The sequence below is a fragment of the Sphingobacterium sp. UBA6317 genome, assembly GCF_002440385.1.
GTDB lineage: Bacteria > Bacteroidota > Bacteroidia > Sphingobacteriales > Sphingobacteriaceae > Sphingobacterium > Sphingobacterium multivorum.
In genome coordinates, this window is record NZ_DJTD01000067.1 from 320,772 (window position 1) to 378,351 (window position 57,580).

Annotated in this window: 56 protein-coding genes; 28 read left to right on the forward strand and 28 right to left on the reverse strand. The window is 39.6% G+C overall.

The window, feature by feature from the left end:
* The first annotated feature begins 77 nt into the window (after positions 1–77).
* Positions 78–605: a hypothetical protein gene (locus B3E92_RS22880; protein WP_201639681.1), complete on the forward strand. Its 528-nt coding sequence runs from the start codon at positions 78–80 to the stop codon at positions 603–605.
* A gap of 15 nt (positions 606–620) precedes the next feature.
* Here the strand turns inward: B3E92_RS22880 and B3E92_RS22885 are convergent, their stop codons facing one another.
* Entirely contained in the window at positions 621–1,043 is a 423-nt protein-coding gene (locus B3E92_RS22885; protein WP_070564777.1) for an NUDIX hydrolase, read from the reverse strand.
* A gap of 128 nt (positions 1,044–1,171) precedes the next feature.
* Positions 1,172–2,329: an aspartate aminotransferase family protein gene (locus B3E92_RS22890; protein WP_201639682.1), complete on the reverse strand. Its 1,158-nt coding sequence runs from the start codon at positions 2,327–2,329 to the stop codon at positions 1,172–1,174.
* A 218-nt stretch (positions 2,330–2,547) separates the two neighbouring features.
* Here B3E92_RS22890 and B3E92_RS22895 point away from each other — a divergent pair, with 218 nt between their 5' ends.
* Both B3E92_RS22895 and B3E92_RS22900 read left to right on the forward strand, forming a co-directional pair.
* Positions 2,548–3,984: a PLP-dependent aminotransferase family protein gene (locus tag B3E92_RS22895; protein ID WP_201639683.1), complete on the forward strand. Its 1,437-nt coding sequence runs from the start codon at positions 2,548–2,550 to the stop codon at positions 3,982–3,984.
* Positions 3,985–4,284: 300 nt separating this feature from the next.
* Complete coding sequence (locus B3E92_RS22900; protein ID WP_046673918.1) at positions 4,285–5,283, forward strand: beta-ketoacyl-ACP synthase III; 999 nt, start codon at positions 4,285–4,287, stop codon at positions 5,281–5,283.
* 479 nt (positions 5,284–5,762) lie between these two features.
* Here B3E92_RS22900 and B3E92_RS22905 read toward each other — a convergent pair whose 3' ends face one another.
* The 8 genes from B3E92_RS22905 to B3E92_RS22940 all read right to left on the reverse strand — a co-directional run bounded on the left by B3E92_RS22905 (position 5,763) and on the right by B3E92_RS22940 (position 12,049).
* Positions 5,763–7,997 (reverse strand): multicopper oxidase family protein, encoded by a 2,235-nt coding sequence (locus B3E92_RS22905; protein WP_313418319.1) that lies wholly within the window; start codon positions 7,995–7,997, stop codon positions 5,763–5,765.
* Between the two features lie 52 nt (positions 7,998–8,049).
* Complete coding sequence (locus tag B3E92_RS22910; RefSeq protein ID WP_201639684.1) at positions 8,050–8,514, reverse strand: DUF2231 domain-containing protein; 465 nt, start codon at positions 8,512–8,514, stop codon at positions 8,050–8,052.
* 4 nt (positions 8,515–8,518) lie between these two features.
* Positions 8,519–8,899, reverse strand: coding sequence for a DUF3347 domain-containing protein (locus tag B3E92_RS22915; protein ID WP_286898429.1), 381 nt, complete (start codon positions 8,897–8,899; stop codon positions 8,519–8,521).
* 8 nt (positions 8,900–8,907) lie between these two features.
* Positions 8,908–9,180, reverse strand: a complete 273-nt coding sequence (locus B3E92_RS22920; protein ID WP_070564756.1) for a hypothetical protein — start codon at positions 9,178–9,180, stop codon at positions 8,908–8,910.
* A gap of 12 nt (positions 9,181–9,192) precedes the next feature.
* Positions 9,193–9,624 (reverse strand): hypothetical protein, encoded by a 432-nt coding sequence (locus tag B3E92_RS22925; protein WP_201639686.1) that lies wholly within the window; start codon positions 9,622–9,624, stop codon positions 9,193–9,195.
* An 11-nt stretch (positions 9,625–9,635) separates the two neighbouring features.
* The gene (locus B3E92_RS22930) at positions 9,636–10,517 is read right to left on the reverse strand and encodes a DUF3347 domain-containing protein (protein ID WP_201639687.1); all 882 of its coding nucleotides are present in this window, start codon (positions 10,515–10,517) and stop codon (positions 9,636–9,638) included.
* Between the two features lie 175 nt (positions 10,518–10,692).
* Complete coding sequence (locus B3E92_RS22935; RefSeq protein WP_046673913.1) at positions 10,693–11,097, reverse strand: hypothetical protein; 405 nt, start codon at positions 11,095–11,097, stop codon at positions 10,693–10,695.
* A 145-nt stretch (positions 11,098–11,242) separates the two neighbouring features.
* Positions 11,243–12,049, reverse strand: coding sequence for an alpha/beta hydrolase (locus tag B3E92_RS22940; protein WP_046673912.1), 807 nt, complete (start codon positions 12,047–12,049; stop codon positions 11,243–11,245).
* A gap of 179 nt (positions 12,050–12,228) precedes the next feature.
* Here B3E92_RS22940 and B3E92_RS22945 point away from each other — a divergent pair, with 179 nt between their 5' ends.
* From B3E92_RS22945 to B3E92_RS22955, 3 genes are all read left to right on the forward strand, one after another.
* Positions 12,229–12,672: an SRPBCC domain-containing protein gene (locus B3E92_RS22945; protein ID WP_070564744.1), complete on the forward strand. Its 444-nt coding sequence runs from the start codon at positions 12,229–12,231 to the stop codon at positions 12,670–12,672.
* 158 nt (positions 12,673–12,830) lie between these two features.
* Entirely contained in the window at positions 12,831–13,289 is a 459-nt protein-coding gene (locus tag B3E92_RS22950) for a MaoC family dehydratase (RefSeq protein ID WP_046673910.1), read from the forward strand.
* A gap of 40 nt (positions 13,290–13,329) precedes the next feature.
* A complete protein-coding gene (locus B3E92_RS22955; RefSeq protein WP_070564741.1) occupies positions 13,330–13,794 on the forward strand; it encodes a GNAT family N-acetyltransferase in 465 nt (154 codons plus the stop codon).
* Here the strand turns inward: B3E92_RS22955 and B3E92_RS22960 are convergent.
* Positions 13,791–14,765 (reverse strand): YeiH family protein, encoded by a 975-nt coding sequence (locus B3E92_RS22960; RefSeq protein WP_286898430.1) that lies wholly within the window; start codon positions 14,763–14,765, stop codon positions 13,791–13,793. The two genes, B3E92_RS22955 and B3E92_RS22960, sit on opposite strands and share 4 nt — an antisense overlap.
* Positions 14,766–15,010: 245 nt before the next feature.
* Between B3E92_RS22960 and B3E92_RS22965 the strand changes: the two genes are divergently transcribed.
* Positions 15,011–15,370: a bleomycin resistance protein gene (locus B3E92_RS22965; protein WP_120335287.1), complete on the forward strand. Its 360-nt coding sequence runs from the start codon at positions 15,011–15,013 to the stop codon at positions 15,368–15,370.
* A gap of 76 nt (positions 15,371–15,446) precedes the next feature.
* Here the strand turns inward: B3E92_RS22965 and cysM are convergent, their stop codons facing one another.
* The 4 genes from cysM to B3E92_RS22985 form a co-directional block, all read right to left on the reverse strand.
* Positions 15,447–16,319 (reverse strand): cysteine synthase CysM, encoded by an 873-nt coding sequence (gene cysM / locus B3E92_RS22970; protein WP_145328170.1) that lies wholly within the window; start codon positions 16,317–16,319, stop codon positions 15,447–15,449.
* Between the two features lie 5 nt (positions 16,320–16,324).
* Complete coding sequence (locus tag B3E92_RS22975) at positions 16,325–17,134, reverse strand: serine O-acetyltransferase (protein WP_075991214.1); 810 nt, start codon at positions 17,132–17,134, stop codon at positions 16,325–16,327.
* A gap of 121 nt (positions 17,135–17,255) precedes the next feature.
* Complete coding sequence (locus B3E92_RS22980) at positions 17,256–17,639, reverse strand: DUF3037 domain-containing protein (RefSeq protein ID WP_075991213.1); 384 nt, start codon at positions 17,637–17,639, stop codon at positions 17,256–17,258.
* Positions 17,617–18,414: a HipA family kinase gene (locus B3E92_RS22985; RefSeq protein ID WP_075991212.1), complete on the reverse strand. Its 798-nt coding sequence runs from the start codon at positions 18,412–18,414 to the stop codon at positions 17,617–17,619. The genes B3E92_RS22980 and B3E92_RS22985 overlap by 23 nt, the downstream gene beginning before the upstream one ends.
* Before the next feature lie 305 nt (positions 18,415–18,719).
* Here B3E92_RS22985 and B3E92_RS22990 point away from each other — a divergent pair, with 305 nt between their 5' ends.
* From B3E92_RS22990 to B3E92_RS23005, 4 genes are read left to right on the forward strand one after another with little or no spacing between them, the layout of a single operon-like run.
* Positions 18,720–19,262, forward strand: coding sequence for a DUF1599 domain-containing protein (locus B3E92_RS22990; RefSeq protein WP_088163452.1), 543 nt, complete (start codon positions 18,720–18,722; stop codon positions 19,260–19,262).
* A gap of 7 nt (positions 19,263–19,269) precedes the next feature.
* Complete coding sequence (locus B3E92_RS22995) at positions 19,270–20,454, forward strand: BT_3928 family protein (protein WP_075991211.1); 1,185 nt, start codon at positions 19,270–19,272, stop codon at positions 20,452–20,454.
* A gap of 5 nt (positions 20,455–20,459) precedes the next feature.
* A complete protein-coding gene (locus tag B3E92_RS23000; RefSeq protein ID WP_075991210.1) occupies positions 20,460–20,975 on the forward strand; it encodes a shikimate kinase in 516 nt (171 codons plus the stop codon).
* Between the two features lie 3 nt (positions 20,976–20,978).
* Positions 20,979–21,917, forward strand: a complete 939-nt coding sequence (locus B3E92_RS23005; protein ID WP_075991209.1) for a glycerophosphodiester phosphodiesterase family protein — start codon at positions 20,979–20,981, stop codon at positions 21,915–21,917.
* 61 nt (positions 21,918–21,978) lie between these two features.
* Here B3E92_RS23005 and B3E92_RS23010 read toward each other — a convergent pair whose 3' ends face one another.
* A complete protein-coding gene (locus B3E92_RS23010; RefSeq protein ID WP_286898431.1) occupies positions 21,979–24,492 on the reverse strand; it encodes a cation-translocating P-type ATPase in 2,514 nt (837 codons plus the stop codon).
* A gap of 487 nt (positions 24,493–24,979) precedes the next feature.
* Between B3E92_RS23010 and B3E92_RS23015 the strand changes: the two genes are divergently transcribed.
* Positions 24,980–25,345, forward strand: a complete 366-nt coding sequence (locus tag B3E92_RS23015; protein ID WP_145328168.1) for a response regulator transcription factor — start codon at positions 24,980–24,982, stop codon at positions 25,343–25,345.
* Positions 25,346–25,381: 36 nt separating this feature from the next.
* Here B3E92_RS23015 and B3E92_RS23020 read toward each other — a convergent pair whose 3' ends face one another.
* Together B3E92_RS23020 and B3E92_RS23025 are read right to left on the reverse strand one after the other, a co-directional pair.
* Positions 25,382–25,678 carry a hypothetical protein gene (locus B3E92_RS23020; RefSeq protein WP_145328167.1) on the reverse strand — a complete coding sequence of 99 codons (297 nt, stop codon included), beginning with the start codon at positions 25,676–25,678 and terminating at the stop codon, positions 25,382–25,384.
* On the reverse strand, positions 25,656–25,895 hold the full coding sequence (locus tag B3E92_RS23025; protein ID WP_070564711.1) for a hypothetical protein: 240 nt from the start codon (positions 25,893–25,895) through the stop codon (positions 25,656–25,658). The genes B3E92_RS23020 and B3E92_RS23025 overlap by 23 nt, the downstream gene beginning before the upstream one ends.
* 324 nt (positions 25,896–26,219) lie before the next feature.
* Here B3E92_RS23025 and B3E92_RS23030 point away from each other — a divergent pair, with 324 nt between their 5' ends.
* Complete coding sequence (locus B3E92_RS23030) at positions 26,220–26,744, forward strand: hypothetical protein (protein WP_070564708.1); 525 nt, start codon at positions 26,220–26,222, stop codon at positions 26,742–26,744.
* A 67-nt stretch (positions 26,745–26,811) separates the two neighbouring features.
* Here B3E92_RS23030 and B3E92_RS23035 read toward each other — a convergent pair whose 3' ends face one another.
* Positions 26,812–29,127, reverse strand: coding sequence for a TonB-dependent receptor (locus B3E92_RS23035; RefSeq protein ID WP_286898432.1), 2,316 nt, complete (start codon positions 29,125–29,127; stop codon positions 26,812–26,814).
* Positions 29,128–29,243: 116 nt separating this feature from the next.
* Between B3E92_RS23035 and B3E92_RS23040 the strand changes: the two genes are divergently transcribed.
* Positions 29,244–29,903, forward strand: coding sequence for a metal-dependent transcriptional regulator (locus tag B3E92_RS23040; RefSeq protein ID WP_075991207.1), 660 nt, complete (start codon positions 29,244–29,246; stop codon positions 29,901–29,903).
* Between the two features lie 196 nt (positions 29,904–30,099).
* Here the strand turns inward: B3E92_RS23040 and B3E92_RS23045 are convergent, their stop codons facing one another.
* On the reverse strand, positions 30,100–30,675 hold the full coding sequence (locus tag B3E92_RS23045) for a 2,3-bisphosphoglycerate-dependent phosphoglycerate mutase (protein ID WP_070564703.1): 576 nt from the start codon (positions 30,673–30,675) through the stop codon (positions 30,100–30,102).
* A 371-nt stretch (positions 30,676–31,046) separates the two neighbouring features.
* Between B3E92_RS23045 and B3E92_RS23050 the strand changes: the two genes are divergently transcribed.
* The 8 genes from B3E92_RS23050 (at position 31,047) to B3E92_RS23085 (ending at position 43,133) form a co-directional block, all read left to right on the forward strand.
* A complete protein-coding gene (locus B3E92_RS23050; protein ID WP_070564700.1) occupies positions 31,047–31,421 on the forward strand; it encodes a BlaI/MecI/CopY family transcriptional regulator in 375 nt (124 codons plus the stop codon).
* Positions 31,418–32,821 (forward strand): M56 family metallopeptidase, encoded by a 1,404-nt coding sequence (locus B3E92_RS23055; protein WP_145328165.1) that lies wholly within the window; start codon positions 31,418–31,420, stop codon positions 32,819–32,821. Before B3E92_RS23050 ends, B3E92_RS23055 begins: the two co-directional genes overlap by 4 nt.
* 462 nt (positions 32,822–33,283) lie before the next feature.
* Positions 33,284–33,886: an RNA polymerase sigma factor gene (locus B3E92_RS23060; protein WP_070564694.1), complete on the forward strand. Its 603-nt coding sequence runs from the start codon at positions 33,284–33,286 to the stop codon at positions 33,884–33,886.
* Between the two features lie 148 nt (positions 33,887–34,034).
* The gene (locus tag B3E92_RS23065) at positions 34,035–35,180 is read left to right on the forward strand and encodes a FecR family protein (RefSeq protein ID WP_070564691.1); all 1,146 of its coding nucleotides are present in this window, start codon (positions 34,035–34,037) and stop codon (positions 35,178–35,180) included.
* A gap of 217 nt (positions 35,181–35,397) precedes the next feature.
* The gene (locus tag B3E92_RS23070) at positions 35,398–38,772 is read left to right on the forward strand and encodes a TonB-dependent receptor (RefSeq protein WP_070564688.1); all 3,375 of its coding nucleotides are present in this window, start codon (positions 35,398–35,400) and stop codon (positions 38,770–38,772) included.
* Between the two features lie 50 nt (positions 38,773–38,822).
* Complete coding sequence (locus B3E92_RS23075) at positions 38,823–40,655, forward strand: RagB/SusD family nutrient uptake outer membrane protein (RefSeq protein WP_075991201.1); 1,833 nt, start codon at positions 38,823–38,825, stop codon at positions 40,653–40,655.
* Between the two features lie 22 nt (positions 40,656–40,677).
* Positions 40,678–41,571, forward strand: a complete 894-nt coding sequence (locus B3E92_RS23080) for a discoidin domain-containing protein (RefSeq protein WP_286774819.1) — start codon at positions 40,678–40,680, stop codon at positions 41,569–41,571.
* A gap of 269 nt (positions 41,572–41,840) precedes the next feature.
* On the forward strand, positions 41,841–43,133 hold the full coding sequence (locus B3E92_RS23085) for a hypothetical protein (RefSeq protein WP_120335268.1): 1,293 nt from the start codon (positions 41,841–41,843) through the stop codon (positions 43,131–43,133).
* Between the two features lie 89 nt (positions 43,134–43,222).
* Here B3E92_RS23085 and B3E92_RS23090 read toward each other — a convergent pair whose 3' ends face one another.
* The 4 genes from B3E92_RS23090 to B3E92_RS23105 all read right to left on the reverse strand — a co-directional run bounded on the left by B3E92_RS23090 (position 43,223) and on the right by B3E92_RS23105 (position 48,199).
* Entirely contained in the window at positions 43,223–43,654 is a 432-nt protein-coding gene (locus B3E92_RS23090; protein ID WP_120335267.1) for a DoxX family protein, read from the reverse strand.
* Positions 43,655–44,086: 432 nt separating this feature from the next.
* Entirely contained in the window at positions 44,087–46,477 is a 2,391-nt protein-coding gene (locus B3E92_RS23095) for a PDZ domain-containing protein (protein WP_286898433.1), read from the reverse strand.
* A 184-nt stretch (positions 46,478–46,661) separates the two neighbouring features.
* Complete coding sequence (locus B3E92_RS23100) at positions 46,662–47,069, reverse strand: EthD family reductase (protein ID WP_286898434.1); 408 nt, start codon at positions 47,067–47,069, stop codon at positions 46,662–46,664.
* Between the two features lie 83 nt (positions 47,070–47,152).
* A complete protein-coding gene (locus tag B3E92_RS23105; protein ID WP_145328160.1) occupies positions 47,153–48,199 on the reverse strand; it encodes an alpha-L-fucosidase in 1,047 nt (348 codons plus the stop codon).
* Between the two features lie 315 nt (positions 48,200–48,514).
* Between B3E92_RS23105 and B3E92_RS23110 the strand changes: the two genes are divergently transcribed.
* Entirely contained in the window at positions 48,515–49,012 is a 498-nt protein-coding gene (locus B3E92_RS23110) for a DinB family protein (RefSeq protein ID WP_145328159.1), read from the forward strand.
* 16 nt (positions 49,013–49,028) lie between these two features.
* Positions 49,029–49,754, forward strand: a complete 726-nt coding sequence (locus tag B3E92_RS23115; protein ID WP_286898435.1) for a DNA alkylation repair protein — start codon at positions 49,029–49,031, stop codon at positions 49,752–49,754.
* 141 nt (positions 49,755–49,895) lie between these two features.
* Here the strand turns inward: B3E92_RS23115 and B3E92_RS23120 are convergent, their stop codons facing one another.
* Entirely contained in the window at positions 49,896–51,392 is a 1,497-nt protein-coding gene (locus tag B3E92_RS23120; RefSeq protein ID WP_286774816.1) for a succinate CoA transferase, read from the reverse strand.
* Positions 51,393–51,825: 433 nt separating this feature from the next.
* Here B3E92_RS23120 and B3E92_RS23125 point away from each other — a divergent pair, with 433 nt between their 5' ends.
* Together B3E92_RS23125 and B3E92_RS23130 are read left to right on the forward strand one after the other, a co-directional pair.
* Positions 51,826–52,659, forward strand: coding sequence for an AraC family transcriptional regulator (locus B3E92_RS23125; protein WP_075991193.1), 834 nt, complete (start codon positions 51,826–51,828; stop codon positions 52,657–52,659).
* A gap of 39 nt (positions 52,660–52,698) precedes the next feature.
* Positions 52,699–53,550 (forward strand): 3-keto-disaccharide hydrolase, encoded by an 852-nt coding sequence (locus B3E92_RS23130; RefSeq protein ID WP_286774815.1) that lies wholly within the window; start codon positions 52,699–52,701, stop codon positions 53,548–53,550.
* Positions 53,551–53,698: 148 nt separating this feature from the next.
* On the opposite strand, the gene rpsT is transcribed toward B3E92_RS23130, so the two are convergent.
* Positions 53,699–53,953: a 30S ribosomal protein S20 gene (rpsT, locus tag B3E92_RS23135; RefSeq protein ID WP_046671646.1), complete on the reverse strand. Its 255-nt coding sequence runs from the start codon at positions 53,951–53,953 to the stop codon at positions 53,699–53,701.
* A gap of 113 nt (positions 53,954–54,066) precedes the next feature.
* Here rpsT and B3E92_RS23140 point away from each other — a divergent pair, with 113 nt between their 5' ends.
* Positions 54,067–54,600, forward strand: a complete 534-nt coding sequence (locus tag B3E92_RS23140; RefSeq protein WP_070564659.1) for an RNA methyltransferase — start codon at positions 54,067–54,069, stop codon at positions 54,598–54,600.
* Between the two features lie 90 nt (positions 54,601–54,690).
* On the forward strand, positions 54,691–55,563 hold the full coding sequence (gene sucD / locus B3E92_RS23145; protein WP_070564656.1) for a succinate--CoA ligase subunit alpha: 873 nt from the start codon (positions 54,691–54,693) through the stop codon (positions 55,561–55,563).
* A gap of 78 nt (positions 55,564–55,641) precedes the next feature.
* Here the strand turns inward: sucD and B3E92_RS23150 are convergent, their stop codons facing one another.
* Complete coding sequence (locus B3E92_RS23150) at positions 55,642–56,142, reverse strand: DinB family protein (protein ID WP_145328157.1); 501 nt, start codon at positions 56,140–56,142, stop codon at positions 55,642–55,644.
* A 7-nt stretch (positions 56,143–56,149) separates the two neighbouring features.
* Positions 56,150–57,040: a DUF4886 domain-containing protein gene (locus B3E92_RS23155; RefSeq protein ID WP_244294465.1), complete on the reverse strand. Its 891-nt coding sequence runs from the start codon at positions 57,038–57,040 to the stop codon at positions 56,150–56,152.
* Positions 57,041–57,580 lie beyond the last annotated feature (540 nt).

A 57,580-nucleotide genomic window follows, 5' to 3' on the forward strand; every position in this document is an offset into this window, starting at 1 on the left:
AGTGCTGCAGTAAAAACGTTGTTTAATATAACAGAAAGATTTGTTAACTTAAACAACGTTTTTAATTTTTGAAAACCATGAGATATATACTAATTATACCCATTGCAATGCTATCCATTTGCAGTTGGTCCAGTTTCAAGACCGTTAACGACCAGAAAAATCCCTTATATGGGAAAGTATTCCGTGAGATCAATGAAATTGCTGAATTAAAATCTTATACATATACAACTGGTGCACTTATTGAAACCGACAAGAATACCCAAGGAGACTTTCGCTTTGCTGCCGGCTATTTTACAAATGCCAAAAATGGTGTTTGTATTTTAGAGGAATTGTTACCCGATGATAGCAAAGGTAAAGTCAAATATAAGATTTTGGATACCATCAATATTCAAAAACTGAAGTCCAACGAGCAACTCAGCTTATGCAACTGCAAGCAAGGTGACAAACCAGACAGCGAAATTATAGCGATTAGCCGGGTCGATGAAAGCAAAGAATATTTCGACAAAATCGTCAAGGGATGGCGAATGGATACCAAAAGCCAAAAAATTATTCCTTTAAAAGACACAAAGGGTATCAGCTGCCTCAATGAAGGCTATGGCATCTAGCGGCGACAGGATTTTTTAAATCAATCCGTCAGCCTTCAACTTGTCAAACACATGCAAAACGCCAATGACCTGGATAGGTTCTTTCTGGTACTCTTGGTGTGAAAAATAACGAACGGCGCCAATCTCATTACTGGGTTCGATCTGCTCTGTTAATGGGTACAGAAAACAATCCTGTTCCATGATAACCTCTGGCACAAGCCCGTACGCCGGAGCTGTTACATGGCAATAATACGAGATTTTATCCGGATCCAGATTGATATTCAACTCCTCCAAAATCTCGCGACGTAGGGACTGCAGGGCTTCCTCCCCTGCATCAATCTTCCCACCTGGCAGATACCATGCCTTTCTATTGTTGCTATACGCCAATAATAATTTATCTTCCTTAATACTCACTAAACCCGCTGTAGGCAAATATTTTTTTGTTGTCTTGAAATCCATTATACGCTATTACTGATTAAATACGCTAGATGTGAAATTACTTCTTTTACAACATTTATCAAAGCGCAACAGCTCATCTGGAGAATCCTTCGTTAAAACTTCGCAAAAAATCAATACAGCGGGTCCAATCAATATACCGAAACATCATCGGCTAGTTTCTCTTTATGCACAAGCTTCCGTAGACTCTTCAAAAATGTCTCCGCGTGATTCATGGTGAAACAGAGCGGCGGTAATAGGCGGAGGGTATAGCGTCCTGCATATCCTGTAAAAATCTTTTCAGAAAACAAAAGTTCTTCCCGTAGGTGTTGAATATCGTTTTCAAACTCTACGCCAATCATCAATCCTTGCCCCCTCACTTCACTTACGCCATGAATTTTTCTTAATTCTCTCAACAGAAATTCACCTACAGCTGCGGCATTATCAATCAATTGCTCTTTTTGGATGACATCAAGTACAGCCAGTGCCGCCGCGCAAACCACATGACTACCGCCAAAAGTAGTGCCCAATTGCCCCGTGACCGGCTTTATTTTAGGCGAAATAATTGTCGCCCCCATCGGGAGGCCATTTGCAATCCCTTTGGCCACCGTAATTAAATCGGCTTCTATCCCAGCATGCTGATGTGCAAAGAAACGTCCCGTGCGCCCATACCCGCATTGAATTTCATCCAAAATAAGCATAGTCCCAGTTTTCGTGCAGATTGCTCTTACTTCCTGTAAGAAACTAGGACTTGCCCGATGAATCCCCCCGACACCTTGAATAGGTTCAATGATTACAGCGCAGTATTCTTCGGTTTCCAATTGTTTTTTCAAACTGGAGATCTCGTTAAAGGGTGTAAAGACAAATTGTTCACTGTCATTTAATGGTGCACGAATCGACCGGATATCCGTTGCCGAAACCGCGGCTGAGGTTCTCCCATGAAACGCATTTGACATCGCCAATACTTTCCTCCTTCCCGTATGGAACGAAGCTAACTTCAGTGCATTTTCATTTGCTTCGGCCCCCGAATTACTGTAAAAAACAGCATATGTAGGATAACCACAGGCACTGCCCAAACGCTCGGCCAAACGATCCTGAAGATCGTTTGTAACTGCATTTGAATAAAATCCGATCTTATTCATCTGTTGTATAGTTTCTTCAACAACATGCGGATGGCTATGCCCAACAGAAATAACGGCATGACCACCATATAGATCTAAATAGGCCTGCTGCTGTTTATCATAAACAAAGCAACCAAGGGCTCGTTCGATCGCAATATCAACTTTCTCAAAAACGGGAAATGGTTTCATGAATGACTTCGATTAGTAAAACTCAAAAATCAACTTAAATCTCCTTTCATTCCTAGTCCAAGATGGTTATTTATTCCTAGTCCAGCCGTCACGTACAATAAACAAAATAACTCATCTTAAATAGAATAGCGCAGCACTGATCATGCATCATCTATCCGATGTATTTTAATCCTGCAGAACAATTGTATATTTGAACAATTACCCGATACAATAGCCTCATGCTTAGACCTTGGAATTTAACGATAGATATTGACAGATCCTCTTCAAAAGCGATTTACATCCAAATAGCGGATAACATTGCTGCTGATATACAATCTGGTCGATTGGCGAAAGGAACGGCCTTACCCAGTAGCAGATCTCTTGCAGCCCAACTAAAATTAAACCGAAACACGGTAATTGATGCCATACAGTTGCTGTTGAGCGAAGGCTGGCTGGTTAGTCAGGCACGTAGAGGTATATTTGTAGCGGCTCAATTACCTTATGGCTCTAACCTATATGTTGCACAAAAGATCGAATTATCTGATCATCAAGCCCCCACACGTATTATATTCGATGATGGTAATCCAGACAGCAAGATTGCCCCGATAGAACAGCTCGGACGGGCCTATCGTCAAATTTTTAAACGCAGCGCACGTTGGAAAATGATGGGCTATGCCGATCCCCGAGGACATCTTGATTTTCGGGAAGAAATCGCCAATATGCTCAACATCGAGCGCAACATGCACATTGATAAAAATAACCTATGCATCAGTCGTGGAAGTCAAATGGCCATGTACCTGGTCGCCCAATGCCTATTACGGCACGATGATTATATCTTTGTGGAGTCCCCTGGATACCATTCAGCCTGGAAAATCTTTGAAAAAGCTGGTGCGCGATTGATTCCTATCCCTGTCGATACCGATGGTCTTATCGTTGATGAACTTCTCCCACATTTATTGAAAAAAAGCAATATTAGGGCACTGTATCTTACTCCACATCGACAATATCCAACCACTGTGACCTTAAGCAAAGAACGGAGATCACAATTAATAGCATTATCCAACCAACATAACTTCACGATCATTGAGGACGATTACGATTACGAATTTCATTTTGAACAAGCGCCCTATTACCCACTCGCTTCACAGCAGGAACTGATCAATACTGTTTACATTGGTACACTCAGCAAAGTTGTTGCACCAGCACTCCGTATCGGTTATCTGGCGACAAGAAACGAGCAGCTACTCCAGCAGGTTACCGAACTTCGCTACATCATCGATATACAAGGTGACAATATTATGGAGCAAGCTGTCCTGGAACTCATTCAGGATGGAACAATTCGTAGACATATCCGAAAAGCAACGCTGCTTTACAAAAAGAAACGTGATTTCATGATCGCCCAAGTAGACAAATATCTGCAGGATCATGTGAGCTATACTTCTCCACAAGGAGGATTGGCGGTTTGGCTATCATTTAAACATCAGATCGACTGGGCATTTTTATCCCAAAAATTAAGGGAAAGATCAGTCCATATACCGCATCCCGAAAACTACAGCAGAGAAAATATTTTTGGTGGAATACGACTTGGTTATGGATCCTTATCTGAGGAATTGATCGAGGAAGGAATCATCATTTTAGCTGAACTTTTGGAACAGGCGAAACGCTCCTTCCGATGATTTGAAACACAAAAAGCAACTAGACTATTTTGCGAATTGGACGAACATAGTTAGATTAATATTTCGTAAAAACAGGCGCATTCAATATTTAATTCCGCATCATAAAGACCGATTAAAAGATTAGTATAGACAATATGTAAAAAACAGTTAAAAGTGTTGGCAAAACGTAATTTTTTGCCATAAATCATTTTTTTCGCTTATTAATCGCATAAATTAACCGTAGTTTTACGGCGCAAAAAACACACGAGTCATTCCTAATAGGATAGCTATAATAAGAGAGAGAATAGAGTACATTAATTTATGACTGAGAGAATACCCAGCAGGCCGTATGCAGCAATTACTGGTATTGGCGGATATATTCCACCGAATAAGAGATCAAATACAGATTTGGAGCAGTTTTGCGATACATCCGATGAATGGATTATCAAACGTACAGGTATTAAGGAGCGGAGAATTTTAGAAGAAAATCTTGCCACATCAGACATGGCTGTAAAAGCTATACAAGATTTGGCAACACAATATCATAAAAATCTGAACGATGTAGATGCATTAATTGTAGCGACTTCTACACCCGATATGCCAATGCCGGCAACAGCAAATATCATTTTAGAAAAATTAGGTCTTACCAATGTTTGGGCTTTTGATGTCAACGCTGCTTGCTCTGGGTTTTTATATGCCTTAGACATGGCTTCAGCTCTCGTTGAGACAGGCCGTTATAAAAATGTACTCGTAGTCGGTGCTGACAACATCAGTACTTATGTCGATTTAAAAGATCGTTCGACCAATATTCTTTTTGGTGATGGCGCTGGTGTGATATGGCTTGAGCCATCTTTGGAAGGTGGAATTATGGATGCCTATCTATGTAGCAATGGCGCGGGAAAAGAATTCTTAAAAATCGAAGCCGGCGGTTCTTTGTATCCAATCGACAGTAATCTTCCTGTCAACGACAACAGATTCCTGAAACAAGATGGCAAAACTGTATTTAGACATGCTGTTCAGTCTATGAGCGACGCCTGTAATACGGTTTTACAACGCAACAACCTACAGATTGAAGATATCAACTGGTTAATTCCACATCAGGCTAATCAGCGCATCATTGATGCCGTTGGGCGTAGTCTGAATATACCAGAAGACAGAGCATTAAGTAATATCGAATACCTAGGAAATACCATTGCTGCCACGATCCCGTTGTGTATCTGGCAGAATATTAAAAAATTAAATACCGGTGATTTAGTCATGTTAACCGCCTTTGGTGCAGGTTTCTCTTGGGGAGCCAGCATATTTAAATGGATGATTTAAGCGATCAAAAACTTTAGTCGTCATAAAATTCACACTAGTATAAAACGCCAGGAATAAACCTTTTCTGGCGTTTTTCTTTCTTTCCATCTACCAAAACCAGATTCGCCATCCCCCAATAAGAATTGATCTATCTTCCTTTTATAGGCAGAGTAGCGGAGAAAGGAATACGCTAGCGGGGAAAGCACTAAGCTAGCGATAACCCGAAGGGCAAAACATGAAAATACATTGTAGACAAGGCTTACATAACAAGTTATTTTTATATTCAATAATAGGGAGTTTATAGGGACCTTATTCGGACCTTATAGGGACCTCATTCGGATGAACGCGGCTAAAGTCCGATTTATCTCCCAATAATCTACCAATAAAATCAGGATTATTTCATAAACAGTACGCCACTTATCCACTCTTTTTATAGCACAAAAAAAAGGGGCTTTGCGATGCAAAGCCCCCTTTAAAAATCCAATATAAAATCTACGTTTTTAATAATTTAATGACAAGCCCACACCAAAGCCCATATCGCTATCATAATGTGTTCTAAAAGCCATATTTTTGGTGATGACATAATTTAGTCCAGCCATATATTCAAGGTCTGAGTTGACCATAAAATCGCCACGGATCCTTCTAGCGATCGGGATATCCTCACGCATAAGCTGCAATCGCACAATTCCATCGTGATACACCTCTGCCTGAAAATTGACCAACATGGGTAAAGTATACATAAAACCCAGACTTAAAGCTTTGCGACTATCTTTTTTATTGGCCTGTCCAAAAATATTTTTCTCATGTTCATCCTCACCCATTCGACGATAACGATAATCAAAACCGACAAATGGCATAAACCATTGCATCTTCCCAAAGTATCTACCCAAGTGGGTTTCCACTTCATAACCGTGCATATCATTATACCCCAAACGCCATTCTGAACCAAGCTGCCAGCGTGCATTCTGAAACATTGCCTGACCGTCATTTCCATTGGTAGCGAAATCATTTTGCGCCATGAAATGAGTCATATTACTTTCCATCTGCAACTCCTTATAGGCTTTAGCTTTATCTGGAAGATAGGGATTTTTATAATCGTCCACAGCAAAAACGCGGTTCATCCCCGCCATCATATGATACAGGATATGGCAATGAAAAAACCAGTCTCCTTCTTCATTCGCTAAGAATTCGATCGTATCCGTCTCCATGGGCATGATATCCACCACATTTTTCAACGGCGCTTTTGATCCTTTTCCATTTAACAATCTAAAGTCAAAGCCATGCAGATGTATTGGATGACGCATCATTGAGTTATTATAGATGGTAATGCGCAATACCTCGCCCTTTTTTACAGGTATCTTATCCGTTTCAGAAAGAATTTTATTGTCCATGCTCCATACATAACGGCTCATATTTCCCGTAAGGGTAAATTTGAGATCTCGTATCGGCGCTTCTTTAGGTAGTTCAGTAGCTTGAGGAGACTCCAGCATCGCATAGTTGAGCGTGACAATATCGCCTAATGCATTGGCATTATAACGATTGGGATCTTCGTCCATGTTCATTTGTCCATGATTCATACCGCTATGTTTACTGTGATCTTCTTTTTTCTTTCCATCACCTGTGATTTCGGGATACATCACCACATTCATATCCATCTGGTTCAGGCTCATCTTCATGCCCATATCATTGAGATCACCATTCATCTTCATCATATCGTTCATCATCTTCATGCCCTCAAAATATTTAAGGCGGGGAAGCGGGGAAATCAATTGTTTAATACCATTTCCGACAAAATAACTGGCAGATTGTGTTCGATCTTCTGTTGTTGCCATGAATTCGTAAGCTGTACCTTCATTTGGTATGGTTACAACGACATCATAAGTCTCCGATACCGCAATCATTAATCGATCGACCTCCACCGGAACCACATCATTCCCATCATTGGCAACAACGGTAATTTTGCCACCTGCATAGCGCAGCCAAAAATAAGACGAAGCACCGCCATTGGAAATTCGTAAACGCACTTTATCTCCTGCTTTCAAAGCTTTACCATTCACCGACTTTAAATCCGTGGAATGAGCCCCGTTCATCAACACCTTATCATAATAGACATCACTGACATCCATCGCCAGCTGACGTTTCCATTCATTCGTGACTTTCGTCTTAAACTTCCCTTCTTTAATTGCTTCGACGTACGATTGTGTAGACCCTTTTTTTATCGCGGCCCAATCGTTGGCCGTGTGTAGCATTCGCTGAATGTTATCGGGGTTATAATTTGTCCATTCACTTAATATGACCGGAATCGTGGGTAAATCATCAATTCCTTTTCGGAAAGTCTTATCATCTGCACGCTTGTTGAGAATAAGGCTACCATACATACCGATCTGTTCCTGGAGGCCCGAATGCGAGTGATACCAATGTGTACCGTGTTGAATTATCGGAAAACGATAGGTATAAGTCGAATTCGGCTTTATAGGTTCCTGCGTCAGGTGTGGCACACCGTCTTCTTTGTTCGGCAGAAAAATACCGTGCCAGTGCAGCGAAGTACTTTCCTTTAACTCATTGTGAACAACAATTTCCGCCGTATCTCCTTCAGTAAAAGTCAGGGTCGGCATTGGAATCTGTCCGTTTACAGCTATTGCCCGTTTTGATTTGCCGGCATAATTGACAATGGTATCCCGTACATAAAGGTCATGACGAACCACCTTCTGGGCCAGCACTGTCAGTTGTGTCATCAATAGTAAGACAACCGTTAATATATTACTCTTTTTATACATGTTCATTCATTTAATTCATTAGTATTCCATTTCCCATCGGTCCTACGCCATATTGGTAGACCAGTCTAGCACCGTGATGCCCTGTGATAAATAGTGTCACCGATAAACTGATCAACAAAATCAATATCAAATAGTTTATCCAAGCACTTGTATCTTTTCGCAATCCAACAAAATGCAGGACTGTAGTGCTACTTGCAATCCAAAAGCTGATCCAGGCAAAACGTTGATGGATCTCAAAAACCGCGAGGGCCTTTTCATCTGCATCGCCTGAAATATGGGTTGCGGTCTGAATTGCAGCAAGAGCTCCAAGTGTTCCCAGTAATAACAATCCGAAAGTCAGCACAGTGAAAGGACGTCGATGTTTTTTTAACAATAAGGCACCTATATGACTAATCAAGGCCATCAGCAAGAGCACAATCGGAAAATGTACCAATAGCGGGTGTAAGCTGGGCAGTCCTTCGAATAAGCTTTTCATTGTATTAATGTATTGTTTCTACGATAGATCCACAGGTGGCCATTGATTGACCTAAATAAGGATTTTCAATTTTCTTTTGTGTACTCAACCAATTGGCTCCTTTTCCATCACGATACATCGGACAATGCTGATAATAGACTGGAGCTTCAGGTTTGACAGATTTCATCAACACATACGTATTTTTGGAAAGGGTCACAAAGTGCTCTCGCTGATGTTCATTTTCCGTAATCCCAGCAATATGCTCTGTATCGAAAGCCAATTTCCGTTGGTATTCCTTCCAAAGTTTTCCTTGAACAGCATCTAATTGCTCGTTATTAAGTTTTGCAATGGCAGCCTGTATTCCTTTCGCTGCTGTCTGTGCAGCCGCGCCATTATCCTTAACCAATGCATCTTTCAGCGCGAAATAGGCGCTGTATAAGCCTGCAAAGGATTGCTAGCTGCTGTTACATCAACTTTCCCCGCCGATGGTTCTATTTTTGCAGCTGTATTATTTACTCTGGCAGCCTCTTTAGTCAAAGCGCTATCGCCTTTGCTTTTGTCAACATTCGTCGTTGCAGTATCCGCAGCAACAGGGACCGTATGATCTGCATGTGTATTTTTCGATGTTGAATTGTTGCATGCAACGAATATCAATGCGATCGCCACAATTAGCATAAACTTTTTCATAATTACGTGTATTTATAGGTTTAGATTTTTAATATAATTTCGATAGTTTGTTTCGTTTTCAAAATAGGAAACTTCCCCTTGATCGCCGGTAATTGCAATGGAAGCCGTCGCCTTATCCACTTCTTTTTTTGAAAAAGGATCGATGGCTACACGTACCGCAGCTTCTTGCGGTATGCGCTTTTTACACATTTCACAGCAACCATAATAATCCTCACCCTCGTGCCTGACCAGCAATTGTTTTTTCCCCATAAAAGCATCATTCACCATGCAAACTTGTGCTGTAGGGACGAGATCACCCAATTTATATTGAACTGACGGTACAGGCAAACTGATCGCCGGATCAGTCGAAGCTATTTGATCTTCAGCTTTGGTATTTGTTTGTGAACCGCTACAGGCCGTTAAAGACAATACAACAACCGATAGGATAGCTAAGAAATAATTCATAACACAGGCGATTAGTTTAACGTTTCTACTGTACTTCCACAACTAATCATTTGCGCACCAAAGAACGGGTTTTTCACGGCACTCTCCTTACTTAACCAATGTGCTCCCTTGCCTTCATTAAACATGGGGCAATGTTGATAATAAATAGGTCCGTCCAATTTACTCACCTTCAGCAGCTCATACAACGCATTTGAAAGAGATGCAAAAGCCACACGTTGCTTAGCAACATCTTTATTTTTAGTTATACCTGTCGCATCGCTTGCCAGCTTATTCATCACCTTCATCCATACGGTATGTTCATCGTGGCCAAGTTTATTCATATCGACAGCTTTGACTGCTGCTTGAAATGCCTCGGCATGAGCCGCTGCCGCCACCGCATCTGTCTTCACCAATGCATCCTTTAGCGCAAAGTAAGAACTTGCCAACAGTGCAAATGCGGTCTTTTCATCCGCTGCTTTTGAGTTCACCGAAGGCTGAATTGTTGTTTGTACACCCTGACGATGATTCGTATGATCGACCTGCTGTTCAGTATCATTTTTTAATGCTGGTTTTAGGACTCGTTCATATTGTTCAGCTTTTGCCAATTGAACATAAGCATCATCTGGAGCCAGAAATTTTTCATTGTCGAACCCTGCCAATGCAATGCGCTTAAGAACCTCATCCGCGCTTGTTTTTGACGAGTCGTAGGTAACAACCGCCAGTTTGGTTGCCTGATTCCAGTCAACTTTCGCAAATTGTCCGTCCCGACCTTCTTTTTCAATGATCGTTTTAACAGCCGGTGTATTTCCAAAAATCTTTACAGTCGCTGTCTTTGCATTTTTAATTTGTGCATGTGTATGTTGGGTGGATAGTAATACAGGGATTACCAAACCAAGTAATGACATTAATCTCATGATTATCATATGTAGTATATAAAAGAATACCGACGAAAAACCCTTCTACAGCGATTTACTGTATTTGCGTATTGAATCCGATAGATCCAAAGGGATTTTCATAAGCTAAAATAAAACGGGGCTTTGGATAGAGAAACCGATCCAAAAAGACATAGCATGGGCTATCAGTCTAACACTAGGCGATCTGAGGAGGCTGCCAAATGGAAAAATAGGCATCAGCGCAATAAGGCTGTTTATAGCGCGCATAAGCGCTTGATGCATCAGCATATAAGGGTAAAATAAGCTGAGCTTCGATCACTGAAACAATAGGATTACATTGCAGAGAGGTACGGCATGATTTTTCGCCACAATGTTTACCACAGTCATCCGCATGATGATCTGATTTTGGTGATTCAGCTCTTTCATCTTTACAACAATCTGCTGTTTCGACGTCCTTTACCTGTTGTCTTTCATCAAGGCAACATGATTTTTCTTCCTGTTTTGGCTTTTCGGACGGTTCGTGGCAGGCAAATAACCTATACGGTGCTAAGAAAAGCCCCAGCATACAGATTATAAATACGATATTACGTTTTGCCCACATAACGGATTAATTTGAAAAGTAGAGATGTGCTACTTTGGAGATAAATTTCGGTAGAATTTTCGAATGTACAATTGTAATATTTTTTATTTTATTTATAATATTTTGATTTGCTGTATTTCCGATTCTCGGCCTGGCCGCATAAAAACTACTTTTCGAGTCCTTTGATCCAGTTCAGTATCAACAGGCAACCAGGCGCATACACTCCCCCATGATCAAACCCCTGTAGCTGATACAACGAGGTTCTGGTATGCCCTACCTGTTTTAAGACCGCTGCCAAATGGGCGTTTTCTTCAAACCGTGCCGCCATTTCCAATTGTTGATCCCCAGTGATCAGGAGAATTGGCGGTGCATCTTTCCGTGCGAACGAAAGCGGTGCAAAATGATCAATCTGGGGGATCACCATGGATTGCCCACGTTCCTTTTTAATCGTGTAATGCGTATTTGTTTGCCCACTAATCGGTGCCAGCCCTTTTATATTATTTGCATCAACACCAAATTTTTGCAGGTAATGCTTATCCAAACCAACCATTAAAGCCAAATATCCGCCTGCTGAATGTCCCGACACATAAATTTTTGAGGGATCTCCGCCATAGTTTGCAATATGTGAAAATGTCCATGCAACAGCCTCAGCAGCATCTTCGATATAGCTCGGCGCTTTCGCTCTGGGGCTTAGCCGATAATTGACTGCTATAACCGCTACACCTTTTTCTTTAAGTTCAAGTGGAATAAATTTATTTCCCTCCTCTAGTCCGCCGCCATGAAACCATACGATGGTAGCAAAATTTTTACGATCAGTCGGTATATAAATATCCAATTTACAACGTTCTTTCTTATAAGAATCTGGTTCATCTGGTCTACAATAGGCAACGTCGGTTGTCGTTTTATAGTGCTGCGCAAACATCAAACTCGGTGAAAGCAGAAAAAAGAAGATAACAAGCAATTTGGAAGACATATAAATCGGATTTAAGTATTAAATAGCTTAAAGTTAACAAAACTCCATCAAAACCATTTGGTTGCGTTAAAATAAGTTTCAACTTTACACTTTTTATTATATATTGATAATTATCTGGCAACAGATATAACAAAACACAAATTTTCCTGTTATTAACTTAGAAAACATCATAACATTATATGGAACGGATAAAGATTGAAACCCATATCAACGTACGCGTAGAAACGATCTGGAATGCCTATAACTCGGCCGAGGATATCATGCAATGGAATCATGCTTCAGATGACTGGCACTGTACAAGTTCGATCAATGATTTACGTATTGGCGGAAAGTTCAAAAACCGAATGGAGGCAAAAGATGGATCTATGGGCTTTGATTTTGAAGGCAGCTATACCGCGCTTGAACCCTTTAAAAAAATAGCCTATGTTATGCCTGATGGTCGTCATGTTGAAATCAACTTCAATGCAAAAAAGTCTGCTACGGATATCACGATAATTTTTGATGCAGAAACGGAAAATCCTATTGATATGCAACGTAATGGATGGCAGGCCATACTCGAAAATTTCAGATCCTACGTTGAAAACACCTATGCAACGACACAGCTCGGGCAATCGCATGAATGACGATTGAGCTTAGCTTGTCTTTTCATGCGATCATCTTTTAAATAAAGGATATGCTTAGGATTCTTAAAAGTATAGTTATATTTAGCCACTAATTCGTCTCCCCCTTCTTCATAGAAAGCGGAGAACGATACCAACAAAACGCGATAAAAAGATTACATATGACAATAATTAACAATTATGAAGAGTACAAAGCCTTTGAAGGAAAATCATTAGGCGAATCCCAATGGCATGTTATTGATCAAAAACAAATTAATCAATTTGCGGATGCAACCCTTGACCACCAATGGATTCATTTAGATAGTGAAAAGGCCAAAACTGATAGTCCTTTCAAATCGACTATTGCTCATGGCTATCTGACCTTGTCCCTCATTCCTTATTTATGGAAACAAATTGCTGAAGTAAGAAATGTCAAAATGGAAATCAATTATGGGATTGAAAACTTACGTTTTGCACAACCCGTTTTGGTTGACAATGCTGTACAGCTCCATACACAAGTAAAATCGGTTGTCAATTTGAGAGGGGTTGTCAAAGTTACCATCGAAGCTACATTGAAAATCAAAGACAGTGCAAAACCAGCTTATGTGGGTGATGTCATCTTTTTATATCATTTCAATTAATTCCAACCTTAGACTATAGGCCATTAGCGAATTCTTATACATGCGCAATAGCTTTCAAATAAAACTTGTTACAAATCATAAGGAATATCCTTATGATTTGTTGCTTTTGGCAGACGAAACCATTCATGCAATCGACAAATACCTCTATGAATCGCTGGTTTATGTTGTCTATGAATCGGTAAAACCGATCGCTGTTTTCTGTTTGTATCCGGTCAATACAGAGACATTAGAAATTAAAAACATTGCCGTATCACCCGAGTTTCAAGGTATGGGGCTCGGAAGTCAACTACTTGATTTTATCAAGGAAAACTACCGGCAATACCCGAACCTGATTGTAGGTACTGCAGATTGTGGCCTGGCCCAAATTCGCTTTTATGAACGAAATGGCTTTTTTAAATACGCCATCCGTAAAGATTTTTTCATTGAAAATTATGAGCTGCCTATTTATGAAAATGGCCAGTTGTTGAAAGATATGATTATGCTGCGGTATACGTTAAATCCCTAGAGACAAAAATAGATATAGATGAGTACTGGTATTGATAATCCCAACCACAGCACTACTCCTTGTAGTATTGCTTTAAAACCTACTGCCAACAAAACCTCCCTAGACAAACTTGCTCCAATTAAAAACAAAGTTAAGGTAAGCCCCATCTTTGAAATATAGACGACATAGTCTCCTATATGCTGAAAAAAAGGGATATAACTTGTTAAGATAACCGCCAATACAAATAGACCAATAAAATATGGTATTTTAATGCTCGTCCCTTTGGTCTTGAATGCTACAGCACTTAAACAGGCGATCGGAATAATCCATAAAGCTCTAGTTAATTTTACGGTTGTCGCGACCTGTAGTGCTTCATTACCATACTTACTCGCTGCACCAACGACAGAACTGGTATCCTGTATAGCAACCGCACACCATAAACCAAATTGCGTCTGGCTGAGATCAAGCAAATGACCGACAACAGGAAATACAAATAAAGCAATGGCATTCAGTACAAATATGGTCCCTAGCGCCACGCTTACTTGCTTCTCATTGGCTTTTATAGTTGGTGAAACCGCCGCAATAGCACTTCCACCACAAATGGCAGTGCCGACAGAAATCAAATAAGCGGTTACCTTTTCCAACTTGAGTAACCTACCCAATAGATAGCCCAATGATAATGTTCCGAGAATAGAAATAACGGTTAACACAAACCCTTGCTTACCCGTTTGGATAGCCGTATCGATATTCATTCCAAAGCCAAGTCCAACGACAGAAATCTGTAACAAAATCTGTGTTGCCCTGTGGTTGACTGCCAGGAAGGGATGACCGATCCATTGTGCCACAATAATACCCAAAAGTAAGGCAAGCGGAGCTGAAACAAATGGGGTAAGACATAATACAAATAAGAGCATAAAAATGATTTCCCGAACGGAGACCTTTCGATTGAGTAGCTGCTTATAACGAATTGTCGTATTTATTTTTTTGTCCATGACAATGATACATTGATTTGGTACAAAATTGAATAACTCTCAATTATTTTAAAATACACAATTATAAATGAGTCATAACAATTGGTTATAACAAACAACTACATTTTAGCCAAAATAGCTAAAGAATACGTTATAAAAATGAAATAATCCTTATTGTTAGAACATTAAAATATTACGATAAATGATTATATTTCAAATAGGTTACTAAACATATGGATTAAACTCGACTTAATAATTATATACCGATGAAACTGACAGCCATTCATCCCAAACTGCCCATGCGCAACAAAACCATCACAAAGGATTTTTATCTACATAAACTTGGATTTTCATTATGTGGACCAGTCGATTACGACGGTTACCTGATGCTAAAAAAGGACCATATTGAAATTCATTTTTTTGAATTCCAAGAACTTCCACCCGAAGAAAATTATGGTATGGTTTATATACGCACAGACGATATTGATTGTCTGTATCAATCTTTTCAAGAAAATAACGTTGAGATCCATCCCAATGGTAAACTTGAGATGAAGCCCTGGGGTCAGCGTGAGTTTTCGATTTTAGATCCCGACAGCAATCTACTAACCTTTGGCGCCGATGCTTAAACATTGAAAAGCCCACTAAAGATTGCTAAAAATAAGCGAAGATCTGTGGTGGGCTTGGTATTGTTCGTATGGGTTCTTAGCCAAAAAGGTCTGAACTCAAATAACGATCACCTCGGTCACAGGCAATAAAGACAATAAGGCCTGCTTCGATTTCATTTGCAATTTTAAGTGCTCCGGCAAAAGCTCCACCGGTACTCATTCCGGCAAAAACACCTTCGCGCTTGACAAGCTCCCGCGCAAACTCGGTTGCTTCCTGTTGGGATATATCGATGACACGATCTACCCTGCTCGGATCAAAAATCTTGGGTAGATACGCTTCGGGCCAACGCCGTATACCTGGTATCGAGGATTCCGGAGTAGGCTGGCAACCTACAATCTGAATAGCTGCATTTTTCTCCTTCAGATAGATGGAGTTTCCCATAATTGTACCTGTAGTGCCCATAGCGCTTACAAAATGTGTAATCTTTCCGTCTGTATCGCGCCAGATCTCAGGTCCTGTTGTCTTTATATGTGCTTCATAATTATCCGGATTTGCAAATTGATTCAATATAAAATAACCTTCTTTTTTGGCCTTTTCTTCTGCATAATCGCGGCATATTTCCATGGATTCCAATAAGGTGACTTTAGCGCCATAAGCCTCCATCGTAAGTGTTCGCTCCCGTGTTGAAGAAGCCGGCATCACAAGCTCAAGGTTAAGTCCATATATACCTGCAATCATAGCCAGTGCGATTCCGGTATTTCCACTCGTTGCCTCAATCAATTTGCTATCTTTTGTAATGTCACCGCGCTCCATCGCCGAGCGGATCATATTTAGTGCCGCACGATCTTTCACCGAACCAGCAGGATTATTCCCCTCCATTTTCGCAAATATCCGCACCTTGGGATTTGTATGAAATTGTGTTATCTCGACTAAAGGCGTATTTCCTATGGTATCTATGATATTTCCCATGGTATCTATATTATTGGTTTCGAATCTATAAATTTTGATGTGGCCTGATGATATACGGTGGTATAAGGCTCTACAGAACTTGTCAACCAAACATTCCCGCCAATGACCGAATGATGGCCGATGTGTGTTTCACCGCCGAGGATGGTGGCCCCTGAATAGATAATGACATGATCACCGATTGTCGGGTGGCGTTTTACATTGGAAAACACCTTATCAACACTCAGCGCGCCCAAGGTTACACCCTGATAAAGCTTCACGTAATTACCAATGGTGCAGGTTTCACCGATGACTAATCCGGTGCCATGATCAATATGCAGATGATGGCCTATCGTTGCTCCGGGATGGATATCAATACCTGTTTTAGAATGGGCATGTTCCGTCAATATGCGCGGTATCAAAGGAACACCCAAGCGATGCAGTTCATTGGCCATTCGGAAGATACAGATGGCAAAGAAACCGGGATAAGTACGTACGACTTCTCTTTTATTCTGTGCTGCTGGATCCCCATCCATCAATGCGTCTGCATCCCAGCACATCAATTCATAAAGCTGTGGAATCCGTTCAAAAAACTTGTGCGCTACTTCTGAGTGATTGCAGCTTTGACAAGCTTTGGATTTGCTCAGGAGTTGCTCCAGTTCTAATTCAAATTGTTCAAAAGCGAGCTTCACATCATCGACCGATTTCATCTCGCTAGAATTTCGTTCGGGGAAGAGCACATCCACAATTCGGATAGCCCAGCCACAGATCTTCTTGTTAGAAGGCATTTCTAGAACAGCAAGTTGCTGTTCATAGATATGTTGATAAAAATCATGCATCTTCACTAGTTTATTAAAACAAATATACTATACAATATTGATAGATTAAGCCTTATTATCAAAACTTAGCCCCTTTGACCATCACGTATTGTCCCATGATCAAGGGTGCACATCTTTTAATTTACAGAACCAGACGCTCAAACAGCTCCTTCAATGTTGCTTCGGGGTCCTCACATAATCCGGGATGTGATGCCGAACATTGAATCAGGGTACTCCGCTTTGCGGTCAGCCATCGAAAGCGTTCGGTGATATCCAGTGCAGCAAGTTTGCCGGCATCTTTTTCGCCGTGGCAGATTCGTTGGAAAGATGAAAGATGATTTTCGATCAATTCCAATTCAATATCCGGACAAAGCGACCGTACCTTCTGTTCATTAACAAGATAAACCATCTTCGCAAAACGATACTTACGACAATAAAGAGCTACGCCTACATTGATAAATTCCTCTCGCTCCACCCGTGGTATCAAACGTACCACAGCATACTCATATACGGTCTTTTCTGGCATCTTCTATTTGTTTTACAAAAATGGATGAATTGGCTACACGCCGTTTCAGGAAAGAAACATACACTTCGCGCGCATCGGCTGCAGAGAGCTCACGTTCGGCATCTTCCAGCCATTCATCGGGTACCACCGCCAATATTCCGCGAAATACCGCCTCCGTAAAAACGGAACGGTATTCCTGATCTATTTTCTCCACCATACTTGCATTTTTGAGCAGTACGTGATCTTTAATCTGAACAAATGGTTTTAGGGATTGTTCTTCCCAATTATCCCAACTGTGATGAAAATATAAGGAAGCGCCGTGATCTATCAACCAAAGTTCTTTATGCCATATCAGCATATTTGTATTCCGCACAGTACGGTCTACATTCATCAAGAGTGAATCTAACCAAACAATTTTCGATGCTTCCTCCGCGCCGATAGCATCGACATTCGCGTCAAATGTGATTGCTCCACTCAGAAAATGAAGTCCCAGATTTTTGCCCACACTAAATTTGAGCAGATCCTGAATTTCTTCATCGGGTTCTGTACGGCCAAAGGATTCGTTCAACTCCGCAAATACAATTTCGGGAACTCTTAATTTGAGCAATCTCGCCAGCTCTCCACCGATCAATTCCGCAATCAATGCTTTTCGTCCCTGACCTGCCCCTCTAAATTTTATAACATAACTAAAGCCATCATCGGCATCGACTAATGCGGGTAAAGACCCCCCTTCCCGAAATGGCTGAACATATCGGATGATCTCTACTTCTCTAATAACAGGTTGTTGAAAATCCATGAATTTATATTTTTACTATCTTCAAAGTTGGCAATACACCTTGCAAACTGATCAAACTTATCTAAAGTTACCGCTATTTAAACGTTTGAGGATATGGGAAACGAGAAATTCACGCCATGCACTTGCACGATGCTGTTGCCCCTAGCCCCTGCGAACTTTTAATTGTGGTAATATCCAAAATTATTGTTTATATTTTAGCAATAAAGCACAAATTGTACATTCATTTGACCGTTGGAAGTATTATTTTCTAATTATATTTGTAGTGTAATCACAACTTGTCTCATCAAGTTTCTTCAATCAACGATATGGATACCATTCAGGAATATAACAGTGTTATCAAACATTGTCAGGATTTATTTATTAAAAAAACAAAAGATTATGGAACGGCATGGCGGATTATGCGCCTATCTTCCATTACGGATCAGATTTACATTAAAGCGCAACGTATACGCACGCTAGAAATCAAAAAGGTTTCCAAAGTGGGCGAAGGAATTGTTGACGAATATATCGGTATTATCAACTACTGTGTCATGGCCATGATTCAGATTGATTTGGGTGAAGATGGTGAAGAAAATTTGGATCCAACCTTTGTGAATCAGAAATATACAGAAAAGGTTACCGAGACCAGAGATCTCATGCTTGCCAAAAACCACGATTACGGTGAGGCATGGCGCGATATGCGTGTTTCTTCCATGACAGATCTGATCTTAATGAAAATACATCGCGTCAAACAAATTGAAGATAACGATGGACAAACCCTGGTCTCTGAAGGCATCCATGCCAACTATCAGGATATGCTCAATTACGCAGTTTTTGCATTAATTAAATTAGGAATCGCACAACAATAATCGGATTATGACAGCTACACAGCAGCGTACCAAAACAAATTATCTTTTAGGATTTTGCCGGATTTTTACGGGACTTCTTTTCATATTCTCAGGTTTTATTAAAGCAAATGACCCGACAGGGTTTGGCTATAAGCTTCAGGAATACTTTGAGGTCTTTCATCTCACAGCTTTTAATGAATACGCTACTGCCATCGCTGTAGTAATCTGTGGTTTTGAAATTTTGTTAGGAGCACTGTTATTATTGGGGGTCTATGCGAATACCGTTGCCTGGGGCCTGCTACTACTGATTCTATTTTTCACTTTTCTAACCTTCTATTCGGCATTTTTTGAGGTTGTGACCTCTTGTGGCTGTTTTGGGGATGCCATCCCACTTACTCCTTGGCAATCATTTTCTAAAGATCTGGTGCTCTTGGCGTTGATCCTTATTATATTTTTTAACCGAAAGCAATTACGATCAATTATCAAAGGATCAGGCAATCAATTCGTTGCTACTGTGATTACAGCGATTATCTCTTTAGGTATTGGTATCTATACCGTAAACTACCTCCCGTTTATTGATTTTTTACCCTACAAAGTTGGCAACAACTTACCTTCATTAATGGTGCTTCCTGAAGGCAAACAAGGCGATTTGTTTGAGCAAATCTATACCATGAAAAACAAAAAGACGGGCGAAACAAAAAAGGTCAATGACAAGGTCTATATGGCTGACAAGCTATGGGAAGATGAATCGTGGGAAATTATAGGTGAACCTGAGAGTAAATTGGTCAAAAAGGGATATGATATTCCTATTCCTGATCTCTTGATTACGGATGCTGACGGAGCGGACCATACGCAAGAAATCATTGCTAATCCGTATTACAATCTTGTTATCGTTGCAAAGGATCTTTCTTCGACCAATATTGATGCTATCCAAAAGATCAATCAGGCCGCCATCCAATTAACAAAAGATTATAATGGGCTTCGTGTTGTGCTATTGACTGCTTCGGCATCCAAAGACGCCCAATATCTGAGTGATAAAATGCAATTAATTGCGGAGATATTCTATGCCGATCTCATTCCTCTAAAAAGCATGGTCAGGGCAAATCCTGGTGTACTGCTCCTAAAAGGAGGCAACGTCGTCGGAAAATGGCACTATAATAACTTTCCGGATGCCAAAACCATTGAAGATAAATTTCTAAGTAAAGACAAATAGTACCTATGCCTAAACCTATATTTTTGATTGGTTATATGGGAAGTGGAAAAACTACCCTGGGTAAGAAACTTGCCACTAAACTCGAACTCCCTTTTATCGACACAGATGAGGAGATCGTAAAACAAATTGGCATGAGCATTACCGAATATTTTAGTCAACATGGTGAAGACGCATTCCGGGCATTAGAACGCGAGCAATTGCGTAAATTTTCTGAGAATGCTGCCGTCATATCTACAGGTGGTGGTGCCCCCTGTTTCTTTGACAACATGGAATGGATCAGGGCGAATGGATATGCCGTCTATTTACAGATGTCACCCAAAGCACTTTTTGACCGTCTTTCTCAATCTAAACTACACAAAAGGCCCATTCTAATCGGAAAATCACCTGAGGAACTACGGCTATTTATCGAAGAGAAGTTGAGCGAAAGAGAACCTTATTATACGCAGGCGCATCTGACAATCGACCAATTAAATACCAGTGTCGAGGCACTAGCCGATCTGATTAATCAGCACAATAGATAGACAATGAATATACGTATACGCCACTACTTCCTTTTATTGATCTGCTTTATCGTAAGCAGTTGCTTTCGTAACGGAGCCAATACGGATGGCTTGCCAGTGGGTAAACGTATACAGCTCCAAAATGTGGAGGAATTATATCAGTTTTTGACCTATGATGATAATCGTTATCCATTGGTCAGTTTGCATCGTGGTGGCCCCGCATCTGGATACCCCGAAAATGCAATCGAAACATTTTCCTATAATGCGAGCTTGCAGCCAGTCCTTGTTGAATGTGATGTTCGCATCAGTAAAGACTCAGCGCTGATATTAATGCATGACAATACGTTAAACCGAACAACCACCGGCAGAGGACCTGTGAACGCCAGCAGTTTAACTGAGCTCAAAAAGCTTCGTCTATTGGACAATAACAAAAAGATAACACCCTATAGGATCCCCACGCTCGAAGAAGCACTTTCTTGGGGAAAAGGAAAGGTAATCTTCACCTTAGACATTAAAAATGATGTCCCTTATGAAGCCGTTATCAATGCTATTCGCAAACAAAGGGCAGAATCTAGCGTAGTCATCATCACGTATAGTGCCAACCAGGCGGCCAAAGTGCACAGTCTGGCTAGCGACATCATGATTTCGGCCTCGGTCAATAACCTGGATGACCTTGCTCGTCTAAATGAAAAAGATATCCCCGACAATCGCTTGTTAGCCTTCGTCGGAACACGTGAAGCAGACCCAGCATTAACCAAAGTACTACATGACCATGGAATCATGTGCATATTGGGTACACTGGGAAACTTAGACAGACAGGCCGACAAAAAAGGCTTTCAAGTTTATGCCGGATTTATTGATCGCGGTGCAGATATATTAAGTACAGATCGACCTACAGAGGCAGGGCGAGCGCTGAATTTCTACATCAAGAAAAGAGGAATTACTTCGAAATTTATTCAGTAAGATTCCTGGACTTGCGCCTAATTCTATTCGTTTAATACTTGGATTATCTCGATATATCCCTTCAATCTTTTTTAGCACGTACAATTCTCCCGATCAATTTATAGACCTCAAACCATAACACGGATGCTGCAGCCACGGAGAGCGCTATCCCCAATTCATATCCGCTCAGGGCTGCTACAGTAAAAAATTGGGCGACCGGAGCGACATATAATATCACGGCTAAAAATAGAAGCACAGCGATCGAAATACCCACGAGCAGCAAGTTTCGGTTTTTAAAACTTTCAAGGATACTATAGTGGAAAGATCGGTTAGCATAACTCAGCAAAACATTGGCAAAGATTAAAGTGGCGAAAACCATAGCCCTCGTTTTTTCCTCAGTTCCCCCCTGCTGAACAGTAAACTGATAAACAAATAGAATTCCTATAGTGATTATCAGGCCTTGAACAATGCTTATTCCGAGCTCATTTATACTCAAAAAAGTGTCGCCCATAGCTCTAGGAGGTCGTTTCATCGTATCCTTTTCAATAGGTTCATTTTCATATACAATCGAGCAGGTGGGCCCCATGACCAATTCGAGGAAGATCACATGCACAGGGCTAAAAATCTGCGGAAATACCCAACCTAAAAACAAAGGTAGTGATACGGTCAAAATAATGGGGATATGAATAGAAATGATGTATTGAACCGCCTTCTTGATGTTTGCGTAAATCCTTCTTCCGGCTGCTATACCAATGATTAACTTTTGTAGATCATCATTTGTGATAATTAACGCCGCGGCTGATTTTGCTATTTCAGTACCTTTATTGCCCATAGCAACGCCGATATGGGCCGCTTTTAATGCTGGGCCATCGTTTACTCCATCACCAAGCATCGCCACAACCTCCCCTTTCTTTTTCAGGGCATTTACAATAGCCAATTTAGCATCCGGAAACATTCTGGTAAATAAAGTTGTTTGCTCCGCTATCGACATAATTTCATCCCCGGACCTATTGACTATTTCACTGCCATTGATCGGTGGAGACAAAATACGAATTCCGGCCTGAGCCGCTATTGCTTTAGTCGTATCGGCATTGTCGCCAGTAATTACTTTGACTTTAATCCCGGCATCATAAATATCTTGGAACACTTCCTGGATACCTTTTTTGGGGGGATCATAAAATACGGTCAACCCTAAAAATTGGAACTCAAAATCCTGTTGCTTCGCGGGGAAATTATTGCCTTTGAATTTCGCTTTCCCCACACCCAATAGACGAAAGCCCTGCTCTCCATAGGATTTAACAATAGCCCTAATTTTATCTTTCTCACTATCGGGCAGCTTGGATACGCTAAGTATAGCCTCCGGTGCCCCTTTGGCAGCAATAATCCGATCTTTTCCTGTATTTTCGAAAAGATGGGTCATCATCGGCGGTTTACCATCTAATGGATATTCATGAAATAATGCATATTCCTTTCTGAGGTCCTGTTTTTGCGTTTTTTCATATATTTTATGCAACGTAATTTCCATGGGGTCAAAAGGCACAGGCTCACTGCTCCACATCGCATAATCGATAAGCTCTCTTAGATCGGATTCATCAAACCTTTCCTGATCATAAGATGAATCCGTAGCATAACTATAGAGGTATTTCAATTGCATGGAATTCTCTGTAATAGTCCCGGTCTTATCTGTGCAAATCACTGTTGTACTGCCCAAAGTTTCAACAATACTGCTTCTTTTGATTATAATCCCCTCCCGCATGAGTTTCCATGCGCCAAGCGCCATAAAAGTTGTAAACGCAACAGGAATCTCTTCCGGCAATACAGACATGGCCAAAGTAAGTCCATTGAGCAAGCTTGCCACTAAATTACCGCTGTCAATAAAACTGTATAGACATACGATCAAAAAAATTAGGATACCGACAATGGCCATTGCCTTTACAAATTTTTGGATTTGCACCTGCAATGGTGAAATTTCTTCCTTGATATTTTTTATCGATTCACCTATTTTTCCAACACGGGTCTCTTTACCGATTTTAGTAACTTCAAACACAGCCAGCCCTGAGACCGTAACCGTCCCGCCGTAGACCAGATTATCTTCAGATTTATTGTCCTTAAAGACGGAAAAACTCTCCCCCGTCAACGAAGATTCATTAACAGAAAAATCGTTACTATGTAAAATACGACCATCAGCGTTTATAATTCGACCTTCCTCTGTAATACAGAGATCCCCCACAACAATCTCATGTGTTGGAATTTCACTGACCTTCCCATTTCGAATCACGGTGCTTAATGGTTCGTTCAGCTTTTCCAACTCCTCCAGCGCTTTTTTGCTACGATTATCCTGATAAAAAGAAATTGCCGTAACAGCAACAATAGCGACAAACATAAATACAGCCTCTCCGTAATTCCCCACAAAAACATAAATCATCGAGATGATAATCAACAGAATCAGCATAGGCTCCTTCAAAATATCCACAAGCAGTTCAAACCAGGTACTCTTGTGATTATCGCTCAATTGATTCCAACCATATTTAGCGCGAGAGGCATTAACCTCGGTTGTGGAAAGACCCTTCAGATTATCGGGAATATTATATGACATATCGAATGAACTAGGTTACCTAAATATAATGAATAATTCTTGTATCCAGGAGTTAAATCATCTGTCGACGATCATCTCCTTCACATGTAACATCATGTTACAATCTTTTATTTACAGCTTTTACTTTTTGTAAAAAAGAAAGGCTACATGACTTATCAGCAACATATTAGCATAAAATTTACCTTCTAATACTTTTCTTTTATTGCATATTTCTATTACAATGATATATTTGCGCAGAAATTCATTTGGGGACTTTGAATTTCATATTAGCCAAAAGCAATTTTACGATCATTTTTCCAGTAATGCCAAGACAGCTTCTTGCGATTGAAGTCCTTCTTTGCTACCTATGTTTTCAGATCATGTATAACACAAATAGAAGCTGGAAACTAAACATATTGTTAAAATATTTCTGTACCTATCGTTAGATATGGAATAGCATCTAAACTTGCTGTGGCCTCCATAATAGTATATTAATAATAAAAACAAGATGGTCATCTTAATTGCAGAAGATAATGAATTGATATTACGGACAGTTCAATACAAACTGATCAAGGCAGGTCACGAGGTTATCACTACCAACAATGGAAAAGATGCAATTGAAAAGATTAGTACAATCGATCCGGATCTAATCATTACTGACATTATGATGCCATTTGCTTCGGGGATAGAAGTCCTTTCTTCCATAAAAAAGCTCGAGAAAAAAATCCCGGTTATTGTACTTTCCAACATGGGACAAGAGGAAGTCGTCATTGAAGCTTTTGACCTTGGCGCTTCAGATTTTATGGTGAAACCGTTTAGCCCAGAAGAACTCCTGTTGCGGGTCAAACGACTGACGATTAACAATCGTAATTAATCTGTATGGAGAGACTTTTAATATAACTACGGAATATTACCAGACATCACGATTCGATGCCCGAAGACTTTCCCGAGCATAATTCGCTACTTCATCATTTTCGTCCCCAGTTTTTAAACGTACCTGTAAATTTTCTAGCCAGTCGGCTAAAGCATCTAAAGCCGTTTCACCGTTTCCGAAAACGCCTTGATGCGGATCGGGCCCCAGTAAACACCAATACGACGTTTCTTCTCTAAATACAACGGGACGTAGCTCACGAATTTCAAAAGGTAATTCTTCTGAATCAAAATCCAATGGTACAATTTTATCTTCAGCTATTTTCATCTGTTCCATAACCCATTTCTACTTTTTTTAAATCTTCCTCTGGCCAGGTAAGCAGCTCCTTCAACAGATATGTTTTTGGTCCTCCATCTGCTGTATCATCAGCAAACTGTTTTAGAAATTCCTGCAGATCACCTTCGACTTTTATTAATTTTCCATCTTGAAGAACATCATATCCCGCTGCAATCCATTCTTCGATCCTTTCCGTATTAATTTGTAGTTTCTCCATCTGCTGTATTTTGTAGTATTTTAAATGCTGCTTTTTATAACATTTAATAACACCTCACCGATTAAAATTATAATAGCCATCAATAAAAAATAGCCTGAGCACTATTAAACCTTAAAAAAGCAGCTCTCTATTATAAGAACAATACTTTAATATATATGGTTGATTTTTTTTTTAGATTATCCATAAAAAAATCAACTAAAAAAGAGGTAGTTACATATCATTTATTGTTTATCAAAATATTAAAAAAATCTTTGGCAAACTATTTGTTTGAACAGCGAAAGCTTTCTAATCGGAAGCACACAACTTATATTTTTTTAAATTATCATGAAAAAAGTAATTCTACCTTTTCTAACACTTTTTACGCTACTATTTGTTGCTCATCAGCAAGCAAACGCACAAACTCCCTATCGGACAGCCATTGGTCTTGGAATAGACGTCGGCGATGGTCAAACATTATTCGGTCCACAGATAAAACACAATTTTGGTGGAAATGACGCTGGAAATGCACAAGTATTATTTGGAGACAATATTACTGTTATCGGCGTAGATTATTCATACAACAAACGTATTCCTGGATCTCGAGGTCTTTCATGGTACATTGGTGTTGGTCCACAAGTATCATTTATTGATTATGGTAAATGGCACGACGACTGGTATGACGACTACCATTGGAAAGATGGAAAAACACATACTGATTTTGCGATCCGTCCAGCTTTGGGTCTAGAGTTCAAAATACCTTCTGCACCATTGGCCATGCATTTCGACTGGAAACCTTGGTGGAATCTTTCTCATGGTTCTAATTTCGAGCCATCGCGTTTTTCTTTAGGATTTAAATTCGTTTTGAAATAGCATAACGCGAATACAAATAACAAAAATCCTGCTCATCATCGGTGTGCAGGATTTTTTGTTTTCACCATTAAGGTGTTTTTATCTTTACACCGACAAAGTATGTCCTTGGCATGTTGGGCCCATAAATGTAATTGCTATCGCGATTTTTCCCGGTATCAAAATCAGTTTGATACGCGTTAAAAATATTTTTTACCCCTGCATAAAGCTCAATGATATTTTTGTATTTCGGTAAGTTAAATGCATAAGCTACTTTACTATTGAGCTCCGAAAAGGCTCCTGTCCGTACCATTTGATCGTCAGGAAAATTATCTGCTCCCCCGACATGGGCAATACGCATATTTCCCGTGTAAACATAGTTTAAATTGACTGTCCAGGGTTTACTTGCTGTAATATTGAGGTTGGCAAAACCATATTCGTTGGGTGTCCGCAAAAATGATCGAATTGGAGCTACTCCTTCCAAATACGACACCGGACTATCATACTTGCTTTGCTGCACTGTCAATCCAGTTTCCAACTGAATCTTCTTAGCATAATTTGCACGTAATTCCAATGTTCCTCCGGCTACAGTTGCGTTGTTTCCATTTCGCTTTTCAAAAATCTTCCCAAAATTATCTGCACCGATTTCCTCAAGTACAAATGCATTATTCAGGTGCGTATAAAATCCTTCCAAGGTGAAGCCTGCTATCCACGTTTCAGTTGCTTTGTCGTAGTTTATCGAACCACTCAGGCTTTTTGAACGCTCCTCCCTTAAATCAGGGGATAACTGTACACGCGATACGCCGCCACCAGCAAACGCAATATGCAGGTCGGCGTCAAATGCCTGTGGCGCTCTAAAGCCGGTTCCATAGCTTAATCGAAATTGTGTTGTAGGGGCATATTTATAAAGGAGTGCTATTCGCGGACTGACAACAACTTTATGCAATAAATTATGTTTGTCAACCCGAACACCCGACAATACATTAAACTTAGCCGCCAAATCCCAATCACTTTGAAAGAAGCTTCCCCAATCTTTGGTATGCTGATCCACGAGATAATTATAACTCGGAATTTCGTCATAAACTTTATCAGAAACGTACTCCGACCCAATGGTCAATACATTACGACCATTAAAGAAATTGCGGATCTCATGATTCAATTGAAAACCTCCCTGAAGTGTTGTTGTTTTAGAATCCCCATAAGGTGGATGCTTGAGATGGTTTTCAATCGCCTCAGGATCATCTGGAAATACGCCGGTATAATGTTTTCTATTGGTATTTTGAAAAGCTGTATAGACGATGAATGCCGATTTATCTTGATTGAAGTTAATCTGATAATCCGTGCTTCCCATCCAAATTTTATGATGTCGCTCTTCTGACTGCTGTGTTAAATACGCAGGTTTATCGGTCATTTCACCACCGAACCGATATTCATTCAGGTTGCTTAAGGAGACTTCTAATTTTTGATTATCTGAAAACTGATAGAATGAATTAATTCCTAAAGAGGTATTTTCAATTTTGGGCATTTCAGAAAAATTATCACCATTTGCATCGTAGAAACCACGATCCCGCTTGTTAAAGAAGAATGAAGTTCCGGCATTCCCTTTCTCGTTGACCAATGTTGCATTACCCCCGAGGTTAAAATCATTTGTCCCCCCACCTATACGCTGATAGAAAGAATTGATTTCATAGCTGTTTGCCCGTGGGAGCTTTGTAATCACATTCACCGTTCCGCCAATTGCGCTTGAACCATACAATGAGGAGCCCCCTCCGCGAACAACTTCAATTTTTTCAATCATATTGACCGGTAGTTGCTCCATACCATAGAGTCCCATCAACGGACTGAAAATTGGCCGACCGTTAATCAGAATCTGTGAATAACCACCCTGAAGTCCATTCATCCGCAATTGCGTATAGTTACAGGTCTGACAGTCTGTTTCTACGCGCAATCCGGGTTGAAACTTCAAACCCTCCGAAAGATTACACACTTGTAGATTGTCCAAAGTCTTGCTATCCAAAATATTTACCATTACAGAACTCTCTGTTTTGCGTTTAAATGTTTTGGTACCCGTTACCACAATTTCATCCAGTAAAAGTTCAGCCCAATCTAACTGAATATCTTTGGTCAATACCCCTGGACCGACTTTTACTGAATCACGGAATTCCTTAAATCCAATGTGTTTTACTTCCACTTCCCAGGTACCATGGGGGATACTTTCAACGATATATCTTCCTGAGTTGTTCGATTTGGCACCTATCTGTAATTTTGGAATAACAACGGATGCTGCTCCTAACGGCATACCATTCTTATCGTAAACCTTACCATTAATCTTACCTGTCTGTCCAAAGGAAATAAATCCTGTAAGCACCATGGCAATTGTCAAATGAGCACTGTACACTTTCATCATGTTTTGCTTTTTTATATTTATAAATTTAGATAAGCAAATCTAACAAGTTAGATTAGACTAACAAAATAATTATAATATAATTATTAGACACGGCTAATATTTAATAAATTTGTCTTATGATTTCACAGACCGAAGAGAATTACTTAAAAGCATTGTATAACCTCACTTACCTAAAGGGTGATGCGAATGTCAATGAAATAAGTAAAAGGCTCGACATCAAGATGCCCACAGTAAATAGTATGATGAAAAAACTAGCCGACAAAGGTTTCGTTCATTATGAAAGCTATAAACCATTGCGGCTAACTGAAGAAGGAAAGAAAGAAGCCGCCCTTATTATCCGGAAACATCGACTTACTGAAATGTATCTGGTTGAGAAAATGGGGTTTGCCTGGGATGAAGTCCATCAGATTGCTGAACAGATTGAGCATATACATTCGCCCGAATTTTTCAGTAAAATGGATGAGTTATTGGGTTATCCGACGGTAGATCCCCACGGGTCGCCAATTCCCGATTCTAATGGGGTTATGCCTTTGGAAAACTATGTGTTTCTAAATAGTTGTAAAGTAGGTGATATAGTTACATTAATGGCGGTTCAGCCATCTTCTAAGGAGCTTTTACAATATTTGACAGCGAAAAATCTCGAGCTCGGTACGACTTTAACAATCAAATCAATAGAACCGTTCGATGCTAGCATCACAGTGGAATACAAAGACAGGCCAATAGAAGTCCTAAGCAGCAAAGTCACCGCAACACTACTTGTACGCCTTATCGCCTAAACTAGGAGAGAATGAGATCAAAATGTTATTTTTTGAAATGAAATCTACTGTTATTTCTCTTTGTTAAGAAAACAATTGTTAGATACAACTAACAAAAACAAGTAAATCTTTAAAATGCTAAACCCGGAGAATCTATAGAAATACGATAAATTATCAGTCTCTACAGTTCAACTATCAATTTGTAAAAATTGAGCGTTTATTCTTCAATTTGATACTTGATCGGTTGCCCGGTAGCAATCTCCCGTTCCAATATCTGTTCCGGAGAAAGATGTTCCAAAAACATAATCAGCGCCCTTAGGCTATTGCCGTGCGCAACAATGAGTACATTTTTACCTTCTTTCAGTTTGGGTGCTATAAAACGTTCATAATATGGAATAACACGTTCGTATGTATCTTTAAGGCTCTCACCTCCAGGCGGAGGCACATCAAAAGATCTGCGCCAGATATGCACCTGTTCAGCACCATATTTTTCGGCTGTTTCGGCCTTATTCAAGCCCTCAAGCTTTCCATAACCTCGTTCATTCAAAGCAGCGTCTATAACAATGGGGATGTGAGGATCGCCCATTTCATGCAAAATAATCTTTAACGTATGCTGCGCTCTTATAAGTGTCGAGGTATATGCTATATCAATTGGTTCGTTTGCCAGAGCCAGTCCCGCCTCCCGAGCTTCCTGTTGTCCCAATTCAGTAATATCAACATCTTGCCATCCCGTAAAGCGATTTTCTAAATTCCATTGCGACTGTCCATGCCGGACTAAAAAAAGTTTTGCCATTATTTATCCAAAGTTTTTCTAAACGGTATCTCACTACGCACCCAACATCATATATAATAGCGATACATTCCATTTTGTTTTATTTATACCACTTAGTCCTTGTCTAATCATCTAAACCTGGGACCGAAGTACTTCAATATCCAACGACAGATCCCTTAGTTAAAACAATATACGGACATATTCAGCTCCCCTATTATTTGTATAAGCTTATCGGTTATATCTGGGAACAGCAACTAATTTTACGGTGAAAATTATCTCCATCCTCAAAAAAAAAAAAAATAAACACTTATAAATCAACAAAATAAAAAAATAATAAATTATTTAACATACTTTAATTCTACACAATGTAGAATACATTCTATATTTGTAGTATGAATAAATTATCAGCTACGGAAGAACAATTGATGGGCTACATCTGGGACATGAAAAAAGCTTTTATGAAAGATCTTATGGAAGCGTATTCTGAACCTAAACCGGCGCCAACAACTGTTGCTACATTATTGAAGAGAATGACTGAAAAGGGAGCGATATCTTATGTGCTTTATGGAAATTCGAGAGAGTATTATCCACTAATTGATAAAGACAGCTATTATTTAGCACATGTAAATGATATCGTAGAAAGCTACTTCGACAATTCAGCATTAAAATTTGCTTCTTTTTTCACTAAACAATCTCAGCTGAGCAAAGAGCAATTGGAGGAACTGAAAAATATAATTGATTCCGAAATTAAAAACAAAGAGACATGATGCTATATATTGGAAAACTGATAGCCTGTTCGGGTTTACTCTATCTTATTTATTGGTCAATACTACGCAACCAAAAACTACTGCTATTCAACCGTTGTTATTTACTCGGGATTATCCCCCTATCTGTCATCATTCCATTGTTACAGATCGCTGTCCCATTTGATGTTTTCAACTTACTGAACGACAGAAACAGTGATGTTACCCCTGCGGGGCCGATCATTAAACAGCCCGCAACAGATTCAGCGCTCTTCAATAATTATCACGTCGATTGGTACGATGTCGCTCTGCTGATGTATGTAATTGTCACCATTGCATTACTTCTGAGACAAGTATGGTTATACCGCAAATTCCTATATTATATCCGAAGTGCCACACCAACCCATGAACAGTCCATTTATTGTATACATGGTTTAAAAACACCCTTTTCCTTTTTTCAAAAAATTTATGTTCCCAAAGATGCCTATCAACAGGGCGGTATTGATCAGTCAATTATAACTCACGAACGGGCCCATGCCAATCAACGCCATTCGATGGATGTACTTTTCATACAGATTTTGGGTATATTTTTGTGGTTCAATCCCTTCATTTATCTCATTCAGAAATCGATCCGACAAACTCATGAATACCTTGCAGATAATGCCGTAGTCAAGATTCATGAAAAGTTAAGATACCAACATTTGATTATCGAGTGGAGCATGTCCACCCCTGATATAAACACATTACCGGCCAGTAATTTTAATTTCTTAACAACAAAAAAACGATTAATTATGTTACAAAAAAGAACAACCCGAAGTAAACTCTTGCTAATGCCCGGGCTTACTTTATTACTGACAGTAGCGATATCTACATTGTTTTCAACACATGTGGAAGCACAGAAAACAACGCCGACCACGACAAAAAAAGCAGCGGCTACCAACACCGCAATAAGGCCCGCTGCATCAAAGCAACCAGCCGCTCCTAAAACTAGTGGAAGATCTCCTAAATCACCGACAAAAGAAATGGTTCCGCCAATGATATCCCAGCGCAGGTCTTCTTCCCAACAAGAAGGTAATGTACGTTCCCCGGAACCTCGGAAAAGACCTGCTCCACCTCAAAATTCCCCAAAAATAATCGATGAGGTACATGTTGAGCGAATCAAATTTGCGGAGCCTCAAAAAGAGTCTACTCCATCAAAAAGAGTTTCACCGATAGTCGAAGAAGTGCAAGTAGCACCTAAAATTGAGGAAGTCAAGGTCGAGAATATTCAACCGCGTCAACCAAAACGTATCAATCTTTCTGCGAATGCGACTGTCAGTTCAAATCAAGATCAAAAAGATATTCAAGTTAAGGAGGAAACGCCCGCAAAGATCGTCCTTAAAATGAAACCCGAAGTAGAAGTAAAATCTGTAAATAAAAAATAGATAGCAGAATTCTTCGGAATACAATAAGAGGAATACAATTCCTCTTATTGCGATATGTCTCCCCCTCACAATTACTCACCTATAAACCAGAATGTTGTTTAGATCATTCAAAATTTAATGTACCAACTCTTCTTATAGATAGTGATATAATCTAAAATCAAGTTAAAAACAAACATCAGTATTTTCCAAAATATAATTAAGGATTGGATTCGGGTTTAAAAAACGATAAATTCTACTGTAGTTTATTTTTAAAGCAATCGTTTGCGTAAAAAAATTGTATAAAAACCAAATAACAAATCGGTAACATTGTAGAAGAGTACCAGTAGTATACCAACAATATACTTCTAATATACTTGTTGTATTCATCTGCTATCATTAAGATAATACTGCTACTATACGGTATGATACCCAATTATTAAATTCTGATCAGGAGGAATTTGGTTTTAAATACAAGTTTAAATTATGGAGGCATGTAAAAATGATGAGTTGGCCTTACTGCTCGCTCTTAAGTCAAGCAATCATAAGGCATTTGAGGTGCTCTACTATCGCTATAGCCCTAGACTTTACCGTCATATACTTAACCTAGTCAAAATACCTGCCTGTGCAGAAGAAATCCTTCAGGATGTATTTCAGAAATTATGGGAGAGGCGCGGTGAAATAGACCCCGACAAGTCCTTTCAGTCTTATCTCTTCACTATTGCTAAACACCTCGTGTATGATTTCTTTCATAAAGAGATCAAAAATCGAAATCTAAAAGAGTTGATTATTTCCATTTCAACATCAGACTATTCCCACATTGAGGAGGAATATGCGTACAAAGAGTCTAAAAAAATTGTCAATCAAGCCATTGAAAACTTATCTCCAAAACGCAAACTCATTTATACCTTATGCAAAATAGAGGGGAAAACCTATGAGGAGGTCAGTAGTTCCTTAGGTATCTCCACTTCTACGATCAGTGACCATATCGTGAAGGCTACAAAACAGATTCAGAGCTTCTGTTTGAGCAAGGAAATTACACCGTCCCTGTTAATTGCTCTTATCAGTGCCGTATTAAATCAAAAATAAGACACTCGCTGTTTCTATCGACAAACAGGTCACTCCCATAGGTATTCAAACAGCCCTTTTTAAACACTTTTAATTTTTTTTACTTTTTTTTAAAATCAGAGCAGAGGACAGGCTCTAATTTTCCGTATTATATATAAATAGCTACTCAGTGAAAGATTCAAAACATATAAAACTATTATTTGAAAGATATCTCAATAACCACGCTTCAAGAGAAGAGACGGCGGAGCTATTTCAATATTTTCAGGATACGAATAACAAGGAGGCGCTTGAACAGATGATCGAGAACCAACTTGAATCTCGGGATAAGGAAGAACTTATAGACAAGATGATTTTAGACCGTGTTTTTGGTAAAATTGATCTTGACACGGAACCACAAAATTTCAAAAGTCCTACATGGTATAAAACTACAGGCGTTGCAGCTGCCATCATACTGATTATCTCTATCTCTTATTTATTTCTTAACCGCAGCACATATAATGATCATACAGCAACCATTATCGAACCTGGTCGCGATAAAGCAACACTTGTGCTTTCTTCTGGTAAAACGATCGTACTGGAGGATGTTGCGAATGGAAAATTAACGGAAGAGCTCGGCACAACAATTGAAAAAACAGAAAAAGGCGGAATTAATTATAAAATTGAGGGAAATACCGATGTACGCATCGCTATGAATCTTTTGAATGTACCAAAGGGCGGGCAATTCCAGATAACCCTTTCTGATGGCACAAAAGTTTGGCTAAATTCCAATTCCAGCCTTAAATATCCAAGTGCATTTTCAACCTCTGAACGCCGTGTAGAACTGACGGGTGAAGCCTACTTTGAAGTGTCAAAAAATAAACAAAAACCATTTATTGTCGAAACTTCGCTTCAAAAGGTCGAAGTCTTAGGGACTAAATTCAATATCAATGCCTACGATGATGAATCTTCCACACAGACATCCCTTGCAGAAGGGTCTGTAAGAGTGAGTTGCAAAAACAATACAACCTTACTAAAACCAGGACAACAATCTACGTTAACGGATCAAAATATCGCAGTAAGATCAATAAACCTGGATCAAGTATTAGATTGGAAAAATGGTGATTTCAACTTTTCCAATAACAACTTAAAGGAAATCATGCGTAAAATTTCGCGCTGGTATAACATTGAAGTAATTTTTGAAGGTCCCATTTCACAGGAAACCTATGTCGCTCAAATTTCTAGAAAAAAACGATTAAACGATGTATTAAGAGCACTTCAGCTTTCCGGTTCCATCAAGTATAACATACGAAACAATAAACTGTACATATCGCAATAAACTATAACACACATTAATAACCACTGATTATGAAAGAAACCAGTCCAGCCTAAACATTTCTTCCAAAAAAATAGCCGAAAATGCCTGCCAGCACTCTCGACTAATTTTTTACTTGGAAAACAAGAATTCATTTCAACATCAAACCAGTTAACCAATTTATAAATATATGCATTATTATTTATGTAGTAAGTATTGCATTGTCTTTTTTATTAAAGCTATGCGATACATCGGATCATTATGCAACAGATCTACAAAAGTTGCGGTCCTCTTAACAGCATTTATCTTTTTAACACATGTCTCCTCTGCTCAAAATGTTACCCTTAAACACAAGCAGATTACATTGTCCGAAGCATTTCAAGAAATCAGAAAACAGACTAACGTCGATTTTATCATTAAGACAAGCCAACTCGACAAAGTAAGGCCTATTCAAAACATAGATATCCAGAATAAGCCACTAAAACAGGCCCTTGAAAAATTATTGGAACATCAGCCTTTGGTCTTTACAATTGACAATGGCATCATTGTGATTTCGGATAGAGAAAAAAAAACACCCCTCGCCCCCACCGTTCAAAAAAACGGTAAGGTTGAGATTGTAGGTACAGTGAAAAATGATGGAAACAATCTTTATGGTGTTAGTGTCAAGGTTAAAGACAGCCCGTCAATCGGTACAACAACAGATGGCAATGGAAGATACATTCTTGTGGTTCCCGCAAATTCGACACTAATATTTTCCTATGTCGGCTACGCCAATCAGGAAATTGCCATTGCCGACAAACGTCGCATTGATGTGCAGCTAAGTCCCGATCAGAGCTTAAGTGAAGTTGTTGTTGTCGGTTACGGAACACAGAAAAAAACCAGTGTCGTGGGAGCATTGGAATCAGTAAAACCAGAAACCTTACGTATCCCAACGGCCAATCTGTCCAATGCATTGGGAGGAAGACTTTCGGGTGTAATCGCAGTACAACGTTCGGGCGAACCCGGTGCAGATGGGGCTAGCTTTTTCATTCGTGGTGTATCGACATTTAGCGGAGCCACCAATCCCCTGATCTTATTGGATGGTGTAGCAATCTCCAAAGGCGACCTGGACGCATTGGCACCAGAAGTTATCGAAAGCTTCTCAGTCCTTAAAGATGCTACTGCCACTGCCGTATTTGGTACTAGGGGAGCAAACGGCGTCCTAATTATCACCACAAAAACAGGTAAAGACCTCAATAAACCGCGTATTTCAGCACGTGCACAATCACAGATCTCAAGACCTACTTCCATACCAAAATTTGTTGATGGTGTAAGTTATATGGAGATGTTCAATGAAGCGGTTACAGGTCGCGGTACTGGTGAAATTTTATATTCCCAAGATAAAATAAACGGCACAAGATTAGGCTTGGATCCCTATGTATATCCTAATGTTGACTGGTATAATGAAATGTTTAAGTCCCGTACCATCAACAACGAGCTCAATCTAAATGTACAAGGTGGTGGCAGCAAAATAGGCTATTTCCTCAGTGCAACCGGTAACATTAGCAACGGTTTATTGCGTAAATTTGACCTCAACTCTTTTGACAACAATGTCTCTGTCAAACGGTATAGCTTTCAGAACAATATCAATGTTAACCTTACTTCAACCACCAAAATAGCTTTAAAGCTCAATGCACAACTTCGTGATTACTACGGTGCCGGTGTAGATGCTCCAAGCGTATTTGGCGACATCATGAATGCCAATCCAGTGGACTTCCCTATTATGTTTCCATTTACCGGTATTGACAGAAGAGACGTTCAATACGGAGGAAAAGCTGGTGGTACAGTCAACAATGGTTTTATCAATCCCTTTGCCCGCATGGTCAATGGCTATCAAAATGGTTTCCAAAGTACCTTATTGACTACAATTGATGGAGCTCAAAAACTTGATTTCATTACAAAAGGGCTAGAATTTAAAGCCTTGGTTTCCTTTAAAAACTGGAGCAACACAACAACAAAAAGAACCAGTGGCTACAATCAATACATGATTAACAGCTATGCACCCGATCCTGCAGGTGGATATACCTACGATCTAGTCATGGTGGGGCAGCCACAAAATCTTTCCCTGGGAACCGAAACGGGCACTAGCGGTGATCGCGAAATCTATTTCCAGCCCTCCATCGAATACAATAGAACATTTGGTAATCACACCGTATCGGGTTTATTTCTTTACAATACCACCGATTTCAATGTCAATAATCCGGCTGATCTAATCAGTTCGCTACCGCGTAGACGCCAGGGCATTACGGGACGTGCAACATATGGTTTCGCCAATAAATATCTTGCCGAAGTCAACTTTGGCTACAATGGTTCCGAAAACTTTGCCACTGGAAGTCGCTTTGGCTTCTTCCCTTCCGTTGGTTTGGGCTATGTACTCAGTAACGAAAAGTTCTTCACAGATTTATTTCCTGCTGTCAGTAATTTAAAAATTAGAGGGAGCTGGGGTAAGGTTGGTAATGATCAGATTGGCGGAGGACGTTTTCCTTATCTTTCGGACCTCAAATTGGATGGAGCATCGTTTACAACAGGTATCGATCAGAATACGACTTATACAGGACCTACTTACTTACAATTTGCAAACCCAATGATCTCTTGGGAAGTTGCAGAGAAGAAAAACATTGGTGTGGACCTCGGTATTCTTAACAATAAGTTCAATATTGTTTTCGACCTATACCAGGAAGATAGAACCAATATTTTCGTTGATCGTTCGGCAACAATCCCTAACGTATTTGGTACTGCAGGAACGAAAGTGTATGGCAACGTTGGTGAGGTAAGAAATAGGGGATTTGATTTCTCCCTAGAATGGAACAAAAGTGAAAAAGATTGGGGAATATCTATGCGTGGAACCTTTACATATGCACATAACACCGTACTGAAAAATAATGAGCCAGCCTTTACCAAATACCGCAACCTCTCGCAAATTGGGTATTCTATTGGCACAAACCTAGGCTATCTTGCTGAACGCTTATTTATTGATCAGGCCGAAATAGATAACAGTCCATTACAACAGCTAGGGGGTTTTGTCGCTCCGGGAGACATCAAATATAAAGATCTAACCAATGATATTGATGGTCTAAATCTCATCAATAGCGATGATAGAGTTCGAATGGGTTATCCAACAACACCTGAAATTGTCTATGGTTTGAGTACTTCCATCAATTACAAAAAATTTGATTTTTCTTTCCTCCTACAGGGAGTTGATAGAACTTCTTTTATGATCAGTGGTTTCCATCCATTTGGAAATCAAGGTGTACGCAATGTATTGCAGTTTATTGCCGAGGACCGCTGGAGTCCTGAAAATCCTAACATATTTGCTGCCTATCCACGACTGAGCAAATTGGACAATCTCAACAATACTGAAGCTTCTTCTTATTGGCTGAGAAATGGGGCATTCCTAAAACTCAGAAGTGCTGAGATTGGATATTCGCACAAATTTGCACGCATTTTTCTAAGTGGTTATAATCTATTGACCTTCTCTAAGTTCAAACTTTGGGATCCTGAACAAGGTGGAGGCAATGGTTTGGGATATCCGACACAGCAAGTATTCAATCTCGGAGTCCAACTTCGTTTCAATTAAAACAACTTCGAGATTAAAACTATCAATAGAATTTTAAAATGATTTATCAGATGAAAAGAAAATATATAGGCTACCTTGCATTATTCGCATGCGCGACTTTTTTGACTACCACTTCCTGCAGTAAATTCTTGGATATCGTCCCTGATGAACGTCCTTCGGAAGCAGACGCCTTTCGTGATCCAAATTCAGCCAAAGGTTATTTGTATTCCTGCTATGCGTGGATTCCAAATTCTCGGGTAGGCACCTCTTCCATTGATTTGATGACTTCCGACGAAGTAACAACTGCTTTTGAACATGAAACCTTTGCTCGATTTCCCCGTGGACAATATACAGCGTCAAGTCCTGTCATTTCCTACTGGGATAACCTTTACAAAGGAATACGACAATGCTATATCTTAATTCGCAATGTAGATAAGGTTCCCGGGATAGATCCACAGGAGGCGGCACAATATAAAGCTGAAGCCAACTTCCTGATCGGCTTTTATCATTTCCTATTAGTCCGCATGTACGGTCCAGTTGTTATTGCAGACCAAGAGTTTGATGTCAACGCACCTTCTTCAGCGTATCCGAAACGGTCGACTTATGATGCCTGTATTGATTTTATTATCAAAAAGCTGGATGAGACAGCTGGACAGTTACCTGCTCTTCGAGCCGCGGATGAATGGGGTCGTGCTTCCTCGGTTATTGCCAAGGCGCTAAAGGCTAGAGTATTGCTTTATGCAGCCTCACCGCTCTTTAACGGTGGTGGAGGTGATAAACAGAGCTTCTATGCCGATTTCAAAAACTTGGATGGCACAGCGTTGATCAGTACAACCTTCGACAAAGAAAAATGGCGCCGTGCAGCTCTAGCGGCTAAAGAAGCCATTGATGCAGCTGAACAAAGTGGAGCTTCGCTGTATAAAAACAGTACCTACAACACAGCACTACCAGCCAATCCTATTGAAAAGGACTTACGCCTTACTTTTATTGACAAAGCCAATACAAAAGAAGTGATTTGGGCGGAAACACGTCGGGAAGGTCTTTACGATTTTCAAAATAAATCTACTCCATTTCTCAGTGGCGCACAAGGTGAGTCCTATAATGGGGTATCCCCGACCCTCACCCTGATAGAATCCTTTTATAGTAAAAATGGTTTACCGATTGACAAAGATCCCAATTACGACTATAATGGACGATACGGCGTAACAAATACGCCAAATGGTAATACATTATCGTTAAATCTAAACAGAGAACCGCGCTTTAATGCCTGGATTGCCTATCACAACAGCTACTATGAAGTGGTTAGGGGGAGTGCCAATCAAATCCTTGTTCAGTTTAGGAAAAATGACAATTGCGGTATCCAAGGACGGTCTAATAACTACTCTCCAACAGGATATCTCAACAAAAAAGGTATTGCACCTGAATTGAACCAAAGCAGACTGCAGGTCTCCGTCAATTATCCATGGCCGGTGATACGTCTAGCAGAACTGTACCTGAACTACGCGGAAGCGCTAATCGAATATGGTCAGGATCTGAATACTGCCAAACAATATATTGACCGCGTTCGGGTCCGTGCGGGCATTCCAACAATTGATGTCGCATGGGCTCCAATTGGCGGTGCAAATAATCAGGCAACACTACGTTCCATCGTCAGACAAGAACGTACCATTGAACTTTACTTGGAAGGCCATCGCTTCTGGGATTTAAGACGTTGGATGATCGCCGATCAATACCTCAACCAACAGGCGAAAGGAATGAATATACAAGGAGCTACCGATACAGAGTTTTTCAAAATAACAACAGTCGTTTTTCCACGTAGTTTTAGTCAGCGTAATTATTTAATGCCTATACCACAGGAAGAGATCAATAAAAACGAGGAATTGGTACAAAATCCCGGTTATTAATTAATTTAATGAATTGCACAAGATGAAATACAATATCGGAATATTCGCTCTACTCTTTTTAGCAATAGCGTGTAAAAAAGAAGAAATAAAAATGACCAAACCACCACAACTGGTTTCGGTTGAAGCAGAACCACGCATTGGCGGGACTCTCCTGAAATGGAAACTTCCTTCAGACAACAATTATCTTTATGGACAGATTACATATAAAAAAGCGGGATCAAAAGATCCCGATAAAATCTATAAAATCAATATAAGTTCTTTTGCCGACACGATGCGTATAGATGGGCTGATCAATAAATATGACTATGTCTTCAACGTCCAATTGTTCAATCAAGACAAGAAAACAAGCATTGGCGGAGATATCATAAGCAGCAATAGTGTTAGGCCAATCGTCAGGCCTTCGGAAGTGACCTATTTCCCGAACGAGTTAACTAAAATACAGGTGACCGATAATATGGTAGAAACCTATACACAGGAGAGCAGCGAGGGCCCAAAAAAGAATTTATTTGACGGCGATAAAAATACATATTGGCATACTGCATGGTCAGCAAATACAGCCCCGCTTCCGCATTGGATCCAACTCAATTTCCCTCAGGAAGAAGAGATTGGCGCCATAAAATACTTCTTCAGACAAAACAATAGCGATGAAGCCGGGCGTCCGAAACAATGGGGAATAGAAATAAGTTCAGACGGCAAGCAGTGGACCAGAGTTTTTACATCAAAAGATAATCTTCCCACATCAAATGTTGCTGAAGAGCAAAGTTTGGCTTTTGATAAAAACTATAAGTCCAAATTTTTCCGGCTAATGATCCTTAAAAACGGTGGAAAAAGTTACACCCATCTAGGTGAAATGAATGTCTACCGGATGCGCTCTTCTATCATTGACAAAGAAAAAGAAGCTGAAGATAACTATTGATCGTCATCACAAAGATTGTTTTCTAATCATCACTGGTGCTCAAAAGAGCATGACGACGGAGGTAGAAATACCTCCGTTTTATTTTTTTCATCGGCATATCATCAATATTCGAACAAGCTCCAAAAGGGATACGAGGTCAAATTTCCGCTATAGCATAAGCCTATTCGACGAGGCTATCCCCAGCAAAAAATAAAAAACTTTTTTATTACCTTAGATAAATAAATCGAACAAGAAAACAACTTGTTTTTCATTAACTATAGTTCACATATATGAAATTATATGCCTTTGTTTTGGGGGTAGGCTTACTTCCGGCCGTAGGATTATGTCAAAAGACCGTCACCCCTGGTAGCAGCGATATCAATACCAACTATATCAAACCAGAAAAATCACTGTATACGGTATATTATGTTAAAGATAACACCTGGGACAAACAAGGATCATTGACCTACGATATCGTAGCGGCCAACAATCAGCTGACCTTAACCAATACCTATGTTCCGAAAGACAATGCCTGGACTTCGATCCGCACAACGATTGCCGACGCAAAAACACTTCGGTCCATCAGCTACGCGAGCGATGGCAAGGAAACAAAAGTAAACCTCAACTTTGCAGAAACAATTACAGGTAATTATTATTCGAAGAAAACTAAAAAGGAAAAAAAGATCAACTTACAGCCAACTAGACCTTTTGTAGATTTTAACTGGACAGACCATCTGATTTCAACTCTACCTTTAGATCTAGGGTATAAAGCGCGCATCCCGCAATTTTATTACAATAGTGATTCCGACATTTTTGTCGAAGACTATACCATCAAGGAAGTAAAAAGCTACAGTTATGGTTCCCCAAAAACAGGTAAGCACGACAGTTGGCTGGTTACACTTTTAGAAGAAAGTACCGGAGCCATCTACAATTATGTCATCGATAAAAAAGATCGCCGATTATGGCAAAGGGAAATGTCCATGGGAAACGGAAAGTGGGAAATTACCGTAAACGAAGAACTGGACTATCAACCTATTAAAAATAGATTCAACAAAGAACAGGCTGCCCAACAGATTTCTCAAGGGAACAGTGTTATTATCGGGACGGCTTACGCACGATCTAGCTCCGGAAAAAAACTTGGCGGGCTCGTGAATACTGCAAAAAAGCAATATGCTCCAAAAGGAACAGAAATTACGCTATTCGCCAACTCGGCCTATTACGAAGAATGGCTTGAAGTCAATAAAAAGATCCGAAAACAGAAAAAGGTCCAGGAAGTTCCATTAGACCCTGATTTTGGTTATGCGGTTAAAAAAGCAAAAGTGTATGATGATGAGGGGCATTTCGAATTTGCAGACCTCATGCCAGGTGCATACGTGATTATGGCAAGCTTCGATTTCACCAATTCTTACAACTATTCCTATGTATCAGGCTACACCAATTATTATAACTATTGGGGTTATACAGGTTCCACGACAAATTACGGTACGGCAAGATCATCTTATGTCGACAAAGCCAATATCGAGAAACACGTCAGCATCGACAAAGACGGCGAAAAAAAAGAGGTAAACTTAAAGGAAATGTAATCCTAAAAATGCCGTTAAACAGACTCGTTTAACGGCTTTTTTTATTTTTTTTGAGATCTATTCCTAAAATGAGAAGATCATCTATCCATTTACTTTTTTCGAAGTTCAATATAGCGGTCTATGCTAATGGGAAAATTATCGGCAGTACGCAGTAGAAAACATGCCGCTGCTCCTATCCAAACCGAATAATCGAAAGTCGATTTAATTCCTAAAGAGAGTGTCATCACTATCGCAAAGCTGATCAGTAGAATCCCGGCAACGAATGCCGTAAAACGCAGTTTATAGCCGATCAACAATAGGATTGCTAAGACAACCTCTAATAATGTTGCACCTATAGCAAGTATATTACCGAAAGATTCAGGCACAAAAAAATTAAGGGTATTTGAGTAAGCTACAAAATTGGCCCAATTTCCCCAGGAAACATGTGATGCCCCCGGTGCCCCCCACAGTCCCAAACGATCTGCAACAGCAGACAAAAATGCTGTCGATACAGCTATACGTACAAAAAGTTGATTATACATGGTATAAATTATATAAATATGGTATAAACGATATAAATCAAATTTAAGAGAACAAAAACAGTCCAAACTTAAACCAGTTTAAGAAACTTGTTTCAACCATCCCATACCCACAAAGACCCTCTCATTGTCGTACCGGTGTTGTGCCTTCACTTCCTCGCTCATCGTTCGGCGATCACCTGTGGTTAAATCCATTGCACAGTTAAATCAATAAGGCTGCCAGCACATGGGTGCTGTACAGCCTTATACATCAATTAATACGAATAAGAATTTAATATCATGTGTCTACTCCATTAAATGATAACACACTGTTATTATACATCAATTAATACGAATAAGAATTTAATATCATGTGTCTACTCCATTAAATGATAACACACTGTTATAATGACGACCAAGATGCTCAATAGTCCTAATGGAAATAAAAACTATTTGCTACAGCTGCAGCGTTAATTCCTGCTGCTGTTGGTTTCTAAAAATTAACACCTTCGGCTGGTCTGCGTGTACATGCTTTTTAATCGCTTGTTGCAAGTCTATTAATTGATCTATTTTCTCGCCCTGGTAATTCAACACAACATCACCGACACGCAAACCGCTTTTATAAAGATTGCCTTTTTCATCCAACTGAAGTAGCAGCACGCCGTTTATCGAGGGTAGGCCCGCAGCCGACTGCTCTCCCAAAGTCTCCACTGATTTAAATAAGCCCGACTTCCAGGCCCATCTGCTCCCCTGTTCCTCTGCTTCGGATTGGATCAACTGAGGTATTTCAGGACTAGCGGCAAGAGTTTTAAGTCTTTTACTCATAACCCCGAAATGCAGCATGTCAAAATTTTTAAAATCCTGATCTTTCCAGTTCTTCAATCGGAAATCGCCATCTGCAGGATTCGTAAAGTTCAATTGAATAACACGACCATGTTTTTCTATGCCTTTCGCCCGATCCTTGTCTAGGTCATCCTGCCTTCCGTAGATATTATGGTCTACCTCTTCCCCCCAATACTTGACCTGTATATCCTGATGGGACTCCATCACAATATTATTACGGAATACATCGTGACTATTCTGAAACCAGACATGTGGATGAAAACCATTGTTGATCATCACATTGTTATACACTTTGCGATAAAATCCTTCTCTTAGTTTTAGTCCCCCACTTAAACAAAGATTGTTGTAAATTTCATAGTTGGACGATCCGTCGTCCAAATCAATATCCCAACCGTGATCACAGCGAAATCTATTATCATGAATTTTAGTTGTTTTGACTGCATCCAGCAATATTAAATTGGGATGTTTCCCCGTCAGTTCATCCATCTCCTTTCGATTGGGATGCCAAAATCGGTCGCGCCCCCATGAGTTGAAGGCTCCATGATCACTGGTTTCCAGGACTGTATTAAAAACATCATTGTAAGCTATCTCATGACCGCCCCAGGTTCCATCACCTACATTAATACCTGCTCGAGGCACATTGTAAATGGTATTATGCAAAATTCGTAAAGATTCAGCCATAGAGACCTGTACACCTGCTACTTGTTTTTCGATCAATCCAATGTTATGAATCAGATTGTCACTCGCCTCACAGTCCATAGGATAATTATCGGTTTTTGGCCCTTTGATGGTATCCATTTGGTCAAACGGAACAAATTTTTCATATCGAAATTCCGGTGAGCGTACTGCTGCTGGATCTCCTACAAAATTGATCGCTCCGGCACCGATCTGTTCAATCCGGTTGCCTTCGATTTTGACCCCGCGATTGTAATTATTAACAAATATTGCATTGCCACCCAAAGCGATAAAATCATTCGCGCGGAAGATACAGTTTTCCGCACCTTCAATCTTTACGGCTCCCTGTCGATAGATCGTCCAATCACTACGTAAGAGTGGTTCGCTTGTTTTCATAAAGGTAGGAGCAGTATGCATGAAGCGAAGGCCACTAACCTCAATATCATGCACTGGTCTGGAAGATGAACCTGAAAGATAGATTAGATTTTCCAATTGTGGCGCTACAAACTTCAGCTGGTTGGGATCAACTCCTTTAGCAGGCATATAATACAAGAGTGCCTTCTCCTCATCCAAATACCACTCCTGAAAGGTATCGAGTTCTTCAAAGATATTTTCTACAAAGCGATAGGTCTCGTGCATTTTGCTGGGACGATTATTTTGCTGTCCACCTTCAAGTGTAACTGTTGATAAGCCATCTTTTCCGGTAATCTTATAATGGAATCCTCCCCAGCGACCAGCATGCAAAGCATGTACAATTCCCCCCTTAGGGTTTTTCCAGGTTGCAACACGTTCGGGACTTAATGCATCTGCAGCATAGCCTTGAAATGGCAAGACAGTGGGGTCGTAGTTTGGATAACGTGCTCGGACAAGATGCTTATCATTAGCATATAGACTTTGGAAGTTTAATCCTCTTGGGACCTTAGCCTCCCAAATACCATGATCGCCCTGTTTCCATTTGAGGTTAAGCGATTTGGCACCACTCAGCGTAACTTGTGCTCCATCCTCAGCTTTAATCCGCAAGGGTTGCCTTCTTGTACCCGATATCCCAGCAGACAATTCAATCGGTTTATCCAGCTGATAGGTGCCTGCCATAAAGATGATTTCGATGCCTGGTGTATTTTTCCCTTGCTTCTGTTTTTCTACCGATCGCAATGCGGCTTCAGCTGTGGCATAGGGACTGGCCATAGTTCCTTGGTTTCTATCACTTCCTTTTGTACTGACATAAATACGTTTGACCGAGCCAGCCTGTTGCCCATGCACACTAAGCGAAGTGACACCGGTAAGGCCAATAAATAATAATTTAGGAAATAGCATACAAGATATCTTCATAATTTTAATCGTTCATATAGTTTTAGCTAGATTACATCGACTATAAACCTGCTATATAGTTAGGTCTATAAGTCCATAAAAATAAAGTCGTTTGCTATGCACAAACGACTTTTTCAGTTCGTGTTTCATTCAATCAGATTTATATTTCACAAAACAATAGTATTTCGCCTAATTAACGAAGGGTCTATTGAATCACTTCACTAATCTGTACCTCTGGCGCAATATTCGTGTACTTTGGAAAATCTTCAGCAAACTTTTTCCCATTTTCTTTTAAAGGATCCTGATAGGCTGCAACAGCATCAAAATACAAATGGCAAATGGCCAAATAAATCGGACCTTCTGCTGAGCTACGTCCCGAAAGCCCTTTATCAATGGTTACACCTTTCAGTGCTTTACAGTAAACTTTTTTGACAAGCGCAATATGTTTCGAGAGATAATAATCCCAATCAAATGTCTTTCCAGGTCCATTACGATAAAAAATCGATACCTTGATCATCCCTTTTTTATGAAAAGGTGGATCTGCCTTTACATTGCACTGAAAGCCCAACAGCATGGTTATCAAAACCATAACTAAAATGATCTTTGTTTTCATATTTGTTGATAAGTAAGATTAAATAACACTCTTTTTTCCAAAAACATTTGCCATGAGTCAACAAGCAGCGAATATTGCTTAGATTAGTTCTTTTTGCGCTCTGTGGCTGCTTTCAACAAAATTTCTTTACTAGCAACCGGCACGTTTCCGTTAGCATCAGGTCCAATATTGAGCAACAAATTTCCACCTTTTTCATTTATCTCTCGTAGCTTAGTATTTACTTCTGTGGGAGATTTCCAATTATTATCTGATTTTTTATATCCCCAAGAATTGTTCAGGGTATAGCAGGCTTCCCAATCGTAATCCAGTAACGCTCCAGGATGTTCTTGTTCAGGCGTTCCAAAATCTCGCTTAAATTGATCACGCTTTGCTACGCGGTTATTAATGATAAGAGAGGGCTTCAATTTGCGTAGATATTGATAAAGATCTTCTCCTGCGGCCATATCCCACCAGTTCACCCAGTCCCCATCAAACCAAAGGATGTCAGTATCATACTTTACAACCAATTCTTTCAATTGATTTTTCATGTATTGAATATAAGCAGCTTTCTGTTCTGGCTTGATGAGGATCTGGCCCCAATCTCCTTTACCATTGGGATCGACATATTGCGAATCGTGATGCCAATCGATAATACTGTAGTAGGTACCAAATCTGATCCCAGCTTTCTTACAAGCTGTGGACAACTCCCGCACGAGATCTCTTCCTTTCATTGGGGTCGAAGCTATATCATAATCTGTGTAGGGGGAATCCCACAGACAAAAGCCCTCATGGTGTTTGGTCGTCAGGACGATATACTTCATTCCAGCATCCTTAGCCAATTGAACAATACGATCTGCATTGAAGTCCTTGGGGTTCCATGTGTTAATCAGCTCCGAATAGGCTGCCTTCGGAATATTCATTTCCGATTGTATCCACTCGGCATATCCTTTGGTTGAATTCCCTTTATATATCCCTCCAAGTTGACTATAAAGCCCAAAATGAATAAACATTCCATATTTTGCTTCCCTAAACCAATGCATCCGTTCATCAAAATCCTTTTTGGATTCCTGTAAATTATTAACTTGGGCGTTTCCCATGTTCATAAACAACATGGCTAGTAGAGAAAGAATACAATGCGTTGCTTTTATCATATTTATTATAATTGGTTAATCCAACAAGCTCAAGCGGCTGTCGAATCTTCTATTGGTATCTTGCGCATTCGACAAATGCTAAACCATTCTGCTATTGCAAAATAAATATAAAAAATATGAACAACACTTTTTATTTATTGCAAAGAAGTTACGCTTAGCTTATAGGGCTATACCTGCCTCAATTTTACAAAAATGAAAACTTCCAAAGCAGCTTTTCAAACAGTCTATCTGCTATGAAATTTAATATAAATTCTTTCCAAAAAGGATTTATATTTAGTAAATATTTCATTAAAAACCATACTATAGATTGAAATTATGAGTTTAAAGACCTTAATCACAAAAAGTGCCGAGTATAACGACTGGGTTGTCAATAAATACATCAATTGGCTGGCTGATAAATCGGACGACCAACTTAACCAGGAGGTACCTTCAAGCTTCCCGACCATTTTGAAAACCTTAAACCACATCTTGCAGACACAAGAATATTGGTGGAGCCACATTTCAGAAAGCAATGATTTCGATTTTGAAAAAAAGCGAACCACAAAAGAAGAAATATTTGAAGCACTAAGAAGAAATTCAGTTCAACTTGTGGATTATGTACACAAGCTATCTGAGTTGGATCTTGAAAAAAATATCAAAGTGGAATCACCATGGTTTCAATGCGATTTCACAAAGTACGAATACATACAACAGCTGATCCTCCACGGAACATATCATAGGGGACAGATCGTTACAATGGGCCGAGCTATTGGAATTGCGGATGCCCCAATGACAGACTTTAATTATTGGAATATTTATAAAGATCAACAATAGGGATTCGAGCAGCGCTATGGACCAAATTACCAGTAAAGTACAAATCCGAGAAATTGTCGCAGCGGCGAAACAGCAAGGACAGCAATCCAGTATTGAATGCCTTATATTAAGCTTACAAGAGTGTTTACTGAAAAAGAAAGTTCGATTTCCACTTCTGGAGTTTGCGGCCAGGGAAATTATGCTATTCGTGCCTGAGGCCGAGCAGTTACACTTGACAGATCGTCTCATTGTCACAACAGAAATGGGAAGTTATGTTTTAACGGGAATAATTCTTCAGCAACGTCTCCCCGAACACTTTGAAGAATCCATCCATAAAGCCTGCACCTATATAACCATGGGCAATCAATGGTACGTCTGTGATATCATCGGCGAACGCGTACTTGGTCATGCGCTGTTGACTTCACCTAAAAAGACAATACCATTATTAGAAGAATTAGCTCATCATCCTGATAAATGGATTGTTCGTACCATTGGTGTAGCTACGCACTATGCTGTAAAAAAGGGACTACCAGCCACATTCGTAGACATTTTGTTGAAGCTGCTGATTTCATTGTCAAACACGACAGATTTCCACGTGAAGAAAGGAATCGGCTGGGGGGCCAAAACAATAGCAAAGTTTCACCCTAAGCTAGTTACTTGCTACAGTAAAGAAATTGAATCGCCAGAAACCAAACAATGGTTTCGGACAAAAATTACGATTGGTCTCAATCGCCACAAATTGGGGGCTAAACAGATCCAATAGGAAGCCACAATGGCTCATTGTAACCAATAAAATGAATACGTGATTTTCTTTGTGATAGTTATACATCAAGAAAGGCGAAGTCTACCATTAAGCCTCGCCTTTCTTTATACATTTAATCTATAAGTAACCGCGCGCCCTCGGTTAGTGATCTTTTTTCATTGTTCCTTTTTCACGAAGATTAATATGCCAGCTAAAAGCCTCTTCTAACAAATGTGGTGTATGCCCTCCCCTTTTACAAGCGCGGTTATAATAGTCTGATAGCTGCTCCCTATAATCGGGATGTACACAGTTCTCAATAATTACTTTCGCTCGCTCACGAGGCGCTAAACCACGCAAATCTGCCAAACCATAATCTGTTACCAAAATATCGACATCATGTTCGGTATGATCTACGTGAGAAACCATAGGAACAATATGAGAAATTGCATCCCCTTTAGAGGCTGCCTGTGTAACAAAGATGCTCAAATAAGCATTACGTGCAAAGTCACCCGATCCACCGATACCATTCATGATATTTGTTCCCGAAGTATGGGTAGAATTTACGTTTCCATAAATATCAAACTCTATGGCTGTATTAATTGCTATAATTCCCAAACGTTTGATCAGTCCAGGTGTATTGGAAATGTTCTGTGGGCGCAATACAATTTTATCGCGGTATCGATCCAAATGATCGAACACTCTTGAATAACACTCTTCCGAAACAGTAATTGAAGAAGCAGAAGCAAAATCCAGTTTTCCAGCATCGATAAGGTCAAAGGTACTATCTTGCAACACTTCAGAAAACATCGTTATATTACGGAACTTACTATGTATAAATCCAGTTAGAACAGCGTTAGCTACTTTTCCAATACCCGCTTGGAGGGGCATCAAGCTTTCTGACAAATGACCTAGCTCTACTTCATTTTCGAAAAACTGTAAAATATGCTTCGCTATCGCTGTAGTTTTGGTATCCGGTTCAGCAATATCGGCTGGGCTATCAAGCTCATTCGTAAACACAATTCCCACCACCTTGCTTGCGTCCAAAGGAATAGTTTTACGCCCAATTTTATTTTCAGGTGCTACAATCGGAATAACATTACGGCGAGGGTAATCTTCTGCTTGGTAAATATCATGTATCCCTTTAATCGTCATCGGTATCGCAGTATTGACCTCCAAAATAACCTGCTTAGCCAATGCAGCAAAAGTAGCCGAATTTCCCACAGAAGTCGTTGGAACAATACTTCCGTCTGATTCTATTGCTGCTACTTCCAAAACAGCAATATCCACCTGAGGCAAATTCTTATTGTGCAGCAATTCGGCTGTTTCGCTTAGATGCTGATCAATAAACAGCACATCCCCGGCATTAATTTTATTACGTAAAATACGATCTACCTGAAAAGGCATCCGCTTGGATAGTGCCCCCGCTTCCGCCAATTTACCGTCTGTTCCATGTCCCAACGAAGCCCCAGTAATCAAGGTTATTTTCAATGGATCCACTTTTGCACGTTCAGCCAAGGCTGGTAACACAACCTTACTGTCTCCAGCCTTAGTAAAACCACTCGATCCAACGACCATTCCGTTTTGAAATAGCTTAGCAGCTTCTTCCGCTGTAATCACTTTATCATGTAAGCTTTGAACTTTTATTCTTTCGTAAGCCATATTGTTATAGTTTGATTTTATTCCATTATTGTAAACTTAAGAAATTGAAACCTATATATTTCCCTTATTTGTAAAGTTCTTTGTTATATTTTCCCACCTCTTAACCAAACAATTTTAGCATTTTTTTAAACTGCATATTTATTACCATTCGACACAAAATTATCCAAACGAGACTAAAAAAACACAACTCGCTACAAATCAAAAATATACAACAAATCATAATAAAAAAATATTTTATATCACACTGATCGATAATATATATCACACTGATAACAAACAACTTACAATAACAAAGGCAAAACTAAAGTAAGTAAAGACTAACTCTCTCGTCGATTAATTGCCATTTTAACGTAAGCATACACTCACTTTCAAGAAGTAAAGGTGGGGTCTAGTAAAAAAGTCTTACCTTTGTGACATAGTATTATAGGTTAAAATGAATACACAAGATATAACGACAGATGCTAAATATGTCAACCGTTATTATATGACGGAAGTAGACTCATTTGAAGATAGCATTTACTGTCACCACGCCATTATTGCAGAGAATCATATTTCCGAACATTGCCACGATAAGGACCAATTTTTATATACAGAAGGCGGTGTCGTATTTGTTAAGACAGAGGAAAAATCATATTTTCTACCTGCCCGACATTATTTGTGGATTCCCGCTGGAATAAAACATAGTATTCATCCAAGTACACCGGAGGTCGTTATGCGTAATTTGTACTTTCCCAAAACCAATAATGACGCACCCTTCTATAGCAAAATGGGAATCTATCCAGTAAATGATCTTTTGATAGAGCTGATTATGTTTACCAACCGCTGGAATGGCAATATCTTTCCGGTCGAAGAACCTAAATATAGTATCGCTACAGCATTTAAACTTATCTTGCCGGAATTATCGCTGCATGAGCTTCCATTGGCCTTACCCTATCCTAATCATCAGAAATTAAAGGATATCGTTACTTACCTCGAAGAGAATATAGAGGAAAATGTCAGCTTTAAAAAACTTGCCGGATTATTTAACATTAGTGAACGTACATTAGCCAGACTATTTCAAAAAGAATTAAATATGTCTTTTATCCAGTACTACACGATTCTCAGAATGCTGACTGCTCTTAAGCTCCTTTTAGACGAAAAACTAAGTGTAAATGAAGTTGCACTCAAAGTTGGATACAATAGTCTCCCCACCTTTAGTAACACATTCAATAAGGTCGTCGGTATCCGTCCAAGCGAATATGTCAAACAAAAAGAATTGCTTATTTAAAAATGTTTACCTAATTTAGGTCAATAAACCTAATTCAGGATGAAATTCAAACATATCATTTATAGTGCTGGAATTTTATTGCTCAGCACTTCTTTATTTGCCAAATCTCAAGATAAGAAACCCAAACCCATTCAGTTATTTAATGGGAAAGATTTGAAGAACTGGACCCCAAAAATCAGAAACCACAAAGTTGGGGATAATTATAAAAATACATTTCGTGTAGAAGACGGTTTACTCAAAGTAAGATATGATGGTTATGATAATTTTAATTTTCAGTATGGCCATCTATTCTACAATAAAGAATTCTCAGCTTATTTATTGCGCGTCACTTACAGATTTGTTGGTGAACAGGTAAATGGTGGAGAAGGTTGGGCCTGGCGTAATAGCGGAGCCATGCTACATGGACAGGATCCTAATACCATGGGTGTGGATCAAGACTTTCCAATATCGATCGAAGGGCAACTGTTGGGTGGAAATGGCAAGGACGAACGGACCACAAGTAACCTTTGTACACCAGGCACAAACGTTGTAATCGACAATAAGCTATTTACACCACATTGCATCAGCTCAACATCAAAAACCTATGCTGGAGATCAATGGGTAACTGCTGATTTCTTAGTATTGGGAGACTCACTTGTGCAGCATATCCTTGAAAACAAGGTCGTATTACAGTATAATAAACCCCAAATTGGTGGCGGCAATGTAAGTGGTTTCGATCCTAAAGTGAAAAAGGATGGTCAGTTTTTAAGTAAGGGGACTATTTCACTGCAGAGTGAGAGTCATCCCATTGACTTTAAAAAAGTGGAACTTTACGATTTGGAACCTTACATGAAAGATCCCAACAAATTGAAAAAGGTCATCGCGGAGCTACTTCCAAATTTGCAACAATAAAAAACACTCCAAGTCAGTTTTAAAATAAAAAAGCATCGAATATCGATGCTTTTTTATTTACCATTCGCTTGGAAAGAGAAATCCAAAGTATATAACATAAAGAAAAGGGATACAGCGAGCTGTACCCCTCTATATCTATACGAAAAGCTTACGCTAAACCGTTAACAAATTTTGTTAACTTAGATTTGTTGTTAGAAGCTTTTTTCTTGTGGATCACATTTTTCTTTGCCAAACGATCAAGCATAGAAATTACGCGTGGTAACAATGTTTTTGCTTCTTCTGCAGAAGTAGTGTGACGTAATTTTTTGATTGCGTTACGTGTAGTTTTTGCTTGGTAACGGTTTCTTAAACGTTTAGTAGCGTTTGCTCTAATTCTTTTGATCGCTGATTTATGATTTGCCATTTTTTTTAGCTAATTTTTATTCAATTTTTTCTTGTAATTCGGACTGCAAAAATAACACCTTATTTTCAATATTCAAAATCTATTTTATTTTTTAGGTTTAGTATATTTGCGACATGCAAAAATTATCGATGGATGAACTTCAACGTACAGATGTTGAATCGTTTAAAAAACAAGAAAAAACTCCTATCACAATCGTTATGGACAATGTACGGAGCATGCATAATGTGGGCTCGGCCTTCCGTACTGCAGACGGATTTGCTATTGAAAAAATATACTTGTGTGGCATTACGGGCACACCTCCCCATCGCGAAATCGAAAAGACCGCCCTCGGGGCTACTCAATCAGTTGCTTGGGAATACCACAAAGATACCACAGCTGTTGTTGATCAGCTTCGGTCAGAAGGTTATGTCATTATTGCCATCGAGCAAGCAGATGATAGTGTTATGTTACATCAGTTTGAACCAGAAAATGACAAAAAGTATGCATTGATTTTTGGAAATGAGGTCAATGGAGTAGATGAAGATGTCATGGAAAAAATTGATACCTGCATCGAAATCCCCCAATACGGAACCAAACATTCCTTAAATGTATCTGTCGCAATTGGCATTATTCTTTGGGATTTTATCCAAAAACGCAATTTCAATTAAAAATTTATCAATAAAGGTCACATTCCTATTCACATTGCTTCCATTTTAGAAAGCAAAATAGTAGATTTGTGTGCAAAATTTAAAGAAGAAATGAGTGTATTAGTTAATAAAGATTCAAAAGTAATCGTTCAAGGTTTCACTGGAAACGAAGGTACTTACCATGCTACTCAAATGATTGAGTACGGAACAAATGTAGTTGGTGGTGTTACTCCTGGTAAAGGTGGTCAACAACACTTAGACCGTCCTGTATTCAATACTGTGCAAGATGCAGTTGACACTACAGGAGCTAATGTTTCTATTATTTTTGTACCTCCAGCATTTGCTGCAGATGCGATCATGGAAGCTGCCGCTGCTGGTATCGAAGTGATTGTTTGTATTACAGAAGGTATCCCAACAAAAGATATGATCCAAGTAAAATCTTACTTGAGCGACAAAAACTCTCGTTTGATCGGTCCTAACTGCCCAGGTATCATCACTGCAGGCGAAGCTAAAATCGGTATCATGCCAGGATTTATCTTCAAAAAAGGTAATGTAGGTGTTGTTTCTAAATCAGGAACTTTAACTTACGAAGCCGTAGATCAAACTGTAAAAGCAGGATTAGGTATCACAACAGCAATCGGAATTGGTGGTGACCCTATCATTGGTACAACAACGAAAGAAGCTGTTGAATTATTAATGAATGACCCTGAAACTGAAGCGATCATCATGATCGGTGAAATTGGTGGTGGAATGGAAGCTGAAGCTGCTCGTTGGATCAAAGAACACGGTACTAAACCTGTTGTTGGATTTATCGCAGGTCAAACAGCGCCTCCAGGACGTCGTATGGGACACGCTGGTGCAATTGTAGGTGGTGCAGATGACACTGCTGCTGCAAAAATGAAAATCATGCGTGAGTGTGGTATTCGTGTTGTTGAATCTCCAGCTGAAATTGGAAAAGCAATCGCAGAAGAATTGGCTAAATAATTAGACCATCGAGCATATAAAAAAAAGGGAATCAAATTTGATTCCCTTTTTTTTATACCTAATAATTAGATGACAACATTAACTAGACATTGCTTCGTCTGCCGACGGTCCATATAAGCCCGGTACAGCAATATCCAATAATCGCAAATAAACAGTCAACTGACCACGATGATGAACGATATGATTATTGACAATAAAACGTATCGCTCCCGCTCGTGGCAAACGGGCAATCTCATGGTCCCCAGCTTTAAGCACCCATTCATTAAACCAATCCAATTCGGCGATATCCGCTAGTGTTGCCTTGTTCTCTTCCAGTCCAAGAGTGAGGATTGTTTTCAACTCTTCGACAGAGGATACTTTGAGAGGCTTATAATCTACTTTAAAATCAAATACGTCCTTTGGTATTGCCTTGTGTACCCAGTTATGTAACTCGACAACATGAGCAGCCAATTCGCCCAAACTCATCGATTTTTCGTGCGGGCGCCAATCCAATTTATCGTCCGGTATCCGATCTAGAATACGTTTGGTATTTTTTGTTTCGTGATCCAATTCGATCAAATAGCTCTTTTTGATACTCATATAAATACTAGTTCATTAATTGAAAATCTTTTAATACGGTAACAGCATAGGGGAATTCCACTGCCTTATGTGCTGCTGCTCGCGCAATTTCTCCCTCTACATAGGTTACTTTGAGCGGTAAAAATGTATTGTTCAGTATATTTTCATGGAATAACGCCTCATACCAGGTACAGGCAGCAACGAAACGTCCATAGTTCAGATTTAGGTGATAACCATCACGTGTAAAATTATCCCCCACAAAACTCGAACGTGCATTCTGAACAGCTGTACCCGAAGGAATCAACAGATCGAAATTACCCCAGTTAAACACCTCTTGCGAAGTATTGGCAATAGCCCTATACATACTATCTTGGCTACGGTTATAACGAACAAAACCTTCATGCGATGAACCGTTCTGATATGCCCAAGTTTGATGCAATATATACTTAGTTTCAGGAAATAGAATATGTTTTGTTACATAATCATATAAAGGTGGCAGATCCTTCGCATACGAATCATAATCTCCTGATAGCGGACTTGCTTGCTGAAAGCTAATATAATCCCAAGCCTCATCGATAAGCGCTTCAGATAAGCGCTCATTTGCTTTCTCGGACATTTGCCCGTCAAGATTTATTTTCCGGTAGCGATAAGCTGGCTTATCATCTTTTGCGTTACTTACATGTAAACTTAGAGGAGCTCCCCCAATATAGAGATTGCCGATCACTATCTTTTTCTTGCCGGCTTTCGCCAATTCATATAAATTCTGTTCAATAGCATCTTCCGAGAAACTATTACCGATGGCCAATATTCGTAGCACACCATCATCCAAAGACTTATTTTGCGCATTTAATCGATTATTCCTCAAAAAGAATACGATTAAAAAACCAAAAACCAATACCTGTTTTACTTTTATCATCATATAATGCAATAACAACTAAATTAGATAATATCTCGTAGAAATACGAATGATATACCTAGAAAGGGAGATTTTCTCCCATCTGTAAGTTATCGAGACAGCAGCTGGGACAGGGATATCTGCTCATAAAACTTAATAATAGTGGAAAATAGCTGTATAACATGTAATTCTGATAGCTATATCTTTAACCACTACCAGTATACTTCCCAACAGTCAGATAACATATAAAATTAGTTATGACAAGTAACTACTGCAAGGCCAATTGATATACTGCAATACGATACAGACGAAAAACAATATAGCTTGACAAGGCTAGTAGCAGGACAGGAGTATTCCTAAAATCATTACGAGTAGCTCTTGCTGTACTTGTCGATATGCAGCTATAGGATACTGCTGAAAAGCAATAGCGTTTGACAAGGCTAGTAAAGGATAGTTGCGGAACAGCTTCCGATGGAGCAGGCTCACCGACGGTCCTGTGCTGCGATAACCACTAGGCGGAGGATATGCAATAGCCTGTACATGGAAATACGGAAGTACTTAAAC

Bases quoted from the DNA above. Each gene is read 5' to 3' on its own strand.
- B3E92_RS22940 (WP_046673912.1), bottom strand. From the start codon at position 12,049: ATGTCTTCCAAATTGCTTGTTATCTTCTTTTTTCTGCTTTCACCGAGT.
- B3E92_RS23120 (WP_286774816.1), bottom strand. From the start codon at position 51,392: ATGGCTTACGAAAGAATAAAAGTTCAAAGCTTACATGATAAAGTGATT.
- B3E92_RS23045 (WP_070564703.1), bottom strand. From the start codon at position 30,675: ATGGCAAAACTTTTTTTAGTCCGGCATGGACAGTCGCAATGGAATTTA.
- B3E92_RS23070 (WP_070564688.1), top strand. From the start codon at position 35,398: ATGCGATACATCGGATCATTATGCAACAGATCTACAAAAGTTGCGGTC.
- B3E92_RS23060 (WP_070564694.1), top strand. From the start codon at position 33,284: ATGGAGGCATGTAAAAATGATGAGTTGGCCTTACTGCTCGCTCTTAAG.
- B3E92_RS23155 (WP_244294465.1), bottom strand. From the start codon at position 57,040: ATGATGATAAAAGTAAAACAGGTATTGGTTTTTGGTTTTTTAATCGTA.
- B3E92_RS23110 (WP_145328159.1), top strand. From the start codon at position 48,515: ATGAGTTTAAAGACCTTAATCACAAAAAGTGCCGAGTATAACGACTGG.
- B3E92_RS22990 (WP_088163452.1), top strand. From the start codon at position 18,720: ATGGATACCATTCAGGAATATAACAGTGTTATCAAACATTGTCAGGAT.
- B3E92_RS23080 (WP_286774819.1), top strand. From the start codon at position 40,678: ATGAAATACAATATCGGAATATTCGCTCTACTCTTTTTAGCAATAGCG.
- B3E92_RS23010 (WP_286898431.1), bottom strand. From the start codon at position 24,492: ATGTCATATAATATTCCCGATAATCTGAAGGGTCTTTCCACAACCGAG.
- B3E92_RS22960 (WP_286898430.1), bottom strand. From the start codon at position 14,765: ATGGACAAAAAAATAAATACGACAATTCGTTATAAGCAGCTACTCAAT.
- rpsT (WP_046671646.1), bottom strand. From the start codon at position 53,953: ATGGCAAATCATAAATCAGCGATCAAAAGAATTAGAGCAAACGCTACT.
- B3E92_RS22955 (WP_070564741.1), top strand. From the start codon at position 13,330: ATGCGCAATAGCTTTCAAATAAAACTTGTTACAAATCATAAGGAATAT.
- B3E92_RS23040 (WP_075991207.1), top strand. From the start codon at position 29,244: ATGATTTCACAGACCGAAGAGAATTACTTAAAAGCATTGTATAACCTC.
- B3E92_RS23015 (WP_145328168.1), top strand. From the start codon at position 24,980: ATGGTCATCTTAATTGCAGAAGATAATGAATTGATATTACGGACAGTT.
- B3E92_RS23030 (WP_070564708.1), top strand. From the start codon at position 26,220: ATGAAAAAAGTAATTCTACCTTTTCTAACACTTTTTACGCTACTATTT.
- B3E92_RS23105 (WP_145328160.1), bottom strand. From the start codon at position 48,199: ATGATAAAAGCAACGCATTGTATTCTTTCTCTACTAGCCATGTTGTTT.
- B3E92_RS23115 (WP_286898435.1), top strand. From the start codon at position 49,029: ATGGACCAAATTACCAGTAAAGTACAAATCCGAGAAATTGTCGCAGCG.
- B3E92_RS22930 (WP_201639687.1), bottom strand. From the start codon at position 10,517: ATGAGATTAATGTCATTACTTGGTTTGGTAATCCCTGTATTACTATCC.
- B3E92_RS23075 (WP_075991201.1), top strand. From the start codon at position 38,823: ATGAAAAGAAAATATATAGGCTACCTTGCATTATTCGCATGCGCGACT.
- B3E92_RS23125 (WP_075991193.1), top strand. From the start codon at position 51,826: ATGAATACACAAGATATAACGACAGATGCTAAATATGTCAACCGTTAT.
- B3E92_RS22935 (WP_046673913.1), bottom strand. From the start codon at position 11,097: ATGTGGGCAAAACGTAATATCGTATTTATAATCTGTATGCTGGGGCTT.
- B3E92_RS23020 (WP_145328167.1), bottom strand. From the start codon at position 25,678: ATGGAACAGATGAAAATAGCTGAAGATAAAATTGTACCATTGGATTTT.
- B3E92_RS22885 (WP_070564777.1), bottom strand. From the start codon at position 1,043: ATGGATTTCAAGACAACAAAAAAATATTTGCCTACAGCGGGTTTAGTG.
- B3E92_RS23085 (WP_120335268.1), top strand. From the start codon at position 41,841: ATGAAATTATATGCCTTTGTTTTGGGGGTAGGCTTACTTCCGGCCGTA.
- B3E92_RS22900 (WP_046673918.1), top strand. From the start codon at position 4,285: ATGACTGAGAGAATACCCAGCAGGCCGTATGCAGCAATTACTGGTATT.
- sucD (WP_070564656.1), top strand. From the start codon at position 54,691: ATGAGTGTATTAGTTAATAAAGATTCAAAAGTAATCGTTCAAGGTTTC.
- B3E92_RS23050 (WP_070564700.1), top strand. From the start codon at position 31,047: ATGAATAAATTATCAGCTACGGAAGAACAATTGATGGGCTACATCTGG.
- B3E92_RS23035 (WP_286898432.1), bottom strand. From the start codon at position 29,127: ATGATGAAAGTGTACAGTGCTCATTTGACAATTGCCATGGTGCTTACA.
- cysM (WP_145328170.1), bottom strand. From the start codon at position 16,319: ATGGGAAATATCATAGATACCATAGGAAATACGCCTTTAGTCGAGATA.
- B3E92_RS23055 (WP_145328165.1), top strand. From the start codon at position 31,418: ATGATGCTATATATTGGAAAACTGATAGCCTGTTCGGGTTTACTCTAT.
- B3E92_RS22910 (WP_201639684.1), bottom strand. From the start codon at position 8,514: ATGAAAAGCTTATTCGAAGGACTGCCCAGCTTACACCCGCTATTGGTA.
- B3E92_RS22905 (WP_313418319.1), bottom strand. From the start codon at position 7,997: ATGACACAACTGACAGTGCTGGCCCAGAAGGTGGTTCGTCATGACCTT.
- B3E92_RS22985 (WP_075991212.1), bottom strand. From the start codon at position 18,414: ATGGATTTTCAACAACCTGTTATTAGAGAAGTAGAGATCATCCGATAT.
- B3E92_RS22965 (WP_120335287.1), top strand. From the start codon at position 15,011: ATGAAACTGACAGCCATTCATCCCAAACTGCCCATGCGCAACAAAACC.
- B3E92_RS22890 (WP_201639682.1), bottom strand. From the start codon at position 2,329: ATGAAACCATTTCCCGTTTTTGAGAAAGTTGATATTGCGATCGAACGA.
- B3E92_RS22945 (WP_070564744.1), top strand. From the start codon at position 12,229: ATGGAACGGATAAAGATTGAAACCCATATCAACGTACGCGTAGAAACG.
- B3E92_RS23140 (WP_070564659.1), top strand. From the start codon at position 54,067: ATGCAAAAATTATCGATGGATGAACTTCAACGTACAGATGTTGAATCG.
- B3E92_RS23090 (WP_120335267.1), bottom strand. From the start codon at position 43,654: ATGTATAATCAACTTTTTGTACGTATAGCTGTATCGACAGCATTTTTG.
- B3E92_RS23100 (WP_286898434.1), bottom strand. From the start codon at position 47,069: ATGAAAACAAAGATCATTTTAGTTATGGTTTTGATAACCATGCTGTTG.
- B3E92_RS23095 (WP_286898433.1), bottom strand. From the start codon at position 46,477: ATGAAGATATCTTGTATGCTATTTCCTAAATTATTATTTATTGGCCTT.
- B3E92_RS23130 (WP_286774815.1), top strand. From the start codon at position 52,699: ATGAAATTCAAACATATCATTTATAGTGCTGGAATTTTATTGCTCAGC.
- B3E92_RS22895 (WP_201639683.1), top strand. From the start codon at position 2,548: ATGCTTAGACCTTGGAATTTAACGATAGATATTGACAGATCCTCTTCA.
- B3E92_RS23005 (WP_075991209.1), top strand. From the start codon at position 20,979: ATGAATATACGTATACGCCACTACTTCCTTTTATTGATCTGCTTTATC.
- B3E92_RS22880 (WP_201639681.1), top strand. From the start codon at position 78: ATGAGATATATACTAATTATACCCATTGCAATGCTATCCATTTGCAGT.
- B3E92_RS22980 (WP_075991213.1), bottom strand. From the start codon at position 17,639: ATGCCAGAAAAGACCGTATATGAGTATGCTGTGGTACGTTTGATACCA.
- B3E92_RS22920 (WP_070564756.1), bottom strand. From the start codon at position 9,180: ATGAAAAAGTTTATGCTAATTGTGGCGATCGCATTGATATTCGTTGCA.
- B3E92_RS22925 (WP_201639686.1), bottom strand. From the start codon at position 9,624: ATGAATTATTTCTTAGCTATCCTATCGGTTGTTGTATTGTCTTTAACG.
- B3E92_RS23000 (WP_075991210.1), top strand. From the start codon at position 20,460: ATGCCTAAACCTATATTTTTGATTGGTTATATGGGAAGTGGAAAAACT.
- B3E92_RS22950 (WP_046673910.1), top strand. From the start codon at position 12,831: ATGACAATAATTAACAATTATGAAGAGTACAAAGCCTTTGAAGGAAAA.
- B3E92_RS22975 (WP_075991214.1), bottom strand. From the start codon at position 17,134: ATGCATGATTTTTATCAACATATCTATGAACAGCAACTTGCTGTTCTA.
- B3E92_RS23150 (WP_145328157.1), bottom strand. From the start codon at position 56,142: ATGAGTATCAAAAAGAGCTATTTGATCGAATTGGATCACGAAACAAAA.
- B3E92_RS23025 (WP_070564711.1), bottom strand. From the start codon at position 25,895: ATGGAGAAACTACAAATTAATACGGAAAGGATCGAAGAATGGATTGCA.
- B3E92_RS22995 (WP_075991211.1), top strand. From the start codon at position 19,270: ATGACAGCTACACAGCAGCGTACCAAAACAAATTATCTTTTAGGATTT.